The sequence below is a fragment of the Ruegeria sp. CDSA079 genome, assembly GCF_059612245.1.
In genome coordinates this window covers 1-56,765 of the sequence record NZ_JBXWQF010000004.1, presented here as the reverse complement: position 1 = coordinate 56,765, position 56,765 = coordinate 1, and the positions used below count along the sequence as shown (strand labels likewise).

The following is a 56,765-nucleotide window of genomic DNA, read 5'->3' as shown; positions in this document are numbered from 1 at the left end:
CGAATAAGTCACAGATGCTCCGAAATCTCAGATCGGCTTCCCCCCGATCACCTCCAGTTTCACGGGATTCTGTAAGTGACAATTTGGCATGTTGAGCCCAAAACTTGCAATGTTTCAACTACATGTTGCCGCCCTGATATGCAATGTCTACTTGCTGTGGTGGCTTCAACAGATCGCAGCAACCCACTCAGTGGAGAACATCAGTGCTGACAGGTCGTTTCGATTTCTGGACTCAAGCGAGCCCGAAAGCCATGGAAATTAAGCTTGCCTAGTAAACTCTCCTACTAGTGTTTCAGGGGCAAGGTCTCGAACCTTTGTACTTCATCAAGAAGCTTTACAACTAAACGAACGCTGACAGCCTGGCTCCAAACGGGCTTGTGGATGGCGTTCATTACTTGTCCCAGGCAGTATTCAGGTAGCGACCGCCTTCGAACTTCTTTTTCAATGAACGTCGCCAAATGAGCTTCACTCGGCGAATCGACATGAATTGTACGAATGCGAGACCGTAGCAATGCCGGAAGAACACTTGCATCGTTGGCAGTCATCAACCAGTTGATCCGGCTCATATCAACTCCAATCTGGAAATATGGGCAGTGCCAATTGGCACACGACACAGGTTCCAGCAAACCAAGCAGAGCAGAATGCATTGACGTACTGTGACCGCTAGTACCGAAAGCGGTCCCGGCCTTATCGACTTCATCGATAACGACAATCGGATTTGCTACTTTTGAGGACAGCATCGTTTTAAGCGGGCGTCCACATTCAGCACCACCCCACCCTCGACTCAAGCCAGCGACAGGAAATCCCTCGGAACTTGCACCTCCATCAATATGAACCACCGGCAGATGTGAAAGGTCTGCAATTCGACGCACAAGATGCGTTTTCCCGAGGCCTGCGCCGCCCACCAAAAGCGTTGGCCTCAACTTCAGCCCTGCACCATACTCAATGACGTGGTGGCGCATGTCCAACCAGATTTCATTGATAACCTGCTGCATCCAAGGCATCTCATCATACAGCGTTGCTGCGATTTCATCGACTTGATGTTCAGACGATGGGCCACCCACTGAAACTCCGTTCATAACAGGCCGCAACATCTTTCTGTCAGCTCGGGAGAGATGTTGGCCTTGAGAATACTTGCCACGGGCTTCGATGATCTTCTTTGCACGACGACGGATCTTGTCGGTATCCTGCCAAGTCACGCGCCTTGGCTCCTTGGCGTTATCATCTTTGCAACTTGAATACCGAACCTCTTCTAAATGGGCCCTTAAGCGTCGTTCGACGTCCTCATCATCGGTTTCAAACAGTTTCAGATCGGTGAGCAACTGTACATTCTTGGCATATAAACACCCTCATGCAAGCATCGCAGATGGTGATGTCAAGGAAACTACCCTCAGAAACAGACCGCCTGCATTCAATAGACTTCGACCAGCAAAGCTGCTGCTCATATCAAGTGAATGCGGATCCGGTTTCTTTGCATTCGCGTAACATATTGCAGGTTCATCGGAAATTCAATGGACTTTCTAATCGTGATAGGTAGCCGTGCTTGAAGAAAACCTGATTTTCGCAATGGGAAATCTCTTCATGAACCCTGAGATCCAATCGAATGCAAGGGCCACGCTTGCAGGCCAACGCCATCGCATTTTTGCACTACCTTTCTCACCAGTTGTTCTTGGGCGAACTGACTTTTGCCTCTTGAATCGTCGACTTCGTTCATTGTGTATCGCCCGGATCGTTTTCAGTACCATTGGCGACGCGATTACCGTGTAACTCTGTACTTCAGCATCGCGGAGCAAGCGCATTATGTCGTCCGCAATTGGAGCAAGGAATTCTTTCATATCGAACGATCTTCCCGTGTTCGTCTCCCAAGCATGTCGAGCAATCCGATTGACTTCAAACAAACTGCCCTGAACACCACTACCTAAACTTGGCTCGAAAGTTTTTTCACAGAAATCCTGGACGTACCCAAAGGCGACAATGCGACCACCTGATGTCGCGACAGGTCGACCACAACCGCAGTAAACATTTTTAGCCTTGCTCCCTGTCTTTGAACTCAACGAGTCCTGTTTCCTGCCTTGCTTGCGGCCCGCACGTGCAATTGGTTCTGCTTGGTGGGCTCCACGTTTTTCCACCAGGCGGACAGAAAGACGACCTGTATTTTCGCATTGGGAAAACTTCGTGCGTCGCCCTTGCGCCTTTAGTTCCTGCACTGTCGTCTTAAGCAAACCCTCCGTCCTGGTAAGTCGTTGGCCTTTGGAGATCGCCAGATATTCTTTGAATACCTCTTTGTTTTTGGACGAGGCAATCTCATATGCGGTCGTGCTTGGCTTTGTTCCGTATCGAATGGAACGGGCGACATCCTGATGGGTAATGCGCTTTAGATGAATTCCAGCCTTATTTTTCAGCCAAAGCGTGTTCTCCTTGATGAATGCCAATGTTCTTTGACGAGGGAGATCACCAAAGTCCAACGTCAAGAAAACATGAAAATGCAGGTAGAAGGATTCCGTTTCAGGATGGAATGGTGCTTCCAGTTGAACGTACACAAAATCGCCCAGGCTAGATTTTTTGAGCGCAGTTTTGAGCTTGTTCATGCGTTTGAATGCCAACTCCACGCCGGCTTCATAGTCATCAATGAGAATTCTTTTTTCGAGCGCTGGAAATGTTAGCGCCGCCAACTGAGCCCGACCCTTCACTTTGGTTTCATAGTGGTACTGGATATTAGCCGCCGTTTGAGTTGTATCCACCAAAGCGACGGACGGCAGACGTTTGTCGTGTTTGAATGCAGTGTAGCAGATCGCAAGGTATTCACCGTCGGGCAGCCCTAACAAGAACTGTGCAGCTTTCTTCTTGCCGGGCCTGTATAGATCCTGGCCAACTTCAGCCGCCATTTCGGCAACTACGGAAGACATTTTTCGGTATTTTTTGGAGCCTGAACCGAGACGGAACCCACCCTGGTAAGCAACTTTCTTTCCTACTTGGAGCAACGTTTTGGGCGGGAGCACCTCATGCCCATAAAAATACGTTGCCTGCCCGCTATCCAGCTTGGTTTTCTGGTGATCACGTCTTCGTGGCGCACATCTTCTCTGGTCGCGGGTTTTACCCGCGTTGTTCTTGTTCACAACCTTTGTCCCTCGGTTCAATTGCCAAAGGACAAGCGTTGCTTTGAGCTAAATCGACTCCGTGCCTCTGACCGCAATGTCTCGCGAAAGGGGCGTTGTCACTCCAACTTCAGGTATGTGGCCACGACCTCTGCTCGCCAGAAAGCAAATGGCACAAATGCGGTTTAAAACTCTTAAAAAGACTGAGCACCTTTAAGTTCCCGAAAGGATCTCATGCTGCTTCCGAGGCTCTAATCGGACGAATTAGAATGGTTGCCAAAAACAAAAAATTGGGGGCTGTCTGCATTACTCCGTACAAAAGAAAACAATTTCCCTGAGTATGTAAGAAATTTCCACAAGGATTATTGGGTCGGTTTAGCCCTCCTTTTTGAATCTTCCGGCAGCCTTCTCCGCTTCTAGTCCGATACGCACAAGCTCACGGATTGCCGCCGAACGTCCGTAGATCTCATTTTGATGGGTGTATGTCTTGATGTCCGACAGTTCCTCATCGGTCATCAGTATTTGCAGTCTTCGCGGGGGGCATTCACCAAGTTTTTTCATAGGCCCAGGATAATACTATACACACAGTGCGTCAAATGCTTGACACTTCAACTTTCATACCATACACATTATACACACAGTAAGTTAGATACATTTTTCCACCTCGGGGAGATTGGATCATGATCCACTTTTTTCAGCATCAGTTTCATCGCGCACATGAAATCTGCGTAGTTTTCATGTCTGCTATGTTGTGTACGAATTCGCGCACAAAGCGCACGTGATTTAGCGCATTAATTGCCAGGGTAACCGCTTTTTGGGAGTAAAAAAACTGCTCCGCAAACTGCCTACTTGCGGGAGCGCTTTGTCTCTATCGAACTGACGCTGTACAACTACCGCAACCGAATGGTTCTCAGTGCTGTTTTACATGCGATCACTTGTGAGAATTAACATATTGTTATCAATACATTATTTGGAAATCTCGGGACACTTAGCGACATATTTTGGCTTTGTCTGGACGAAGAGAATTTTCGTGATACTACCGCCTCAAGGTTCGCAAACGGCAATGAATTCCCAAAGCGAACGCAAACAACATACCATTGAGGCAGTTCAACATGGCTTATCAAAGCAAATTCGAAGTAGCTCATGGTGTCGATGAGATCGACATCGCATACATTCGCGAGGCCGCCCAGGCGATGCCTGAATTCGCTCCGCTCTACGTACCGCTGATCGAGGCGCCTAAATGGTTCGGTGTATCGAAGGACACGCTTTATAGGGCCAGCAAAAACGGAGACATTAGGATCTACAAAGTAGGTAGCAGATCTGTAGTCAAAGTATCTGAAATCAAATTTTGGATCGAAAGGCCGGAAAGCGGGGATTAACGGATGTGGGGCCAATTGTGGGGCTGAATAAGGTAGCTACGCAAAAATATATTAGCTTCTGTCACTTAGGGGTTGATTTTGGTGCGGTCGAGAAGACTCGAACTTCCACGGGTGTTACCCCACAGCGACCTCAACGCTGCGCGTCTACCAATTCCGCCACGACCGCACTGCCTGTGACTTGGTAGAGCGGCGTATAGACGGTGGCGCGCGCGATGTGAAGAGGCAAAAACGCTCTGGTTTAAATTACTCTGCAGCAGACCTATCTAGCTGAATGATCACCACACATCCGATCTGACAGGAGCCGCAAATGACTTCAACCGAGAACCGTCCTATTGTTCAGATCGACATCGTATCTGACGTGGTTTGCCCCTGGTGCATTGTTGGTTTCAAGCAACTAGACACGGCCTTGCAGCAAATGGGTGTTCTGGCCCGGTTACGCTGGCATCCGTTCGAATTGAACCCGAATATGCCGCCAGAAGGTCAAAACCTGCGCGAGCACATCATGGAAAAATACGGCTCAACGGCAGAGCAGAGCCAGCAGGCGCGGGATCGGCTGACCTCGATGGGTGCTGAGTTGGGGTTTACCTTCAACTTCGACGATGACAGCAGGATGGTGAATACGTTTGCAGCACATCAGCTGCTGGATTGGGCGGAAGGACAAGGCCGTCAACACCCGCTTAAACTGGCGCTGTTCGACGCCTATTTCACCCAGCATAAGGATGTATCTGACACTGAGGTCTTGCTGAACGCGGCTCGATCGGCTGGACTGGATGCGGAAGCCGCGCAACAAGCGCTTGAAAACGGGGAACACAAAGCCGCAGTGCGCGAGAAGCAGCAATTCTGGACCAGCCAAGGCATTTCCGGTGTTCCGTCCATGGTGTTTGGCGGGAAATACCTGCTGACCGGAGCACAGGGGAGCGAAACCTATGCGCAGGTTTTGCAACGATGCCTGTCCGAGGCCGCCTGACCCCTTTCCCTGACGACTGTGGGCGGATATGAGGCCGACATGGAATGGAAAATCACTGATGGTCTGACCAGCTATGACGACGCCGTAGCCTTTATGGAGGCTCGTGTTGCCGATATCGCACGTGGCGACGCCGAGGAATGCGTCTGGCTGCTGGAACATCCGCCCCTGTATACCGCAGGCACGTCAGCCAAGATTGAGGATCTGACCGACCCGGATCGGTTTCCGGTCTACGAAAGCAAACGCGGTGGCGAATACACCTATCACGGGCCGGGTCAGCGCGTGGCCTATGTGATGCTTGATCTCAACAAGCGCGGACGCGATGTGCGTCAGTTTGTAAAACAGTTGGAAACCTGGGTGATCTCGGCCCTGGCAGAATTCAATGTACATGGCGAGATTCGCGATGGGCGCGTAGGTGTTTGGGTCCGGCGGGACGACAAGCCGCTAACGGTGACGGGCAAACCGGCCGAAGACAAGATTGCAGCCATCGGCCTGCGCCTGCGCAAATGGGTCAGCTTTCACGGCATCTCGATCAACGTTGAACCGGATCTGGACCATTTTTCTGGCATCGTGCCCTGTGGAATCAGCGAATTCGGCGTAACCTCTTTGGTCGATTTGGGACTTCCAGTTACCATGGCAGACCTTGATGCCGCGTTAGAGAAGACATTTGAGGATGTCTTCGGTTCGGCGGACGCCTGAAACACCCTGTATCACCGCAAAACGAATCGGTGTTAGCGTGCAAGCCTTAAAACAATGCGCTCATGCGATTGGCTCTGTTTCCGAAGCCTGACGCAATTAACCGTGCTTACACCCGGTTTATCGGATTCTTTAGACATTTTTTAACCCAATTAGATACAAAGGTGTCGTTAACGAGTAGTATGAAACTGCCAATCAAGAGTGAGTGGTATGTTAACCGGTGATCCAGGGCTCGCCCTCGAAATCCGAGAAGTGTTTGGTTACGAGTCTGCCGTTCCGACCCCAAATCGGAACGGCAATTCACTTTCCTCTACCTGATACGCGCATGGACACTGCGCCCATTGATGGGGTGAAGGCCGAATACCCGTCGCAGGTGGGCAATTGAAACCCAGCTTCACAAAGCGGCTTTGATCTTTTCGGCGTGCTGCGCGATCTGGTCGAAATCACCCATGTTTCCCGGCGGCCGCATAGACACGCCTTCGTGACGAGGCAGGACGTGAAAATGCAGGTGGAACACCTCCTGCCCGCCCGCGGCTTCGTTGAACTGTTGGATCGTCACACCGTCCGCATCAAATGCCGATTTCGCGGCCTGCGCCATTTTCTGGACCGTCTTCATCACGGTTGCCAGTTGTTCCGGCGTGGCATCCAGGACATTGCGGCATGGCGTTTTGGGAATCACAAGCAAATGACCATCCGTTCGCGGCATGATATCCATGAAGGCCAACGTCTCATCATCCTCAAACACACGAGTCGAGGGGATCTCGTTGCGCAGGATTTTGGCAAAGATGTTGTCGGGATCGTAGTCAGCCATATCAAGTCTCCGGATTGCGGGTGCTGGCGTAGTTCTGAGACGCCTGCACATGACGGTCAAGGCGGAACTCTGCCGAAGGCCATTTCAGGTTGTCTCCCACGGCTTGAAAACAGAGCGGACATCCCCAGATAAACCCCGTTCGAGGCACAAAAATCGCGCGGCGGCCCCCTGCCCGCGACAATTAATCTTGATCCAGATCAAACTCGGCCATTGAAGGTCGCCCCCTCGCAATCTAAAACCAGCAGGAATCCCGCGCGTTGGAGAGGTCCGACAGCGCGGTGTAGTTGCAACAGGAGGCACCTAATGGCAGACGCAGCCATTCATGGTCACGATCATGAAGACGAGCGCAGCTTTTTCCAGCGCTGGTTCATGTCGACCAACCACAAGGACATCGGGATTCTGTACCTGATCGTCTCGGCCCTTGCCGGTCTGATCTCGGTTCTGATGACCGTCTATATGCGGCTCGAACTGATGCACCCCGGTGTTCAGTACATGTGCCTCGAAGGTTTCATGGCCGACCCATGTACCCCCAACGGACATCTGTGGAACGTTATGATCACCTATCACGGTGTTCTGATGATGTTCTTCGTGGTCATCCCGGCGCTTTTCGGCGGATTTGGCAACTATTTCATGCCGTTGCAGATTGGCGCGCCGGATATGGCGTTCCCGCGGATGAACAACCTGTCCTTCTGGCTGTACGTCGCCGGCACCTCGCTGGGCGTGGCCTCGCTGCTCAGCCCCGGTGGTAACGACCAGCTCGGTTCGGGCGTTGGCTGGGTTCTGTATCCACCGCTGTCGACGACCGAGGGCGGCATGTCCATGGACCTTGCGATCTTCGCCGTGCACGTATCGGGCGCCTCCTCGATCCTCGGCGCGATCAATATGATCACCACCTTCCTGAACATGCGTGCCCCGGGCATGACCCTGTTCAAGGTACCGCTGTTCAGCTGGTCGATCTTCGTCACTGCATGGCTGATTCTGCTGTCACTGCCGGTTCTGGCAGGCGCGATCACCATGTTGCTGATGGACCGGAACTTTGGCTTCACCTTCTTTGATCCGGCCGGTGGCGGCGATCCGATCCTGTATCAGCACATCCTGTGGTTCTTTGGCCACCCGGAAGTGTATATCGTGATCCTGCCCGGTTTCGGCATCATCAGCCACGTGATCGCCACTTTCTCGCGCAAGCCGATCTTCGGCTACCTGCCGATGGTCTGGGCGATCATCGCGATTGGTGTTCTGGGCTTTGTCGTGTGGGCGCACCACATGTACACCGTTGGCCTGTCGTTGCGTCAGCAGGCGTATTTCATGCTGGCCACAATGGTCATCGCGGTTCCGACAGGCGTTAAGGTCTTCTCATGGATCGCAACCATGTGGGGCGGCTCGATCGAGTTCAAAACTCCGATGCTGTTTGCCTTCGGCTTCCTGTTCCTGTTCACCGTTGGCGGTGTGACTGGTGTGGTTCTGTCGCAGGCTGGTGTCGACCGTGCCTATCACGACACCTATTACGTGGTTGCGCACTTCCACTATGTGATGTCGCTTGGTGCCGTCTTCGCGATCTTCGCAGGTGTCTACTTCTATTTCTCGAAGATGACAGGTCGTCAGTATTCAGAGTTCTGGGGCAAGGTTCACTTCTGGCTGTTCTTCATTGGCGCCAACCTGACCTTCTTCCCGCAGCACTTCCTGGGCCGTCAGGGCATGCCGCGCCGCTACATCGACTACCCCGAAGCTTTCGCGCAGTGGAACTTCGTATCGTCGATTGGTGCGTTCATCTCCTTCGCCTCGTTCCTGCTGTTCTTTGGCATCGTAATCTACGCTTTGCTGCGTGGCGCTAAAGAGACACGTCCAAACCCTTGGAACGAATACGCGGACACGCTGGAATGGACCCTGCCCTCGCCGCCGCCGGAACACACGTTCGAGCAGCTGCCCAAGCAGGAAGACTGGGACAAAGGCCACGCGCACTGATCGCGTCCTGATCCAAAGAAACCCCGCCCAAGTGGCGGGGTTTTTCTTTGCAGGGGCCTTACGTTCGCCAATCGCTACAATATCGGGTATCATATGCAAGCAAGGTAGCCGGAGGGTCGTCTATGCCTGAGATCGATTTTTGGTATTCTATCGGCAGCACCTACAGCTTCCTTACCGTGATGCGTCTGGACGAGTGGTGCGCCGAACACGACACGACTGTGAACTGGCGTCCTTTCAATGTGCGCACGGTCATGTCGTCGCAACAGAACATTCCCTTCGCGGGAAAGCCGGTGAAAGCAGCTTATATGTGGCGCGATATCGAACGCCGCAGCGCCAAGTACCACATCCATGCCAACCTGCCCGCACCTTACCCGATTTCCGATCTGGCTCTGGCCAATCAGGTCGCTGTGCTGGGCATGGCAGATGGATGGGGTAAATCATTCACCCAAGCCCTGTACCGCATCTGGTTCGAGGAAGGTGTCGAAGCCGGAAGTGAAAGCGCCCTGTCCGAGGCTCTGCTTCGGTGCCAGCAAGACCCCCGGTTGGCGTTGGGACGGGCCCGCAGCGCTGAAGTCTCGGCAACGCTGGAATCGGAGACGGAAACAGCCATTAAACTGGGCGTATTCGGCGCACCGAGCTTTGTTGTCCGGCAAGAAGTGTTCTGGGGAGATGACCGATTGGACGACGCCCTATCCTGGGCTCGTGTCGGGCATGTCGTCTAAGCAAAACCCATCGACACAAGACGGTCCTGCGCTATTTTCGCGATATGCCATACACATGGAATCAGACATCCGAAACGGAACATGAACTGCGTCTTTGGCCGCATAACTCATTGCCACCGCGCGGAGCGATGATCACCATACTTTCGGTGTTCCTATTTGGCCTGATCCCGTTGCTGGCCATGCTGGGGTCAGTTGTTCTGTGGGGGCTATTGCCATTTCTCCTGATCACAGTGTTTGGCCTTTGGCTGGCCATCCAGACGAACTACCGCGCTCGAAGCGTTTTCGAGGTTTTGACACTGTCTGACACCCAGGCCCATCTGGTGCATCACACACCGGGCAAGGACCAACAGAAGTGGTCCTGCAACAGATATTGGGCGCGACCTGAAATGCACGAGAAAGGCGGCCCTGTGCCTCACTACGTCACCCTCGTCGGTGATGGGCGTGAGGTAGAGATCGGATCGTTTTTATCGGAAGATGAGCGGATATCGCTCTATGACGAACTGGTCAAAAGACTGCGCGACCCGGCCGCGCAGTAGCCATTCGTTTTAGCGTATGCTTCAGCAGTTGCCGTTCGACGTGGCACAAAGATGATCCTTGACCATCGGCCCAACCTTGCCGAAATCCATCTGCCCGGTATAACGGGATTTCAACTCGCCCATGACCTTGCCCATGTCACGAATAGACCCGGCCCCGGTGGCGGTGATCGCAGTCTGAATCGCCTTCGAAACTTCATCTTCATCCAGTTGCTTGGGCAGAAACTCCTCGATAACGACAACTTCCTGCATCTCGCGTTCGGCCAGATCCAAACGACCGCCTTCTTCATAGGCGCGGGCACTTTCTTTTCGTTGCTTGGTCATTTTACCAAGGATTTCAAGCACCTCAGCATCGCCGCAGCCTTTGGCCTCTTCATTGTCCGAGGCGCGCGCGGCGATATCACGGTCCTTGATGGCCGCATTGATCAACCGCAACGTCGACAGACGCTCGGCTGCTTTGTCTTTCATTGCTTGCTTCAGGGCGGTGTTCACCCGTGATCGCATGTCCATTTGGTTTGTCCATCCCCATGACAACGGAACCCCGAACATATCTAAACAAAAAGCCTGATACAACAGGAAGCGAATACAGGTAAGTCTTTGAAAAACAACAATAGCCGAAAAATTGAACAGGCTTGACCCAAGCGCCCAACCCCCTTAGGTATGCGCCGGTTTACCTTGCAGGAGAGTCGCGCCATGGCCCAGAACGCCCCGTCCAAGCCCACCGCATGTCTGGCATTGGCCGATGGTACACTGTTTTACGGCATAGGCTTTGGAGCCACTGGACAGACAGTGGCCGAGCTGTGCTTTAACACCGCCATGACCGGCTACCAAGAGATCATGACAGATCCGTCCTACGCTGGTCAGATCGTGACGTTCACCTTTCCTCATATCGGCAATGTCGGCGTGAACCCCGAAGATGATGAAACCAACGATCCGGTTGCTGCGGGTATGGTTGTCAAATGGGACCCAACCGAGCCTTCGAACTGGCGTTCGGCCGAAGAGCTCAAAGGCTGGCTGGCCCGACGCGGACGTATCGCGATCGGCGGCGTCGACACCCGTCGCCTGACACGTGCCATCCGCCAGCAAGGCGCACCGCATGTCGCGCTGGCCCATGACCCCGAAGGCAATTTCGACATCGAAGCGCTGGTTGCAGCCGCCCGTGGATTTGCCGGGCTGGAAGGCATGGATCTGGCCAAGGACGTGACCTGTGCTCAAAGCTATCGCTGGGACGAAATGCGTTGGGCCTGGCCCGAGGGGTATAAGCGACAGGAAGCCCCGGCGCACAAGGTCGTTGCCGTCGATTACGGTGCGAAACGCAACATCCTGCGCTGCCTTGCGTCAGTTGGATGTGATGTAACTGTTCTGCCCGCAACAGCCACCGCCGCCGAAGTTCTGGCCCACCAGCCCGACGGTGTGTTCCTGTCGAACGGCCCCGGCGATCCGGCAGCGACCGGAGAATACGCCGTACCGATGATCAAAGAGATTCTGGACACCACCGATCTGCCTGTTTTCGGCATCTGCCTTGGCCACCAAATGCTGGCGCTGGCCCTGGGCGGTCAGACAGTCAAGATGAACCACGGTCACCACGGCGCAAACCACCCGGTCAAGGATCTGGACACCGGCAAGGTCGAGATCACATCGATGAACCACGGTTTTGCGGTTGATGGTCAGTCTCTGCCAGAAGGCGTTGTGGAAACCCATCTGTCTTTGTTTGACGGTTCGAACTGCGGAATCCGCATGACCGATCGGCCTGTCTATTCGGTGCAATACCACCCGGAAGCATCCCCCGGACCTCAGGACAGTTTCTATCTGTTCGAGCGTTTCACCGATGCCATGGAAAAGAAAAAACAGAGCGCATAACGCTCAAACTGTGCAGTGTTAACGGCGCGTTAACCTTGATCAAACAACCCTGAGCGCAGGTAACTGTGCCAGGGTTCTTTTTATGGTTGAGCTTAACCTTCAAGATTTCACCACCGCTTCTCCTATCCCTGCCCCAGGAGAAAGAAAACCGCTGGGCAACTGTCTGGTAGAATCCGGAACTCTGACACAGTCGCAACTGGACCACGCCTTGCGACTGCAATCCCGACAGAACGCGCCTTTGGGCGAAATTCTGGTGGGTGAAGGATTTGCCACTCGGCGCGATGTCCTAAACGCCCTGTCCACCCAATCCGGTTGGCAGATTGCGGACCTGGAGCAAATCCCGCCCATGCCGGGAGTATGCGATCTCAAACCAGTTGACTTCTGGCTGGAACACAACGTCATTCCGTGGATGCGAATTGGTCCTCTTCTGTTGGTTGCCACAGCGCGGCCGGATCGGTTTTCAGTTGTCACGACCGAAATGCAGGACTGCGACTATACGATCATTCCAGTGCTGGCCGCCTCTGATCAGATCGATCGCACCATTGCCCGGCAGTTTTCGCGCCCTTTGGCCGAGGCTGCTGAAACACGGGTCGATGTTGAACAGAGTTGCCGAAACTGGACGATCGGGTCGCGCATCGTGCCCTGTGTATCAGCGCTTGGAATTATTGCCTTGTTTGCCACTTTCCCGTGGTTTGGGTTGGCGACTCTGCTCACCGCGGCCGTGGGAACCTTGATTCTGTTCACCGTTCTGCGCGTCGTCGGGACTTTGGCCTATCTGCGTCATAGGCTTCAAAAGAAGCGTGAAGTTACTGACGCGGCAATCCCTTTGCGGCAGCCCTGCGTCTCTATCATGGTTCCCCTATACAAAGAGCGCGAGATTGCGGACGCGCTGGTTCAACGGCTGAAACGCCTGACCTACCCCAAAGCACTGTTGGACGTCATCTTGGTGCTGGAAGAAAAAGACGAGGTTACGCGTGCAACTCTGGCGCAAGTTGATCTGCCCGGTTGGATGCGGATTGTAGAGGTGCCCGAATTGCACGGGCTGACCACCAAGCCGCGCGCCATGAACTATGCGTTGGATTTTTGCCGCGGCGACTATGTTGGCGTCTGGGACGCCGAAGACGCGCCGCAGCCGGATCAGATCGAACGGGTGGTCGCACATTTCACCCAGGCTCCGCCCGAAGTGGTGTGTCTTCAAGGCCGCCTGGATTATTATAATCCGCGCACAAACTGGCGCTCACGCTGCTTCACCATCGAATATAACAGCTGGTTTCGCATCATCCTTCCAGGCATTGCACGCTTGGGGCTTGTCGTCCCGCTGGGTGGGACAACGTTTTTCTTCCGTCGAGACAAGCTGTTGGAGTTGGGTGGCTGGGATGCCCATAATGTGACCGAAGATGCTGATCTTGGCGTGCGACTGTGTCGGGCCGGATACCGGACAGAACTGGTGGACACCACGACTTATGAAGAGGCGAACTTTCGCGCCTGGCCCTGGGTGAAACAGCGCTCGCGCTGGCTTAAGGGTTTCATGGTGACGTATCTTGTGCACATGCGGTCACCGCAAAAACTGCTGCGCGATCTGGGTGTTGCGCAGTTTTTTGGGTTTCAGGCGTTCTTTCTGGGCACGCTGGGGCAGTTTCTGCTGGCCCCTGTTCTTTGGATATTCTGGCTTTCAACGTTGGGGCTGGCAAATCCGCTGGCGCCCCTATTGCCGCACCAACTCACCACGGCGCTGGTGCTTTTGTTTTTGGCGACCGAGGCGCTGAATTTCTGCATTGGATGTCTAGCAGTCTCTGGTCGCGAGCGGCGTTTTTTGTTGCCCTGGGTTCCAACAATGGCCCTGTACTACCCGCTTGGCGTGGTTGCGGCCTACAAAGCCCTGTGGGAATTGGCTGCGAATCCATTCTTCTGGGACAAAACCCAACATGGGCAGGCCAGCGAAGATCAGCCGCTGACCTGACACTTATTTGTCACGTAGGCTTGCATCCTGTTTCAGGCGGGTCATGAACGCGATCGAGATATGATCCTTCAACGCCCGCGCCGCGGCTTCTTCGTCCTTTGCGGCAATGGCTTCGACAATGCCCTTATGCTCACTTTGGGCAATTTCACTACGCCCATGCACGGCCAGCGAGGTGGTCGCCATCAGGGCCATTGTCCGGTGCACAAGACCAAGTTGCTGCACCAGGTAACGATTATGAGACGCCAGATGGATCTGCTCGTGAAAGCGCCGGTTTGCGCGCGACAGGGCCGACGGATCATCAATCAGCTTGTCATCTTCGACGACCATTTCTTGCAGAACCTTGACCTCTTCTTCAGTCGCATGTTTGGCCGCAAGGCTCGCGGCCAACCCCTCCAGTTCCCGACGCACGATATATAGCTCGGCCATCTGATTGTGATCCAAAGACGCCACGATCAGCGACCGCCCGTCCCGTTCCAGCAGTGACTGTGTCTCAAGCCGCTGCAACGCTTCGCGGATCGGCGTGCGCGACACCCCGAAGCGTTCAGCCAGTTCGCTTTCCACCAGGCGATCACCGGGCTTGTAGATACCCACGTCGATGGCTTCGAGTATCAGGTTATACGCATCCTTGGTTGGGGATCGGGTCTGGCTCATGGGGTTCATTGTCTCCTCGTTCGGACCTGTCTATCCGTCTGAAGGGGTCACGATCAAGTAGAGCATTGAAAACACCGCGCCCGCGCCCTACACCCTGCTTATGGTCAAACCGGCTTTTTCTCATGTCACCCAATGGGTGTTCGATCTGGACAACACCCTGTACCCGCCGCACATGCGCCTGTTCGATCAGATCGAGGTGCTCATGACCGATTATGTCATGCGGGCCATTGGTGTGGATCAGGCAGAAGCGGACCGTTTGCGGACGCATTACTGGCGCGAATACGGCACCACGCTTGCCGGTTTGATGGCCGAACATGATCTGGACCCGGACCCGTATCTGTACGCAGTCCATCAGGTGGACATGAGCCATATGGACCCGGATGCAGATCTGGCTGATCACATACGCGCCCTACCGGGGCGGCGTATTGTCTACACCAACGGCAGTGCCCCTTACGCCGAACGGGTACTGGAAGCGCGCGGCCTTTCGGGATTGTTCGATGCAATCTATGGCGTGGAACATGCAGGCTATCGGCCAAAACCCGAAAAAGCAGCCTTTGAGGCCATTTTTGAAAAGGATGGGATTCAGGCTGAAAAAGCCGCCATGTTCGAGGATGACCCGCGCAATCTGGAGGCTCCGCACGAGATGGGAATGCGCACCGTGCACGTAGCACCTGACCCTCATGATGCGGATCACATCCATCATCACACGGACGATCTGACGGCGTTTCTGGCCCGCCTGCGATAGCCTGTCACACTGCGACGATCGCGCTCATTCTGCACCTGCATCCGCATCCCTATATGCGCTGCAGCGACGAACAGATGGAGACCCCAATGAGCGCGATCGAAATGCCGATGCGCCTGCCGATATGGCAGCGCCTTTTCTTTGCAATTCCGGTTTTCGGCTGGCTGGCCCGAGACGCGGCCAACGCCAAGGCAGAAGACCTGTTTTATACCATCGGTGCGGTTTTCAGCATGTGGGGCTGTGCCATCATGTTGTTTGGTCTTCCGGGACTCTACATCCCTGCCCTGATGATGGTGCCGGTGATGTTTCTGATCCTCATCCTGATTTCAAGGGGCTGAGAAACGGGACAGGATGTCACTTGGCGCTTGGGGTGGAACCGAACTAGGTTCTGCCCAAATCGATGAGAGGCGCCATGACTGACAGCTGTGACATCCTGATTTCCGGCGGCGGAATTGCCGGTCTGACCGCAGCAGCGGTGTTCGGAACAGCCGGGTTTGACGTGATCTGCGTCGATCCGACCCCTCCGATTACCGAGCGGGATGTGGATGGATCAGACCTGCGCACCACCGCTTTCCTACAGCCCGCTCGTGGTTTGTTGGAGCAATGCGGGCTTTGGACGCGTCTGGGCGCCCACGCTGCACCATTGCAAATCATGCGCATCGTTGACGCCGGTGGCGACGTGCCCGAACCGCGCGTTGTGCGCGATTTCAATGCCGCCGACATTTCCGATCAACCATTTGGCTGGAACCTGCCCAACTGGCTGTTGCGCCGGGAAATGGTGGCGCGATTGGCCGAGCTTCCCAATGTCGATTTCCGCCCCGGCACCGGGACGACCAGCCTGTTCACCCGAACCGCCGAAGCGCGTGTGGGGCTAAGTGACGGCAGCCGCGTCCGGTGTAAACTGGTGCTGGCCGCCGATGGCCGCTCGTCCCCCATGCGCGAGGCCGCCGGCATATCGGTTCACACAACGCGGTATGGTCAGAAAGCGCTGGCATTTGCGGTCACCCACCCCATTCCGCATGAAAACGTCTCGACCGAGATTCACAGATCGGGCGGGCCCTTCACGCTGGTCCCCTTGCCGGATTGGCAAGGGCAGCCTTCGTCAGCCATTGTCTGGATGGAGCGTGGCCCGAAGGCCATCGACCTTCTGAACCTCGAGCCTGAAGCCTTTGAAGCCGCAATGACCGAGCGGTCCTGCGGATTGTTCGGCCCCTTGAAGCTGGCGTCGCGCCGGACGATCTGGCCTATCATCAGCCAGTCTGCCGAGCGGCTGGCCGGTGAACGAATTGCTTTGATGGCTGAAGCCGCACATGTCGTGCCGCCGATTGGCGCTCAGGGGCTGAACATGTCTTTGGGCGATTTGCGCTGTCTGCTGGATTTGGCGCAGACCCGCCCCGATGGTCTGGGTGACGCCCAGATGCTGGACGCCTATCACAAAGCCCGCCACACCGAGGTTGAGATGCGGGTCAAGGGCATCGACCTGTTGAACCGCGCCTCGATGATCGAGGCGCGTCCGCTGCGCGACGTGCGGGCCATGGGGTTGAGCGCGCTTTATTCCCTTCCGCCTGTTCGTAAAACGCTGATGCAGATGGGCCTCGGCGTCCGCTAAGGCCCGGTCAGTTTACAGAACCTGGTCCAATACACGTTTGAGACGCGCAATAGTGCCATCCACATCATAAAGCTTGTCGAGCCCGAACAGACCCAAACGGAAGGTGCAGAACCCGTCGGGCTCATCACATTGAAGGGGCACACCGGCAGCAATCTGCATCCCCAGCGCGGCAAATTTCTTGCCGTTCTGGATTTCGGGATCCGACGTATAGCTGACGACAACGCCAGGTGCTCCGAAACCATCCGCTGCGACCGAAACGATACCTTTGTCCTTCAGCATTGCCCGCACACCGTCACCCAACGCCCATTGCGCTGTACGCAGTTTTTCAAACCCGTAGTCCCGCGTCTCTGTCATGGTATCGCGGAAGGCCAGCAACGCGTCGGTCGGCATGGTTGCGTGATAGGCATGACCGCCATTTTCATAAGCCTGCATGATCTGACGCCACTTTTTCAGATCAACGGCAAAGCTGTCTGACTCAGTCTCTTGCAACCGGGCCTCGCCCCGTTCGGACAGCATCACCAGACCAGCACATGGTGACGCGCTCCACCCCTTCTGCGGGGCAGAAATCAAGACATCGACGCCCGTTGCCTTCATATCCACCCAAGCGCAGCCGGATGCGATGCAATCCAGCACCATCAGCGCACCGACCTCATGCGCGGCTTCTGCCAGTGCAGTAACATAATCATCCGGCAGAATAACACCCGCCGCGGTTTCGACATGAGGCGCAAAAACGACCCCCGGTTTCTGCTCACGAATCGCGTCGACAACCTCTTCAATCGGAGCAGGCGCAAAAGGTGATGGGCTGGCATTGCCTGTCTCCCGCGCTTTCATGACGGTCACCGAATTTGTCAGAGCACCGCTTTCGATAATCTGGCTCCAGCGATACGAGAACCACCCGTTTCGAACCACCAGCACATCTGCTCCACGCGCAAACTGCCGGGCCACCGCTTCCATGGCATAGGTTCCGCCCCCGGGAATGACAGCGACGCCGTCAGCCTTGTACACGTTCTTTAACATGTCCGAGATGTCGCGCATCACGTGCTGAAACTTCTGCGACATGTGATTCAGCGAACGATCGGTGAAGACGACCGAAAATTCTTCAAGCCCGTTCGGGTCCACGGCTTCCAACAAGGCTGGCATTACATTTCCTCTCAATAACATCCTCAGAAGTTTGGTCTCATTAGCGTTGCGCGTAAAGTGCTAACGTCGCAAAAATTGACGTTAGGGAAATTAGGCTATCTCTGTGAAAAATATGCCATATTACAAAAAATGACGCCAACCAGTGTCACCTTCCCCTTTACACTTCTGCTTGCTTCTGAACAGATGCATACACTTTATACTTGAAGGGATAATTCTACCCGTGACTATACAAAAGCGGATCAGCTTCCAGTCCGTTCGAGACGAAGTTAAACGACGTATTGAAAGTCGTGTCTGGCCACAAGGATCGCTTTTGCCAACCGAAACGCAGCTGGCAGAAGAATTCGATTGCGCACGTGCCACGGTCAACCGGGCCCTGAGGGAGTTGGCGGAACAAGGCTTTGTCGAACGCAAACGCAAGAGCGGCACACGTGTCAAGAAAGAGCCGAGCAAACATGCCAAGCTAGAATTTTCGCTGGCCCGGCAAGTGGTCGAAAGCCAGAACGCAAACTATCGCTACGCGCTGGTCGAACGGAACGTGGCGGAAAGCCCCGGCTGGTTGTCGTCACAGCTGGATTTGCCCCCTGATGGGCGCGTATTGCATGTCACTTGTATGCACTACGCAGACAACAGACCATTTCAGCTGGAAGAACGCTGGATCAATATCGACGCGGTTCCGGATGTGGAAAACGCGGACCTCAGCCAACATGGGCCACATGAATGGCTACTAAACGCAGCCCCTTTCACCAAGGCCGAGATCGCGTTTTGCGCCATTTCCGCGGACGGTAAACTGGCTGAATACATGGGCACCACGACGGGCACATCGATGATTCAGATGGAACGTACCACGTGGAAAGAAGACAAACCGCTGACATTCGCCCGCATGACGCACCATCCCGGGTTCTGTATCCGCACCAAATACTGAGTTTTCTTCAACCCAAAGGTCCAGGCAAACGTTCTTCGCTCAGCAAAACGTTTGCCTCAACATCGCCTGCACCGGGCAAAGTCATGATCCGTCGTCGCAACACGCGTTCGAAATCGGACAAGTCCCGCGCCACGACACGCAGGCGATAGTCATACAATCCCAGAACATGTTCCACAGTCTGCACCTCGGGAATGGCGCTTACGGCGCGCTCGAAATCCTCAAGACTGATCTGCCCCTTGCGTCCGAGTTTTACCCCCAAAAAAACCGTCACGCCAAACCCAAGCGCCTCTGCGTTCAAACGCAGCCGCCGTCCCGTGATGATCCCTGCCTCTTCCAGCCGCCGAATCCGCCGCCAAGTGGCAGGTTGGGACAATCCAAACCTGCGTCCCAGGGCACCTGCACTTTGGGTTGCGTCCTGCTGAAGGGCACGTAGCAGACGGCGGTCAATTTCGTCCAACTCAATCATACCGGCAACACCTCATCCCGTTTGACCCGCGCGATGTGCATCAGCGCTTCGATATCGGCGATATGGGGCAAGGTTAGAATACGGTCGCGATACAGCTGCTGGTAATGGTTCATATCCTTGGCAATCACAGAAAGGCGTACATCCACGCGCCCCAGAAAGGTCTGGATCTCGACCACCTCGGCCACGCTACGCGCCGCTTCGGTGAAATCGTCAAAGGCCCGCGCCTGTGTCTTGTCCAGCGTGACCCGAAGCGAGACTTCGACCGCATAGCCCATGGCGGTCCAGTCAATCACGGCCTCTTGTCCTTCGATGATCCCGGCCGCCTGCATTTTTTCGATCCGCCGCCAACAGACCCCAGCGCTGATCCGGCACAGATCGGCCAGTTCCGCAGTGGTCAGGCTTGGGGCTGCCTGAAAATGGCGCAGGATGCGACGGTCAATGTCATCAAGCATCAATTTTTCACATTTGTCGGTTTTGAAGAATTATTCTTCACCTTTTTTACAAATACTCAAGCCCAACCCTATCGCCAACACGCGATTGAGCGGGTAAAACCGCCGCAATCTAACCAGAAAGGACCGGCGAAATGCGCGTCTATTACGATCGCGATTGCGACATCAACCTGATCAAAGACAAAAAAGTGGCTATCCTGGGCTATGGCTCGCAAGGTCACGCTCATGCGCTGAACCTGCGCGACTCGGGTGCCAAAAACCTGGTCGTCGCGCTGCGCGAAGGGTCTGCATCGGCCAAGAAAGCCGAAGCCGAGGGTCTGAAAGTCATGGACATCGCGGAAGCCGCCGCATGGTGTGACCTGATCATGTTCACCATGCCCGACGAATTGCAGGCCGAGACCTATAAAAAATACGTCCATGACAACATCAAGCCGGGCTCAGCAATTGCGTTTGCCCACGGCCTGAACGTCCATTTCGGCCTGATTGAGCCGAAAGAAGGCGTCGACGTTATCATGATGGCCCCCAAAGGCCCCGGCCACACCGTGCGCGGCGAATACACTAAAGGCGGCGGCGTACCCTGCCTCGTGGCCGTGGACAGCGACGCAACCGGCAAAGCGCTGGAAATTGGCTTGTCCTACTGCTCGGCCATCGGTGGCGGCCGCTCGGGTATCATCGAAACCAACTTCCGTGAAGAGTGCGAAACCGACCTGTTCGGCGAACAGGCTGTCCTGTGTGGCGGTCTGGTCGAACTGATCCGCTGTGGTTTTGAGACACTGGTCGAGGCCGGCTACGCGCCGGAAATGGCCTATTTCGAGTGTCTTCACGAAGTGAAGCTGATCGTTGACCTGATCTACGAAGGCGGCATCGCCAACATGGATTACTCGATCTCGAACACCGCAGAATACGGCCAGTACGTCACCGGCCCGCGTATCCTGAAATACGACGAAACCAAAGCACGCATGAAAGCGGTACTGGACGATATCCAGCAGGGTAAGTTCGTTCGCGACTTCATGCTGGAAAACGCCGTAGGCCAGCCGACCATCAAAGCGTCGCGCCGTGCCAATGACGAGCACATGATCGAAGAAACCGGCGCCAAACTGCGAGGCATGATGCCGTGGATTTCGGCCGGCAAAATGGTCGACAAAGAAAAGAACTAAGTCTGACCTCTGTCAGCATAAGGGCGGCCTCAGTGGCCGCCCTTTTTCGTTTGCACAATAAAGCAGTGCGGAACATAAACACTCGGTCAGATTTATCTTTTTCGCGCATTCCCGTGGCCCCGACAGGAAAACCAATGGTGCATCAGCCAACGAAACAGGATTGGAGCGGCGTCTTCACGCTGGGCTTGATCTGGGGCGCGACCTTCATGGTCGTCGCCATGGCGCTTGAAGGCTACGGCCCGATTACGGTTGCGACCTCACGGACGACGCTGGGCGCTGTGACCTTGCTTCTGATGATGTGGGCAACCGGTCGCAAGCTGCCGGTTCTGACGCCTGCGCTCAGTATTTCGATTGTCCTCATCGGCGTGTTGTCTACCGCCGTGCCTTTCATGCTGCTGAGTTGGGGTCAGCAATTTGTGCCCTCGGCCTTCGCGGGGCTGTCTATGGCGGCGATCCCGCTGATGGTTTTGCCGCTTGCCCATTTCTTCTCGGACGAGCCCCTGAACCTGCGCCGTTTTCTAGGAGTTTGCCTGGGGTTTTCGGGCGCTCTGGTATTGATCGGCCCGGGCCTTGCACAATTGGGCCAAGGGACAGAACCCATCGCGCAACTGGCCTGCATCACAGCAGCCCTATGTTACGCAAGCTCATCTGTGCTGACGCGACGCTGCCCACCGGTTGACCCATTGGTGTTGGCCGCCCTGACACTGGTTGTGGGGGCCGTTCTTTTGCTGCCCATAATGCTGGTCACCGAAGGTCTGCCAACATGGCAAGGGCCACGCCCGACGATCGCTCTGATTGTGTTGGGATTGCTTCCAACCGCTTTCGCCACCCTCTTGCGTGTTTCGATCACCCGCAGCGCCGGTTCGGTTTTCTTGACACTGGTGAACTACCAAGTGCCGATCTGGTCGATGGTGTTTGGCGCTTGGATCCTGTCCGAGGCCCTGCCCCTACGCTTTTACATCGCACTGACCCTGATCCTGACCGGCATGGCCATCAGCCAGTGGTTCAGCCTGCGCAAGGTTCTGTTCGGGCACTAGCCCGCTGCAGCTTCGACCTCGGCCACGATACTGTCGACAACCTGGGTCAGCAGCCCATCGTCTTCACATTCAGCCATCACTCGGATCAACGGCTCGGTCCCGGATTTGCGGATCAGCAACCGGCCCTGCCCGTTCAGCCGCGCTTCGGCATCCGCGATGGCAGCCTGAACGCTCTGAACCTCCAACGGGGTTTGCCCACTGGTATAACGCACGTTCTTGAGAAGCTGAGGCACCGTTTCGAACTGTTTCGACAGATCCGACGCCTTGCGCCCCGAAAGAACCATTTCCGCCAGAAAGTGCAGGCCCGCCATCAATCCGTCACCGGTGGTGGCATAATCGCTCATCACGATATGGCCGGATTGTTCGCCGCCAAGGTTGAACCCGCCTTCGCGCATCCGTTCGACCACATAGCGGTCCCCGACCGAGGTGCGCTCCAGACGCAATCCCTGCCGTGTCAGGTGACGTTCGAGGCCCAGATTGGACATCACCGTCGCCACCAGGGCGTCGCCTTTCAGCTGATCCGATTTTTTCCATGCCGTCGCCAGCAGAGCCATAAGCTGATCGCCATCGGCCACCTGACCGGTTTCGTCGACCACAACAACCCGGTCTGCATCACCATCCAGACAAATGCCGACATCTGCCCCATGGGCCACAACCGTTTCTGCGGCCAGTTGCGGATTTGTCGATCCGCAATTGAGGTTGATGTTCTTGCCGTTGGGCGCAACGCCAACCGGAATGACATCAGCGCCCAGTTCCCACAAAACCTCGGGTGCAGTGCGGTGGGCCGCGCCGTTTGCGCAATCGATGACCACTTTCAGACCATCCAAACTCACGTCACGGGGCAACGATGATTTCACACGTTCACCATAGCGAAACCGTGCATCATCGACACGACGCGCCCGACCGATATTTTGGGCTTGAGCGGGCCGGACGCCTTCGTCGATCAGTTTTTCGATCTCGATCTCGGCCTGATCAGACAGTTTGTAGCCATCCGGCCCGAAAAATTTGATCCCGTTGTCTTCCGCCGGGTTGTGGCTGGCCGAGATCATGACCCCAAGATCAGCGCGCATAGATCGCGTCATAAGACCAACCGCCGGTGTCGGCACGGGGCCTAGCAGCAATACGTTCATACCCGTCGAGGTCAGACCGGCCGTCAGCGCATTTTCGAGCATGTAACCGGACAGACGTGTATCCTTGCCAATGACAACCCGGTGCACACCTGTCGTGTCACGGCGAAAGTAACGCCCGACCGCAGCGCCGATGCGCAACGCCATTTCTGCCGTCATCGGATGCGTGTTGGCGGTGCCCCGCACCCCGTCGGTTCCGAACAGCTTGCGCATACGTGTCACTCCGTGATTTGTCGTGAGACCGGATTACCGGACAGCAGCCCATAGGCGCAAGGCCTGAGAGGTCTCGGCCACGTCATGAACACGGATGATTTGCACGCCCTGAGACAATCCTGCCAGTGCAACAGCAATTGATCCCGGCGCACGCGCTGTCTTGCGAGGCTCTTGCCCGATGGAACCGATGAATCCTTTGCGCGACGCGCCCAGCAGGATCGGGCAGCCCAAACCGTGGAACAGGCTGAGATTTCGCAGCAAAGTCAGATTGTGATCCTCAGTCTTGCCGAACCCGATTCCCGGATCAACGATGATCAGATCCCGACTGAGGCCCGACCTCTCTAGCAGTGCAATCTGGTTGTCCAGAAAGTCATACACATCCAGCAAGACATTGTCGTAATGCGGATTGTCCTGCATCGTGGCGGGATCGCCCTGCATGTGCATGACACAAACAGGTGCGCCCTGCGCCGCGCAGAACGGTGCCAGATCAGGGTCATAGGTAAAACCCGAGACATCGTTCACAAGCCCCGCTCCGGCCTCATACGCGGCGCGGGCGACGCTGGCTTTGCGCGTGTCGATCGAGATCAGAGCGTCCGTTTCCGCCCGGATCGCTTCGATCACCGGTCGCGTGCGGGCGATTTCTTTGTCTGCAGGTACAAAATCCGCACCCGGACGGGTCGATTCGCCACCGATATCCAGAATGCCGGCCCCCTGCACCACCATATCAACCGCCGCCGCGCGGGCAGTCTCAGCCGAGCTATGGACGCCGCCGTCCGAGAAACTGTCCGGCGTGGCATTCAGAATACCCATGATATGCGGCACTTGCATATCCAGACCCGCGATGTCAGCCCGCGCTTGGGTCAAACGGCTCAGATGGTCCGACGGAACGTCCGAAGCCGCTACGATCACGGGTTCAGCCCCACGCCGCAGAGCTTCAACATGGGTGAACCAAAGCGGTTGACCCGCCAGCGGCTGGGCACCGGAAGGCCGGGTCGAGCCATGTTGAACCAGTGGCTTGAAATAAACGCTCACAGCTGGGCTTGATCCACGGCCACTGCGCGCAGCGGCGTTTTGGGCTCTTTCGGCAATGCGCCGCCGATCACCATCATTTCGCTGGCTTCAAAGGTCGCCGCGAACCAAGCAGCGAGGGCCACAGCATTCGATGGTGCGGCAGATGGACCGTCCACCGCATCCAACACGATCTTGGACGGGGCCCAGACGCAGATTTGGCCGTTCTTCATGGCCCAATCCAGTTCCGTCCGGGTCGAGACCACGACACAACGGTGATCCCGTGCCGCCAGAACCCAAGCATTCTGTTCAATGGTCAGTAGATCAATCCGTCTCTGCGTCATCGCGTGGCCGGTCTGCGGAGCGGCGAGGTCCGCCGCCCCAACACACAGGATCAACGGGCGTTGACGGTTTTCCAACTGGTCGATCCACCCCGTCAGATTGTCCGAGGCAATCGCTTCGTTCGACAGGTAAACCAGGCGCGGATGTGGACGTTCTTCCTCGACCATTTCATGATGAATCGAGTCCTTTCCACGTACAATTTCAACACCTAGCGCGCCCGGACCACGGTCCAGTTTTTCAATGCGAACAAAGACCCTTACGGCTTGATGCTCAAGTAAGATACGCTCGGCGACACGGTCGGCCAGCGTCTCAAGCAGATTCAGACGTTCCGCCGCCAGCTCAAAGGCAATCGCTTCGGTGACGCGATCATAGGACAGGATACGATCCACGTCGTCGTCAATATCAGCGGTCAGCGGGCGCACCTCGACGACGATGTTAAAGCAAATACGTTGGGTCGTTCCCCGCTCGGCCTGGAAGGCACCGATCTCGACTTCGACAATGTGATCGCGCAGCGAAATGCGATCCAGCGGACCTCGTGGTGAGGTTGCCTCGGATCTTTCGGACGGGTGTGCGAATGCCAGGCGGACTTCAGAACTCATGGGACAGGCCTTTTTGGGCTCGTTGCATAGATTGCCTACTATAGGCTTTGCCGGGGCCTATAGCACTCATACAAGCGCCATTCCAACCGCCGATTGCGGCGTTAGGCGACCCGAAACCAGCTCATCATCCCAGATGCGGCATGTCCCAGCATATGGCAATGCAACAGCCAGTCGCCCGGATTGTCCGCGATCAACGCAATCTGGCGGGTCTGGCCCCGCCCAACCAGAACAGTGTCGCGCCACGGGCCTAGGGACCCATCGCCCAAAATCAGTCGGAAATGATGGCCATGCAAATGCATTGCATGTGGAAAGGCTGTTTCATTCACGAACTCTACCCTGTGCAGACTGCCGATTTCGGCTTTCAGGAACGGATCATCGGGGCGTTCGGCATAACCGTTCAGCGCCCAGAACCGACCCAACTGTGCCAACTCGCGGCCCGACAATTCGGTTTCTCCTATCCGAGCGCTTTCCAGCCAACGCATCGCGCCGCCCTGCAGAACCATCTTATGCAAAGGCGTGCTTTCAAGATTCTTGATTTCTGGCAGAGGATTAGGTGGCAATGCAGACACATTCTGCCTTTGCACCTTGGCGGCATTGCCTGCGACGTCGAAACGCGTCAGGCCAAAGGCCCCGTCTCTTTCGATACTAACCAGGCTTGCCGTGTCGCCTTCGGTGATGACGTCGACAATCAGGTCCGCGCGCTGTGCAGGTGCCAGCGGAAACGACCCAGACAACTCCAACGGAGTTTCCAGCGGCATCCCATCCAAGGCAACGATCCATCCCGACAGGCCGTCGAGTTTCAGATCATAAATCCGCGCGTTGGAGGCATTGATCAATCGCAGTCGAAGGCGATCATGTCTTTGCACAGAAAACGCAGGATCAAACGATCCGTTAACAGTGACGAGGTTTCCAAGCCGGCCAGCGTGGCTCAGGTCATGGCCATTGTCGAAATCGTCTGTAATCTCTGCGGTTTCTGGATCGAGCCGCCAATCATCCAACATCAAAATCAGGTCCTGATCGATATCTGGCGCTCGGGCCTCTTCAACGATCAGCGGCCCGTAAAGGCCGCGCGCAACCTGCTCCATTGACCGGTTATGCGCATGATACCAATACGTGCCTGCATCACGAGCAACAAAGTCGTAATCAAACGAGCTCCCCGTTTCGACTGCGTCTTGTGTGAGTCCGGGTACGCCATCCATGGCATTGTCTATTCGGATTCCGTGCCAATGGACCGAGGTCGGCTGAGGGACTTGATTCACAAGCCTGCGCTGAACACGCGCACCTTGCCCGACCCTTATGGTCGCTCCAGGGACAGAGCCATTGAAACTCCAAACCGTCGTTTCAGGAAACCCATCGGGCGCTACAAGTTGCTTGGTCTCGCGCGCTTCGAGCAACGGATACGCGGCCCGGGCCGCAAGCGGCAGCAACGAAGCTGCGGCAGCAGTTTTCAGAACGTGTCTTCGGGTGAAAAGCATTACGGGCCTCCTGGCCCGTAATATAGACTGCAACTTGTTTCGCGCCATCAAGCTTCCAGCGCGGGTGCGTCAATCAGTTGCTCGCTGTCCGATAGTTGTGGCGATAGAAGATGTGCACACCAATCCGCGCAGTCTGCTTGTAAACTCGCGACCAGGATGGGCGCACTGCGGTGGTGTGATAATGGGTCGCCCCCTCGGTCAGCTCTTTCGCCGCACCGTCCATAGCAGCACGGGCCACTTTCGACACGCGCTCATAGGCTTTCTTCTCATGGATGACTTCCTTGCGGCCATCGCATGTGTATGTGAACTGGCACTGGTATTTTTTGCCGGTGCCTTGACGGATTACACCGCACAGTGAGTCCGGAAAACGACCGCTATTGACCCGGTTCAAGATGACCTCGGCCACAGCGAACTGTCCACGCACGCTTTCACCACGCGCCTCAAAATACAGCGCCTCGGAAAGGCACTTCCAGTTTTCGTCACCGGTTGCTTTTGGCTGCTGGTCAAGCCAGTCTTTGGAATAGGTGACTACGACCGGCTCCGCGGATTTGCGTGGCTGGAACAGCTTAAAGTAGTCACGGAAGCTCTGCCCCGGCAATTCATTCCGGGCCACAAGCTCGTTCTTGGCAGTTTCGGTTGCTTCCCTCTCGGCGAAGGACGCACTTGGCAGCATGGTTGCCGCCAATGTGGCAACAGCCATTATATAACGTAGCATCAGATAACCTCGCACAGGCACTTTACGCGCCATACCCTCCCCCGGCGGGCGCGACGAGGCATCTAACGCAACCAGACGCAAACGTCCAGCCTTTTGAAAAAAGCAAGTGGAAAATCGCCCGTCGTGAAGAATTACTTCACCTACGAGTGGCCAGATACCCCACTAATCCTTGGGATACAGGCCCCTGTCAACCCCCAAGTCTGGACGAAATCGCCAGTTGAGCGGCAGCCAGCCGAGCGACCGGAACCCGGAACGGAGAGCAGGATACATAGTCAAACCCCAAATCCCGGCAAATCGCGATTGATTCGGGGTTACCGCCATGTTCGCCGCATACCGACAGGGTCACGTCAGGTTTTGCAGAACGCCCACGTTCGGCACCCAGTTTCAGCAATTCGCCCACACCGTCCGGATCAAGGACGTGAAATGGATCTTCGCTAAAGACACCCTGCCGAACATAGTCTGACATGAAACGACCCGCATCATCGCGCGACAAGCCATAGGTCATCTGGGTCAGGTCGTTTGTTCCGAAACTCATAAACGCCGTCTGCGGGGCAATCTCTTCGGCGCGCAAACAAGCACGCGGGGTCTCAACCATAACACCCAGTCGGTAGTCGAATTCCTGCCCCTGCTCGGACGCAACCGCAGCGGCTACCGTGTCGATGCGGGATTTGACCAGCTCGACTTCGCGCTTTGCCGAAACCAGAGGGATCATCACCTCGGGCACGACCGCAGCACCGTTTTGCCGGGCCTCCAGCGTGGCTTCGAAAATCGCGCGCGCCTGCATGTCATAGATTTCCGGAACGGTCACTCCCAGACGCACCCCGCGCAGACCCAGCATCGGGTTGTATTCGCTCATGGCAGCGACACGGCGTTCAACATCTGAAACAGGCAGGTCAAGCGCTTCGGCCAGTTCGCGTTGGCCAGTTCTGGTGGTGGGCAGAAACTCGTGCAGAGGCGGGTCGAAGAGGCGAATGCAGACCGGCTTGCCCTCCATGATCCGGAAAAGTTGCACAAAGTCTTCTCGTTGCATCGGCAGCAGACGTTCCAGCACCGCCGCCCTACCAGATGACGTTTGCGCAAAGATCATTTCGCGCATCACGATCAAACGACCGGGATCAAAGAACATATGTTCGGTCCGGCACAGACCGATCCCCTGTGCCTCGAAATTCCGGGCTGTCTGCGCATCGGCAGGCGTATCGGCATTGGCCCGGATATCAATGTCGCGCTCGGAATCCGCCCAGGCCATCAGCGTCTGAAAACAATCGTCCAGCGCAGCCTCGAGCATTGCAGGTTGCCCCGCCAGCACCTGGCCCGAGCTGCCATCGATGGTCAGAACATCACCAGTTTTAAAGACACGCCCATCCGGAGCCGTCAGCATCTTTTTCTTTGTTTGAAACCGAATGCCGGACGCGCCAACGATACAGGGCAACCCAAGCCCGCGCCCGATAACTGCCGCATGGCTGGTCATCCCGCCTTTTTCGGTCAAAACCGCAACAGCCGCGTGCATCCCGCGAACATCTTCGGGCGAAGTTTCGCGGCGCACAAGAACACAGGCTTCCCCCCGCGCAGCGCTCGCTTGAGCCTCAGCCGAAGTGAATACGATCCTACCGGTCGAGGCACCCGGGCTGGCCCCGATAGCCGTAGTTAAAACGTCACGCCGCGCATCTGGATGCACCTGACGGTGCAAAAGCTCGTTCAGCGCATGCGGGTCCACGCGCATTACCGCCTCTTGCTGGGGTATGGTCCCGTCTTCGGCCAAACGAACCGCGATCCGCATGGCCGCACGAGCGCTGCGCTGCACCCGCACGCCGTCCAAGATATGCACATTTCCGTTTTGAATGACGAATTCGACCTGCATCTCTTCACGCAGTTTTTCACGCATCAAGGCGGCTTGTTCCTTGAGTTCGGCAAAGGCTTTAGGCGCCACTTCCTCAAGCGATGGACCGCGCGGGTCCTTTTCAAGAAACAGCGCGGCAACATCTTCGCCCAGCGCATCCCGGCCCTGGCTCTGGCTCAGGTAACGACCGGTGATCTGCTGCATTCCGGTTGTGGAATCGACCAGTTGCAGGACACCAGAACCACATTCCCCCTGCCCGACACCGGGGATCATTTCTTGAATGACCAACCCAAGTCCGGCATCCGCCGGAGCACCCTTGGCCTGCCGCAACAGGCGTGCGGATGTTCCATCCCAGGCACGGGCCATCGAACGTAGAACGCCGATCAACTGCTCGCCCCTATCTTGGGGAAAGGCCTCGTCCGTTTCATCTTCATAGGCGCGCAGCGAATGGCCCAGCCCCTCGCTGCCATCCATATCGATATCATCGAAGACATCCGCGTCCAGCCGCGCTACGTGGATGGCATAGCTTTGAACGAATCTCAGGTACAACGCCGCGGCAGCCTCTGCGCCCATCGTATCGGACAGGTCCACGTAACGCGCATCATTCATCCCGATATTCAGAACTGCGCCAGGCCCTCCCCAGTCAGGGTCCTCAGAGCTTGGTCGGACGCAAAGCAATGAGGCGGGGTCAAATTGTTCAAGGATCGCCTCCAGGTTCGGAACTTCGCCTTCCGCAATTTGATGGACGGCATCAAACGACAGCGCCACTGTCCGGGGTACCGGCAGGTCCAGACGAACAAGCCGTTGCAGGCACTTGGCCCGCCCACCATGGGTATTGGCCGTAACCGGCGCGTCGGTCGTTATGAGCGTGGTATGCGGATTATTCTGCACTGCAGCACCTTTTGGTTTGCGTGCAGCATAAGCGCTTGCGCCCTTCGCGCAAGGGCGTTCTGGGCGCGCAATGGCCGCGCGCCCAGAGATTTACCCTTCGATAAGGGTCAGATCGGCGACACTGGAACAGACCGTCCGGATCTGGCTGAGCAGGTTCAAGCGGTTGCGGCGTAGAATGTCATTGTCGGTATTGACCTGCACATCCTCAAAGAACGCGTCCACTGGCCCGCGCACGGCGGCCATGGCGACCATGGCGGTCGGGAAATCTTCGGCCTTGAGCGCCGGATCGATCTGCGCCTGCGCCTGATCCAAAGCTGCAAACAGCGCCTTTTCGCTGTCCGTCTCGGCAAATTTCACATCCGCGCCATAGGAGTACTCAACCCCGTCCTTCTCCTCGGCCTGAGTCAGGATGTTGTTGGCACGCTTGAATCCCTGCACGAGGTTTTCGCCATCCTCGGTCGCGATCACCTCATTCAGAGCACGGGCGCGTTTGACCAGCAGGTTAAGGTCGTCATTGCCATCCATCGCGATACAGGCGTCGATGATGTCGTGACGGATACCCTCGTCGCGGAGGAAGACCTTCAGGCGATCGTGGAAGAAGGAGAGGAGGTCATCGGATGCGTCAGGAACCTTTTTCTCTAACTCAAGAAATGCCGCCGCAGGCAATCCGCCAATTCTTTCTTTGACAGCCTGAAAAGCCCCGCCAAATACACCGTGATCCGCAATCTCCTCCAGAAGGTCGCGGACATTTGCGTCCGGCAGCGCCTCACTGATGGCGCTCTCTGCCCGCACTAACTGGCTATCAAAAAAGCGGTCCAAACTGACACGCAGATTGTTATCCAAAACCAGCCGAATAATCCCCAACGCCGCACGGCGCAGCGCAAACGGGTCTTTCGAGCCGGTCGGTTTCTCATCGATTGCCCAGAACCCGGTCAGCGTGTCCAGCTTGTCGGCCAGCGCCACGGTCACCGACAGCGGTGCGGTCGGCACATCATCCGACGGCCCCAACGGCGAGTAATGCTCCTGCGCCACGGCGGCCACGGCGGTGTCCTCGCCTGCGGCCTCGATGTAATACCGACCCATAAGCCCCTGAAGTTCGGGGAATTCATAAACCATCTCGGAGTTCAGATCAGCCTTGGCCAGACGCGCGGCTTTGTCTGCCTGATCCGCATCTGCCCCGACCACCGGGGCCAGTTCGCGGGCCAGCGCGGCGATGCGATCAATGCGCTCGGCCTGTGTGCCCAGTTTGTTGTGGAAGGTCACGTTCTCCAACGCTCGGGTCCATTGAGCGATGTCCGACTTGGCGACACGCAGGTCGTTCTCCCAGAAGAATTTCGCATCCGCCAAACGGGCCGAAAGAACCTTTTGGTTCCCCGCCAGAATGGTTACGCCATTGTCGGCGGTTTCGCGGTTGGCCACGGTGATGAAGCGTTCGATCCGGCCTGTTTTAGGGTTCTTCACGGAAAAGAACTTCTGGTGTTCCTTCATCGAGGTTTGCAGCACCTCGGGCGGCAGATCGAGGAATTCGTCGTCGATCTTTCCCATCAGCACCACGGGCCATTCCACCAACCCGGCGACTTCGGCCAGCAGGCCCCTGTCTTCGACCACGTCCAGACCGGCGGCAAAGGCCATGTTCTGTGCGTCGTTCCAAATATGCTCGGCCCGTTCCTCGGGCGACAGCACGACGAACGCAGTTTTCAGCTTGGCGGCATAATCTTCAAACGATGTAACGGCAAAACGGTTGGGTGCCATGAAACGGTGCCCTTCCGTGGTATCGCCGGATGTGATGCCTTCAACCTCGACCGGTACGACCTGAGACCCGGCTTCATCACTCAGGATACACAGGATCGAATGCAGCGGACGGACCCACCGTAAAGTCCCACTGCCCCAGCGCATGGACTTTGGCCAGGGGAAGTTGTGGATGGTGGCTTCCAACACTTCCGCCACAATGTCAGCCGCAGGACGCCCTGCTTTTTCGATGGTTGCAAAGTAAATTGCGCCTTTGGGTGTGTCGCGTTCTTCCAGTTGATCGCGGGTCAGGCCAGCGCCTCGCAGAAACCCCTCGACGGCTTTGTCCGGCGCGCCAACCTTGGGGCCTTTGCGTTCTTCTCGAATGGTGGGGCTTTCTGCCAGCAGCCCTTCGACCGCCAGCGTCAAACGACGCGGCGTGGTCAGGGCGGCGGCCCCGGCATAGGTCAAACCGGCCTCGACCAAACCGTCGGTAATCCGCTTTTTCAGGTCCTCACCGGCGCGGGTCTGCATACGCGCGGGAATCTCCTCGGAAAACAGTTCGATCAGCAGGTCAGGCATTGTCGGTCCTTAGAAATTGACGATCGTCTGGATGACGATGGCATTTGCGATATCCACAAAGAAGGCGGATACAAGGGGGAGCACAATAAAGGCAATAGGCGATGGGCCATATCGCTTGGTCACGGCGGTCATATTTGCAATAGCGGTGGGTGTGGCCCCCAATGCAAAGCCCCCGAAACCCGCTGCCAGAACCGCCCCGCGGTAGCTTGAACCCATGAGCGGAAACAGCACCCAGATCACAAAGGCAACAGTAAACAGCGTCTGCGCCGACATGATCACCGCAATCGCCATCCCCAATTCGGCAATTGTCCAAAGCTGAAGGCTCATAAGGGACATAGCCAGAAACGCGCCCAGTGCAAACTCCGAGATCAGGGCCAGCGAGGGCGTGCGCGCAACAGGTGGGGCGGACGGCACCAAAGCCGTTCGCAGATTGGAAATCACGATACCCATCAGAAGGCACGGCACGAACAACGGCAATTTCAGTCCAGCAGCGGAAATCGCCTCGCCCAGTATATAGCCGAAGATGATCGCAAGGTTCAGATGCAGCAGGACTCGCATGATTGACATATGGTCTATGCCCGAGGCCCCAGGCTCGTCGTCGGGCAGCCCCACAGTATGTTCCTCATCGGGTCGATCAGGGGTCAGGTTGCGGGATTCGACCAACAGGCGCGCGATTGGGCCACCGACCAAAGCTGCCAGAACCAGGCCCAGCGTGGCCACCGCAACGCCAAGTTCGGTTGCGCCGTCCAATCCGGTCGCGCGCGCAACTTCGGGTGCCCAGGCAATTGCCGTTCCATGTCCGCCGATCAGTGCGGCGGATCCGAACAAAACCCCGGCTTGCGCCGGATAGCCAAACAAAGACGCCCCCGCCGCCCCGATCACGTTCTGCGCGATGATCGTCAAAAGCGTCAAAACCAGAAGAATTAGCAAAGGCTTACCCCCTGCTATCAAATCAGAAAACCGGGCATTCAGACCGATCCCGGCAAAAAACAGAACCAGAAGAGAATCTCGGGTGTTCAGTTCGAAGGACAGTTCGAGGTTGAACAAAAGATATAGGGCCAGAACGACAAGTGATGCCAAAAGCCCACCGGTGACGGGCTCGGGAATATTGAACTGTCGCAGCACCACGACCTTGCTGTTGATCCGCGCGCCCAGCAGATAGACTGCAAAGCCCAGAGTTGCGGTGATGAAATCCGGGATTGTTACAGCGTCGGCCAAGGCGATCTCCTCAGTATTCAGGGCGCGGGGGGCACTCCTCTCCGACGACCGTACCGTCATAAGCCTTTTCACCGCAATTGTTCAGAACGTGCCAGATAAAGCCCCGGCCGTCTTCGGTAACCGCCACGATGCGATCAACACCGTAATGCACGTTTTTTTGGCCGATGAATGCCTGCGCCTTATCGGATTTCAGGTTCTCGGCCAGGGCCGCGGCATCGTAGCAGTCAAACCAGCCGGGTGCGGTCAGTGGCGTTGTCTCGTCTGCTTGAAGGTAGGTGGCCTGCAGTTCTTCCAGCGCGACATCGGTTTCAAAACACGCGCGGAACCGGATCGGAGAGCTGTCTGCGTCAATGGCCTGAAACGAAGAATAGGAAATGGCCACCGGCGCCTGAGTTGCGTCAACGGACAGAACTACATCCCTGCCTGGAGTGGGCTCAACATCATAGTAATAGCCGTAGACCTGCAGATAATACATGCCAGCGCCTGCAATAGCTGCAGACATGAGCAGGATGAGTGCCAGAATTTTTCCAGTCATCTTTCGATGCTTCCCTTTATGCAGGTACTTCCAAGTGCTTCAGAAATAGGCCACGTTTCACCGCAGAACAGAACGACCCGAGGTGAACAGTATGGATACCACTCTTGCCGTTGGATTTTTCGGCGCGCTTTTTGCCATTATGAACCCGGTGACGAACCTGCCCGTTTTTCTGAGCGTGACGCAGAGTCTTTCGGCAACCGACCAACGCAAGGTTGCGATCAAGACGTCCCTCTACTGTCTTATCCTTGGCGGAGCGTTTGCAGCCGTCGGCAGTCAGGCGCTTGGCTTGTTTGGCATAACCGTCGATCACCTGAGAGTTGCCGGCGGTCTGGTCGTCCTGATGATCGGCTTGAACATGCTGAACGGCAACGAAAGCAGTTCGCACCACGGAACGGATGACGAGAAAGAAGAATACCTCGCGGCTGAGACAGTTGCCTTTTATCCTCTGGCCTTTCCCATACTTGTCGGCCCCGGAACTATCACGACCTTGATCCTGTATGCGCATCACGTGAAAAATCCCATTGAAGCAGTTGTTTTCGCGGGTGTTTTCTTGTCGGTCGTTGTCCTTTTGTTGATCACGTTCTGGAATGCGGCATGGCTGGCCGAGCGCCTTTCGGGCAACGCGCGCGTGATTATGAGCCGCTTTATGGGCATGATCTTGTCGGCCATCGCGATCGGCATGATCGCGGACGGCCTGAAAACACTGTTGCCGGGGCTGGCCTGATTGGCCCATCAGGCTTGGAACCCGGCCGCCTCGGTCTGAACAAACGCATCCGCGCATTGCTTTGCTAGCGCCCGCACGCGGCCGATATAAGCCTGTCGCTCGGTCACCGAGATCACCCCTCGCGCGTCCAGCAAGTTGAAGATGTGGCTGGCCTTGATGCACTGATCATAAGCCGGGTGAGCCATGATAATGCGCTTGCCGGTTTTTGGATCGTCGTGCTCTTGTGCCAGAATGGCGGCGCATTCGTCCTCGGCCTCTTCGAAATGACGCAGCAGAACTTCGGTGTTGGCAACATCAAAGTTCCAGCGGGCGTATTCCTCTTCGGTTTGTTTGAAGATGTCACCGTATTTCAACGGGCTGGGCGATTGCGGGTCGTTGAACGGCATGTCCATAACGTGATCGACGCCCAGCACATACATGGCCAGACGCTCCAGACCATAGGTCAGCTCACCCGAGACGGGTGCACAATCATGGCCACCCACCTGTTGGAAATAGGTGAACTGGCTGACTTCCATACCGTCACACCAGACTTCCCAGCCCAGACCCCAGGCGCCCAGCGTGGGGCTTTCCCAGTCATCCTCGACAAACCGGATATCATGCAGTTCCATGTCGATGCCGATAGCCTCAAGGCTGCCCAGGTACAGTTCCTGCAGATCGGGCGGGCTTGGTTTGATCAGCACCTGATACTGATAGTAATGTTGCAACCGGTTTGGATTCTCGCCATAACGACCATCCGTCGGACGGCGCGAGGGCTGAACATAGGCTGCGGCCCAAGCCTTGGATCCCAGCGCACGCAGAGTGGTCGCGGGATGAAACGTCCCTGCCCCGACTTCCATGTCATAAGGTTGCAGAATCGCGCAACCTTTCGAGGCCCAATAGGTCTGAAGCCGCAGGATAATCTCCTGGAATGAACGCGGTGCGCTGTTCGGTTCGGTCATTGCATTCCCTCTGGGCATCCTTGCGCCCGGTTCCGGTCGGTTTGGCCCTTCCTATGCAAGGGGCCAAGGGGCGTCAACGGGGCTTTGGCCCACGGCTGTATCTGCGCGGCCACACCGCAAATTCCCCGTATTCGCGGCATGGCAATTGACACCTGAAATCGCGTACTCTGCGCCAAAGCACAAACACTGCAAATAAACGGGCAGATTATGAAACGCGTATTCACAGCAATTCTATTGTTTCTATTGGTCGGGCTGCGCGCCGCGTCCGCTCAACAAGATCAGGGCGTCTGGGTGCAGGTCGAGGCGCAACCGTCCTTGCGCGAAGCACAGGATCGCGCGCAAGCCTACGCCGGTGCTCTGCCCGACGTGAACGGCTTTCGCCTGAACAGCGGCTGGTACGCAATCGTTATCGGCCCCTATGCGCGCCAGGACGCCGAACAGGTGCTGCGGGTGTATCGATCCGAAGGTCAGATTCCCCGTGACAGCTTCATCGCCTTTTCCGGCGGGCTCGGGCAACAGTTCTGGCCTATCGGTGCAAATGTGCTGAACCGTGGCTCTGTCGCGGCACCCGTTGCGCCGGTTGCTGAGGCCGAAGACACTCTGACAATCGCGCCCACTCAGGACGTGGATGAAACCCGCGCACAGGCCCTGCAATCCGAACGCCAGCTGACCGCGCAGGACCGCAAGGATCTGCAAACGGCGTTGCAGGCGGCCGGGTTTTACAACTCTACCATCGACGGGGCCTTTGGTCAGGGAACGCGCCGTTCAATGGGTGATTGGCAACGTTTTAACGGGTTCGAGGCAACCGGCGTGCTAACCACGTCGCAGCGCAAAGCCTTGATGGACGACTATAACGCGCCGCTGACCAGCGTTGGGATGGCCCGATATTCCGATGACGCTGCAGGGATCACGATGGACTTGCCTTTGGATGCTGTCCGCTTTGATCGCTATGAAGCTCCGTTTGCCCACTTCAACAGCGCATCCGAGCTGAACGCCAAAGCCCTCTTGATCAGCCAGGACGGTGACAAGCGCACCCTGCGCGCCCTGTATGAGGTCATGCAGTCGCTGGAAATCGTTCCGCTGAACGGCCCGCGTGAGCTGCGAGGAGACCGCTTCACCCTTGAAGGGCGTGGAAATGGCGTGGTGTCCTTTACACGGGCACGCCTGACAGACGGCAAAATCAAAGGGTATTCACTGGTCTGGCCCGAAGGCGACGAGGCACGCCGTGTGCGAGTTCTTTCGGCTATGGCCTCCAGTTTTACCACCACCGACGCGGTGCTCGATGCCGCCGCAGGTGCAGATGCCGCGCAAAACATCGATCTGGTGTCCGGCTTGCAAATCCGCAAACCGCGCCTGTCCCGCTCTGGTTTCTTTGCCGATGAGAAGGGAACCGTTTTGACAGTTTCGGAAGCCGTCGAGAACTGCACCCGGATCACTCTGGACGGGGATCAGGAGGTGCAGCTTGCCATGGCCGATGACGAAGTAGGAGTCGCGGTTCTGCGCCCATCCAATGCACTGGCCCCCATGAGCGTGGCCGCTTTCAGCCCGGCTCTGCCGAGTCTTCAATCTGACGTTGCGGTCTCAGGTTTTTCTTATCAGGGTGCCCTGGGTGCCCCGACACTGACATACGGACAAGTTGCCGATGTGCGTGGCCTGAATGGCGAGACAGGTGTTAAACGCCTGGCCCTGAACGCGCAGCCCGGCGATGCGGGCGGCCCGGTTTTCAATGACAGCGGCAACGTTGTCGGGATGCTGTTGCCCACACCGTCTGAAGGGCGCAGCCTGCCTGCTTCGGTCAGTTTGGCGGCCACTGGTGAGCGGTTGACGGAAATCCTAGCGAAGGCTGGCGTGTCCGGTCAGTCAAGCGAAGAAACCACGCAAATCTCACCCAACGAACTGAACCGCCGCGCGACAGGCATGACGGTTCTGGTGCACTGCTGGGATTGACTCGTTCCTGCTTGAAAAGCCCAAGGCGCCGCGCAACCACGCGGCGCTTTTTGTTACAGAATATCCGGCGTCACGTGGATCAGAGTTGGGCCCGGCGCGTCAAAAGCCGCACGAGCTGCGCCCTGCATCTCATCCAATGTCTCAGGTGCCACGGAACGCGCACCAAAGGCCTCGGCGAGTTTACAGAAATCCGGGTTTCGAGCCACCACGGCATTAGGCGCGATCTGGCTGCGCACCATGCTGTCTTCAATCTCTTTCAGCTTGCCGTTGTCCCACAAGATGATTGGCAGAGACAGACCCAGCTCAACCGCGACACCCAATTCCTGCATCGTGTAGTGAAACCCATAATCCCCGGCGATAACTGCCGTTGGTTTTCCACGCCGTGCAACTGCCCCGCCTATTCCGGCAGGCAACCCGTAACCAAGTGTGCCAAACCCCGTTGGATGATGCCAATGATGAGGATAGGCCACATCCCAGACCTCTTTCGCGACATAGGCGAACTGGGTCATATCAGAATAAATCATGGTGTCAGCCGGCATCGCTTCACGCAATGCGTCTGCGATCGGCACGATTCCGGGTCGTTCCGCGTCCACCTCGGCGCGCCAGCGTGCGCGCGCCTCGGCCACTTCGTCGGGCGACCAGCCTGTCGCTGGCTTCATGTTCTCGGTCGCCTGCCACAAGGCGCGGGCAAAGCTCTGACTGTCGGTCTGAAGCTTGATTGCGGCACGATGGCGGTCAGACAGAACCTCAGGGTCCAGATCCACACGGATCAGCGTCGCCTTGTGCCCCAACTCATGCCGCCACAAATCGACCTCTCCAAGCTCTGCGCCCACGGCAATTACAAGATCTGCCGAGGCAATTACTTCGGCGCTTCCGGGGCGCGGCAGCATGGGCCCGAAATCCAGCGGATAGTTCACACCCGTCAACCCACGCCCGGCATAGGTAGTAAAGCAGGCAGCCCCCAGCTGCGTCAAAATCTGTCGCCAGTCGTTGGATTTGCACCCTCCACCCAAGATGAACAAGGGCTTGCGTGACAGGTTCAGCATCGAGACAACCGAAGACACGTCAAGCGGCAACGCCTTGGTGCGCAGCGCAGGCTGGTTGGGGAATGGCGCCGGTTCAGCATCAGCCTCTAACTGTGCAATCGGCACCTGAATGTGTTTGGGCCGCGGTCGCGACAACTCGAATTCTTCAAAGGCGCGTTCTACCAGACTGTATGCTGCTGCGGCAGTGTCCGCCTGCACCGACCAATCTGCAACCGTCCCGGCCGCAGCGCGCTGATCTTTCATCTGGTGCAGTTGACCGCGCATAGCTTGCTTTTCGTCAAGACACGAAGACAACACCAACATCGGGACGGAATCGCTATAGGCCTGACCGATCGGTGTCATGATGTTGCACAGGCCAGGGCCTGTGATGACATAGGCGACACCGGGCTTGCCGGTTGCCCGCGCGTAGCCATCGGCCATGAACCCGGCCCCTTGCTCGTGTCGAGCCAGAACATGGGTAATTCCGGCCTCTTCGATGCCACGATACATTTCCTGATTATGGACGCCGGGAATGCCGAAAATCACATCCACGCCACGATCCTTGAGCATATGCGACAACTGTGCGCCAAGGGGTCTTTGCATCAGTTTCTCCAGAATTGAGTTGTGAAGATTGCGTAAACGGCCAGAAGTTCAAGCCGCCCAACCAGCATTCCGATTGTCAGCAGCCATTTGGCCGTATCGTTGAGGCCTGCGAAATTACCTGCCGGTCCGATCTGGCTGCCCAGGCCGGGACCGACATTGGCCAAAGCGGTCGCTGCCCCGGACACGGACGTGATGAAATCAAGGCCAGTCAGTGCCAAAGCCCAGGACAAAACGCCCATCGACAGAACGAAGAACATGAAAAAGCTCATCACCGAGGTCAGAACATCGCGCCCCACGGGCCGTCCGTCATAAAGCGGCACAAAAACCCCATGCGGGGACCTGATCCGCTTGATCTGAGTTTTGATCGACGCCAGCAACAGTTGGTAACGGAAGATCTTGATCGAACATGCCGTGGATCCGGCGCAGCCGCCAATCAACCCGATCAGGAAAAACAACATGACTGGAAAACTGCCCCACCCCATATAGTCGACACTGGCATATCCGGTCCCCGAGATGATCGAGGTTATGTTGAACAAGGATTCGCGAAACGCCTGTTCCCAGTGCCGCGGGAAAACCGATGTCAGAAAGACGGTCATGATCAAGACCAGCACCAGAACAGTCGCCAGAAAGACGCGGATCTGGCTGTCCTCCCACAAAGAACTGGTGTGGCCATTGGCAAGCTGAACATATCGCACGAAGGGCAGTGCCGCCAAAACCATGAACACCGCGGCCGCATATTCCACTGGCCCCGAGAAGGTTGCGAATGACGCGTCGTAGTTGGCAAACCCACCTGTCGCGATGGTGGTCATCGAATGGACGGTGGCATCAAAAAAGCCCATCCCGAGCCCGGCGTAGACCAACGCGCACACAACGGTCAGGAACACGTAAATCAGGGATATCTGACCGGCGATCTCTTGCGCGCGTGGAAGGATTTTCCCCATGGTTTCAAATCCTTCCGAGCGGAAGATTTGCATGCCACCCACCCGCAATTCTGGCAGGAACACCATCGCAACCACGATTATGCCAATGCCCCCCAACCATTGCAGAATACCGCGCCACAACAAAAGCCCCCGTGGCAGCGAGTCGAGCCCGGTTATGACGGTCGAGCCGGTTGTTGTAAGCCCCGACATCGCCTCGAAATAGGCATCGACAAAGCGCAGTTCGGTTTCACCAAACAGGAATGGGATTGCACCAAATACCGGCAGCGCGACCCATACGCCGGTTGTCAGCAAAAAGGTCTGCCGGATGGTCAGCCCCTCGCCCACGCCGTTGGAGCAGCTCATTGCCAGAACTGACCCGGTCAGCATCGTGATGATTGCGCTTTCCAGGAACACATGCCATTCCCCCCGCCCCTCGATCATGTCGGCGAGCATAGGAAACAGCATGGTCGCCCCAAGAATGGCGACCAGCAAGCCAATCACATATCCGACCGGGCGAAGATCCATCATGACGCGCAGCGTTGGCGCGCCAACCCGACCGTGTCAAGCAGATGATCCGAGTTACGCGTCGGATTTCGTACCTGCCCCGGGCATCGCGGGGGGGTTAGACGGCGCACGGGTTCTACGCGTCTGCGGATTGGGCTGCTCGACCGCCGGTGCCGGTTTTGACTGAGCGACAGAAGGCGCAGGTTTCGACGGTGCGGCCTTGCGCGTGCGGGGCGCTGGTTTCGCCCGGGTCGACACCGCTTTTTCTACAGGTGTAACGGTTTTGGGCTGAGCTTCGAGCGCCTTGGCAGCGGGCTCAACGGGCTGGGCCGGGGTTTGTTTGGACGGGGCCGCCTTGACGGTGGAAGCCGCGCGGGGGGCGGGCTTTCGTGCAACCTTTTTTGCGGGTGTTGCAACGGTTGCAGCTGATTTTGCGACCGGCTTGGGCTGAGCGGCCGGTTTTGGCGCGGGTGCAGGTTTGGTTTTCACAGCAGGCTCGGCCTTTGCCGAGGCCGTAGCACGCGGCTTGGCAGAAAACTCTACCGGTTTGGGTTCGGGTGTAGTTGCAACAGTCTTCTTTACAGGTTTTTTCGCAGCCACAGCCTTTTTTGCCACCGGTTTTTGCACACGCGGCGCAACTGGTTTTGCCTTGACCGTCGGTTTCTTGACCGGCTTCTCAGCAACGGATGCCGGAGCAGACGCGGCCAGGTGCAGCGCATGAACAGGGGCCATCGGCAGCTCGATTGCGGACCGGGCCACGATCTGCATGATCTTCATCTGGTTGGCCATCGCGTAGCCTGCCACTCGGAACGCCGCAGCCTGAAGCTCCAGCGAATGGGTAATCGGATTCATTACATGTTTCTCCTGTAAAAACGATGCAGCCCGAATTTTTGGGGTAAGGTACCCCGCCCGCACAGATTCGCCGCGCGGTGGTCGGGGTCTTGCAGTCCAAGGCGTGTCACGTCTCGGTATCCTTTCGGGGACGCACACCTTCCCGAAGGCAGGCGTACGTCTGCTGCATTCTCTTTGAATATACAGGCAAACAATGCGCAAGTGCAGCATTTTTGCTGCATTGCGGCAAAAAAACGCTGGTCGATGCAATCCCTGATTAAATTCTAACCGCTTACGTGGGGGAACTCACCCAACATGAAACAGGGTTGTGAACAATCGAGGGTCCAAGCTAGGCGTTTCAAACGTTGGGCCTTCGGTCAGAATCGACACGGCGTCATGGCTGTGCAAACTCTCTTGGTGGCTGGCAACGACGCGGAAATCGCCCACGTGGTGATCCGCCAACAGCTCGGCACAGAACAGGCGCGCGGCGTCTTCGACGAAAATCGGGTTGGCGGCGTTCAGCTCGGCAAAAGCCTGTTCGTCCTCGCGTTTGACCATGACCTGCGTTTCGGTCGGAACGGCCCGACGACATAGCGCAATCAGGTCTTCAAACCACAGGCAATCAGCATCGCAATCCACCACAACCGAAATACGCGCCACCGAGCGCTGTGAATGCGGCGTTGCAAGTTGCCCGCGCATGGAACGGGCGTGTTCACTTAGTTCCAGCGAGCATGGACAGGTCGAGGAGTACACATAATCCAGATGCATGATCTTCTGACGCACACCGTTTTGTTCGACCAGTTCCAACGCAATGTCGTAGTACTGATAGCCCTCCAGACCCGAGCGCAGGCTCTTTACCTTGTCCGGGTAGGAAAACCGCATCTGAATGCGGGCATCAAAGCTGTCCAGATCGGTCATGTAGTCGTCAAGTGCTGCTTCCATAACCTCGAAGCTGAAGGTGCGTTCCGCATGTTTGTAGAACGATCGCATGATCCGGGACATGTTGATGCCCTTCTTCTCGGCCTCCAGACTGACGGTACCTGTGATCGATGTCTCAAGCGACAGATCATCACCCTCTTTCCGGTGAAAACGGATCGGCAGGCGGAAATTCGAAATGCCCACATGCTGGATTTGCTGCTTGGCCCCGCGGATCAGGCTGGATGGACCATTCTGCAAGTCCGGCAACGACGCCCGATAAGCGGCATCTACTGCGAAATCCTCTGGATACTCGCGCGAGAGCGACGGATAATTCACCGCATCCAACCCCGGCACCAGACGCGCGATCGCCGGGTCCAACTGGCTGATCTCGGACGCGGAAGCCGATTTTGCCCACTGCCGCAGCACTTTCAGGGCCTCGGCAGCCTTTTCGCGGTCAGGTGTCTCATCAATGTCGCGCGGGTGAACGTTCATCGGATGCGGTTCCTCAATTGATCGTCGAACTATATACGACTGAAGTTCCTTTTCCAGTCTATCTCGATACGTTTGCAATAGCAGTCCGGATCGAAAAAAGCGGCGCCAAACCGTCAATTTGAAACGGTTTGCGCCCTTTTTTGGTTCTATCAGCGGGATGCAGCCCAAGAAGCAACCCATCCGGATAGATTTTCAAGCGGCACTCCGATGTCAGGTAACAGCCCGACAAAAAAAGTGCGCGCGCTAATACGGGTTATTTCTGCGAGACTTCCAAAGCCTGCTGAATATCGGCCAAAAGGTCATTGACGTCTTCCAGACCAACAGAAAAACGAACCAGTCCTGGCGCAATGCCCAACTCGTCTTTCTGCCCGTCGCTCAGACGTTGGTGCGTCGTTGTGGCCGGGTGCGTTGCGATGGATTTGGCATCGCCCAGATTGTTGGAAATCACAGGGATTGTCATCGCGTTCAAAAAGGCAAAGGCCGCGTCCTTGCCGCCTTTGATGTCCAGCGACAGAACCGTGCCGCCCTTGCCGCCAAGCTGCGTCTGCACCAGTGCATTCTGCGCATGGGTTTTCAGGCCGGGATACAGGGTACGCTCCAGCGCTGGGTTCCCTTCCAGAGCCTCAGCGATCTTTTGCGCGCTTTCAGCCTGCGCATTTACGCGCAGAGCCATGGTTTCCAGACCTTTCAGCATGACCCAGGCGTTGAACGGGCTAAGCGCACCACCGGTGTGCTTCAGGTACGGCTCGACCGTACCGCGGATGAAATCCCGGGTGCCGATGATCACTCCGCCCAGCGCGCGGCCCTGACCGTCAATGTGTTTGGTCGCCGAATAGATGACGACATCTGCACCCTGTTCGATCGCGCGCGAAAAGACTGGTGTCGAGAAGACGTTGTCTACCACGACAAGGGCGCCAACGGCATGGGCCAGCTTTGCCACCGACGCGATATCGATCACTTCCAGTGTCGGGTTCGACATGGATTCGAAGAACACCGCCTTGGTGTTGGGCCGGATCGCAGCTTTCCATTGCTCAAGATCAGTACCGTCAACAAAGGTCACATCAACGCCAAATCGGGTCAGGATGTTTTCGACAATGTACAGACAGGACCCGAACAACGCTTTGGCGGACACAATATGGTCGCCAGCCTTCAGCATTGAGGTCAACGCACCATTGACAGCCGCCATGCCCGATGCCGTCGCAAAGGCGTCTTCGGCCCCTTCCAGCGCCGCGATGCGCTGTTCGAACATCGACACGGTGGGGTTGCCATAACGGGCATAGATGAACTCATCGGGGCCGCATTCCAGAAACCGGGCCTCGGCCTGTTCAGCATTTTCATAAACAAAGCCCTGCGTCAGGAAAATCGCCTCGCTCACTTCGTTATATTGACTGCGGCGGATGCCGCCATGGACGGCTTGGGTGCGTTTGTTCCAGTTCTCGCTCATCTCTTTCCTTTCAGCCTCCGGCGGAGGCAAACAAAAAACCCCAGACGCGGCCAAGCGAAAGGGGTCTTTCATCCTGACCTTTTAGCGGTGTTGTTTAGCGTGGCCCGCAATCCGGTAACAAATCGCCACGTGTTCTGTGATGTTGCCCTTACGCCGCACTCGCAAATTCGTCAACCCCGGCAGGCGCATCGTCACGGCTCTGTAACCAAGCATTCACCAAAACGTCATAGCGCTATGACAGAGCGGCACCACAACATCTTGTGTGAGGCAGAGCCAATGCCAATTATCAGGATCAATGCTGTAGACGATCAGGCCCATCTGCACGGTAGGTCCCGTCCCGTGATGGAGGTTCAGCGACAAGCCAGCGGTACAGACGGCCCGGTTGTCATCATGACCCACGGCTACAAATACCGACCGGACGATGTGAACGACTGCCCTCACCGGCATATTCTGTCTTGGCAACCCGGGGCCGCGCCCTGGTACAGCCCAAGCGGGCCGCAACAACTGGGCTTTGGGGCCGGGTTCGAAGACGAAGGTCTGGCCATCGCGTTCGGGTGGCACATCGCCGTGCCATTGAGGCCGGGCGCGTACTGGCTGAAACCATAACCGAACTGCACAGCCTGAACCCAAGTCGCCCTATCCATTTCCTAGGCCACTCGATGGGTACTGAACTGGTGCTGGAGGCGTTGCAACACATTCCTCCCAAAGCGCTGATCCGAATCATTTCGATGACCGGTGCTGCGTATCACAGCCGAACCATTCAAGCGCTAGCCACCCCTGCGGGGCAACACGTCGAATTCATCAATGTCATAAACGCGAGAACGACCTGTTCGACGCCTTATACGAGTTGCTGATTCAACCACCCCAAAAAGGGGATCGCAGCATTGGCAATGGTCTTGAAGCGGTAAACGCGGTCACCTTGCAGATCGATTGCCCGGCAACGCTGGATCATCTGTCCAAACTGATCTTTCCGATTACAGTTCCGGTACGCCGCGTATGCCATTGGTCCAGCTATACCCGCCCGGGTATCCTGCAGGTCTACAACGCCTTGTTACGAGATCCGAATGTCCTCAGCCTGACTTCATTGCGCGTTGGAGTCCCCGCCCGATCGCATCGTCGCTGGTCACGGCTTTTTGCTCTTCCTCGGCCTCAAGCCCTCTTGCCGTTTGCCCAGAAAGCCTCATGATCTCTGCAACCTGAGGAGATACCATGATCGACCTGTATTTCTGGCCCACGCCAAACGGCTGGAAAGTTTCCATCGCCCTGGAAGAGATGGAACTGCCTTACACCACTCACCTGATCAATATCGGCAAGGGCGATCAATTCGACCCGGAGTTTCTGAAGATCGCCCCCAACAACCGAATGCCTGCCATCGTCGATCCCGATGGTCCTGATGGTGCGCCCGTTTCCGTGTTCGAAAGCGGTGCGATCCTGATGTATCTGGCCCGCAAGACCGGGCGGTTTTATGGCAAGACCGAACGTGAACGGATTGCGGTCGAGGAATGGCTGATGTGGCAGATGGGCGGCGTCGGCCCCATGGCCGGTCAGGCGCATCACTTTCTTAAATATGCCCCTCAGCTGGACCCGCCACAGGACCTGCCTTATGCCAAGGACCGCTACCGCACCGAGGTCGCCCGTCTATACGGCGTGTTGGATCGCCGATTGGCAGAGAACGAGTACGTCGCGGGCGATTTTTATTCCATCGCCGACATGTCAATCTGGGGCTGGGCCAGCCTGTGGGAAGGGCAGCAGCATGTACTTGAAAACACGCCTCATTTCGCCCGCTGGCTTGAAACCGTCAGCGCCCGCCCCGGCGTCCAGGCTGGCCGTGCATTGCACGCTGACCTGCGTGGGGATCACCGGGACAGGCAATCGCAAGGGGTTTTGTTCAAGCGTTGAATGCGAGTAGAAATCGGCAACGATCCGTGTGAAATGAACGTGCCAACCGCAGGCTTTGATACAGCGTTTCAGGACAGAAGTACTTTTGCAAATTTACGCGCCATCGCGTGATGGGACATCGCCGACACGCACGAAGATATTTACATGGCCTCATGTTCTGAACGCAGGCGCATTCCCCGAAAAGCCATATTGGCCTGCATCGGCCCTGATGCTTTCATAACCACGCCATAGCAGATTTGATCCTGCTCTACAGCAAAGCTTCCCTACCTTAGAACACGATGAAGCCCATTCAAGGCTTTGAGCACGGCGCAGTTTGTCAACGAAACTGGAATTCAGGCTCCGCAGGAAAGCGCATCGGTTTGCCTGTCCAATGCCCGCTGCGCAACTTTGTTATGTTCCTGCCGTCAACACGCATCCCGGTCGTCAAGACAAGTGCTGATTGCTTTGACGTTGTCTTCCGCACCGGGTCGACTGATGTGCTGGTGGTATCGAAGGGGAAACTATCCGGCAGTCTGGAGCGCCTCGAACTGAAATTCGGAACCCCACGCTGTTTCCGGTCCGTGTCCCCTATCGACCGTGAAAATTCCGTGCCCTTCAGATGCTGCAACTCTGAACGGTATTCTTCAGCGACCCCAAGGTGTTTACACTCGAAGACGTATGCGCTTAACGCCTCTTCGATCATTCTGGCGGTGTGTACACACCCCTTTGACCGCGTGAGTTTTACGAGTTCAGCAAGGCGGTTACGGAGGTGGTTTTCCTCAAGATCGGTGGTTTCATCGAGCGATTTATGTTGTGTTACGTTGGTCATCCCGACTGACTCTGAGAAGATGTTGAGTATTGCATGATCAAACCTAATCCCGAACACAGGCCGACGCGCAAAGACGCATTCAGATACCTGCCTTACTTCTGAGAGTCGACCAACGGACGCCAGATTGGCGGAAAAGCGCTTTATGCACTTAGGTGGGTTAAAAATGAGGATTTCTTCCTGCCTGAACGGAAATTTTCGCATGGGTGCAAGCGATTGAAAATCAACTGATCCATCGCCGGTCCCCTTTCAACCTCGAAGGGGATCACCAGCCGCCGAAAACCGACCCGAGTATCACCCAAGAACTCAGAACTATCCATGTTCCGGTGATCAGCCAAAACATCAAAGGTCGAGTCGCGCGGTCAATTGGTTCAACAAAGTCGGCGCGCCCGGATTTTAGCGCCAGACATGTCCAGATCAAAAACAGGACACCCCAGAACACCTGTAAATCCATGATCACGGCCAGCCAGACACAAGCCAATGCGACCAGCGACTTCCAGGCTATTCCATCGGTCGTATTTCTTTCGGTCGCATGCGGGGTTTTACCGACCGCAGCGGCATTCTGACCCGCATTCTGGATCATGAAATGAGCCCCTTGCCGGTCTGACACCAAAACGCGCCCCTCTGGCAAGTCATTGTGATGATGCCCATCCCGTGCCTCGATTTGCCGAAGGGTATCGCCAACCGACCTGACACCAAAACACGGCATCCAATAGCGAAACTTTCCACGGATGGCCTCGGGCACCTCTTCGGCCTGTGCGATAACTGCTCCGTCGGGATGGCGTATTTCATAGCATGGCCATGGGCTTGCTGAGCTTTTCTCAAAGCGCCACCCAAACAGGTCCGCATAAAACGGTGCGATCAGCGTGATGTCAGGAACGTGGTGAAATCGGCTTATAACCTTGCCTATTCCCGGCGCTCCGGTCTGGATGTCCGGCCCTTCATACATCGTAAAGCCTGCGCCAGATGGATCCCGAACCAGCGCGATACGCGCTGCGTCGCCGAAGGGGTGAGGTTCTACCTCGATGATGACGCCCTCATGTGTCCGGGCGCTTTCAACTTTCGCGTCCAGATCATCGACATGGACATAAGACATCCAAAAAGACGGCATGTTTATTTTTGCCAAGCGATCCGGCATCGGGAAAACCGCCGCGACTTCCTGCCCGCCGATGGTGGCAAAGTCATAGGTATCTTCTTTGCCAAATGACCAATCGAATAACTCGGCATAGTCCGCTCTGGCAGCACGCATGTCGTAGGTGGACAGGTCCGTCCACAGAAAATGTCCGTTTGCCATCGCACCCTCTTATCCGCTTCGATACCTGTCCGAGCTATGACCGGCAAAGCGCCCTGTCCAGAGGCCAGACTATACGCAGATTGCTTTAATGCCCCTCACCCCGCACCAGCACATCCAGCATGCCCGAGATATCTTCGATCTCTTCCGCAATCACATGAGTCACCGAATGCGCCCGCTGCATCCGGCCCGTCACCTTCAGCAATCGCCCTGAAATCACCGCGCGGCGGAATTGCTCGTAAATTTTGCGCCACACCACCACATTCACGATCCCGGTCTCATCCTCGAGCGTCAGAAAGATCACCCCCTTGGCCGTCCCCGGCCTCTGCCGCAGGATAACCAGCCCGGCCACGGCCACGCGCGCGCCCTCGGGCGGTGCGGTCAACTGGTTTGACGGCAAACAAGATGGCGGACGTGGCCAGTTCTGGTTGGAAACCACAGGATGAAAAGAGGTAACAAGCATGAGAACAAAAATAGAACAAACGCCAAGAAAGTCCAGACACGGCCTCAGGAGTCGCAAATGAGGCTGGAAAGACCTAAATGCCTTGACTAAGGAAGAATTCGAACATCGCAAAAGGAAGACGCACGCAATGGCAAAGATCACCTATGTCGAGCACGGCGGTACCGAACACACTGTCGAGGTCGCCAACGGACTGACCGTCATGGAAGGGGCCCGTGACAACAACATTCCCGGCATCGAGGCCGATTGCGGCGGCGCCTGCGCCTGCTCGACCTGCCATGTCTATATCCACGCCGACTGGGTCGAGAAGATCCCGGCCAAGGATGACATGGAAGAAGACATGCTGGACTTTGCCTATGAGCCCGACCCGGCCCGCTCTCGCCTGACGTGCCAGATCAAGGTCACCGACGCGCTGGACGGTCTGGTCGTGCAGATGCCGGAAAAACAGATCTGATGATCTCCAAAGCGCCGCGCCTGTCCGCCCGCCTGTGGCGAACCCGGGCACGCGGCGCACTGACAACTCTGTGCCTTTGGGCATCGGCCTTTGGCACAGCAACAGCTGCCGATCAAATTAAAGCGGCCAAATTTACAGAACCAACCACACGCTATGCGCATGGGGTCTTGGGCGACAATGTTGAATATGGTGCATTGGAACTCCGTGTTCAAAATACCGATTCAAACCTAAAGACCGTAACCATTCGCCTATCCGAAGATCGCGTTTTTGAAGATCTCGCACCACGGCTTTTGGACATTGGTGCGGACGGCACGCCCGAGGCGATTGTCGTCGAATCTCAGGACCAACTTGGCGCACAGCTCTCCATCTACGACGCAAGCGGCAAGAAAGTCGCCGCCACGCCCCATATTGGCACCCGTTTCCGCTGGCTCGCCCCAATCGGCGCCGCCGATCTGGATGGCGATGGCCATGTCGAAATCGCCTATATCGACCGTCCGCACCTCGCCAAAACACTGCGCGTCTGGCGCTTCAAAGACGGTGGCCTGACCGAAATCGCTGCTCTGCCCGGTTTGACAAATCACAAGATCGGTGAGGACTTCATTTCCGGCGGGCTACGCATATGCGACGACCATCCCGAACTGATCGTCGCCAGCGCGGACTGGGCACGGATCATTAGTGTTTCCTATAAGGATGGCTGGCACGTGACCGACCTTGGCCCGCTCAAACGTCGGGATAACCTCTCATCAGCCCTGAATTGCTGATCCGCTCTTCATCTAGCCCAAAATATCCTGGGGGTGAGGCCGCAAGGCCGAGGGGGCAGCGCCCTTAGCCCGTTCGTTAGTTGTACTTTCAGTTGTGGTCGAGAAGTTTTCACCTCTGACTGTGATCCCAGGGGCATTGCCCAAGCGCGAACGTCAAAATCGGCCCATAGTGGACATCGGTATAGGCTGCGGCGAAAGTCCGAATCGAGCGCATCCCGGAAGCGATGAAATTGCGCTATACGCGCGCAGCAGATCTTTCGCCATAGCATCAAGAAAAGCCGCCATGCAACACAGCAGAATTTTCGGCCATTCAAGCATATTGCAGAAAGCTTCAAATCGTCAGTAGTGGAACTGCAAACTTTGCGGACCTGTGCAGAAGCATCACAAGCCCACACCCTGTCAGCCCAGTTCGGCATAATTTCGGCCAATAATGCGCGCAGCTGATTGAAGCTGAGCGTGGTGATCTCTTACGACAGCGTCCACCGAACGCTCACTGGCGTTCCATACCAGATTAACGGCGCCGATAGGGTTTTTGTCGGCGAGAATGGGTACAGCGACGGCGCCTGGCAATGCACCGTAATCCACCGCCCGGCCCCAATGCCCTTCCGCTCGGATTGCATATCCTCGTTCTTCAATGCTTTTTAGAATTGTTGCGAGCCTGGGCAATGCTTGGAGGTCTTCACGGGGCAACCGGTCGGCAAGATCTTGTAGCGCCTGCGCTCGATCGGCACCCGAAAGCGCAAACAAGAAGGCTGTGCCTAACGCTGACAGGATAGGCGATGGACGGAAACCTACGCTGTCCGGGTGAACACCATGCATATTGAATACTCGAGTGGTGTCGACGATCTCAATCCGTCCGCCACCGATCCCCGCAGCCAAATCAACGCCCAGCCCCGTTTCACGGCTTAGCTGCACAATCACATCCTTACCGACCGCAACAACGCGGTCGGTAAGGTTCGGTGAGCCGTCGCCCAGCGGAAAGGCCGAGCCAAGCTGGTAATTACCGTCGCTGCTTCGGCGCAACAACCAGCGACGCGCTTCGAGCGTTGCACAAATACGTAACAAAGTCGGTTTGGGCAGGGCTGTCTGAGCTGCGAGAACGGCCAGCGAAACCGTGCCAGACGTATGGACGACCTCAAGCACAGCCAGGCCACGGTTGATTGAGCGGTTTAGTTTTGCCATTACTTCGTTCCACCTGGTGGAACGGTTATTCGACAAGAATGTAGCTGTCCAATACTTTCTCTCCATGCGTCGCGCACCTCGAAGGGAGAGCGGGGAATGCCGGAGTAGACGCAAAAGGGAGGACACCGTGCCAAACCTCAACACGTCCGCGCTCGCGGACTATGTCATCTTGCTATTGTCTCTGATCGTGGTCAGCGTCGTCCTTTACGTTTCGGTATTCGGCGTCTTTTCAGATTCCTTTTTGCGGGTCGGCATGCTGTTGGTCGGCGGTCTGCTTGTAATCCTTTCGAGTTTCGGAAAGTCGGACAGTCCCTGGAATCGCTTTTTTTTGACTCTCACCGCTGTCGCGCTTTCGCTTGGCGTCTATCAGTACTTCCGGGCTGCCGAAGAGATCGAAACCGGGCTGTATTTCCTGACATCCAAGGATATCTGGATGGGTCTTTTTGGTTTGATTGCGGTCGTAGAACTGACACGCAGATCTGTCGGGTTGGTCATGGCACTGGTCGCCGGAGTCGTGCTGTCCTACGGCGCTTTTGGCCATTTGGCACCTGGTTTTCTTAGGCACGCGGGCATTTCTACCGGCGAACTTTTAACTGTATTGTGGTTCTCTTTCGACGGTGTTTTTGGGCGGCCCATGGCCACAGTTGTGTCGACCATTCTGATCTTCATTCTGTTTGGTGCGCTGCTTGAATTTCTGGCCATTGACTTGGTGCTGGTGCGCCTTGCGCTGGCCGCAACCGGGCGACTGCGGTCCGGTCCTGCAGCCGCGGCGACCGTCGCCAGCGGGCTTTTTGGCACGATCTCGGGCTCTGCGGTTGCGAATGTAGTGGGTACTGGCGTCATCACCATTCCGCTCATTAAGAAGCGTGGGTTTTCGCCACGGTTCGCTGCGGCTGTGGAATCAGCCGCCTCAAGCGGGGGGCAGATCACCCCACCGATTATGGGTGCCGTCGCCTTTATCATGGCCGATGTAACAAACGTACCTTACCTGACCATCTGTGCCGCTGCCGCCGTGCCTGCGTTGCTCTATTATGGCGGCCTTTTTGTCGCCATCTCGAGCGCTGCACGCAACATGGATCTGGTCGACGACGAGACCCGCGAGAAAGTCCAGTTCAACTGGCGCGAGCTTGTACAGATGGCGATCTTTGCTATCTCTCTGGCCGGGATCGTGGTGACAATGGTTGGCGGCGCCTCGCCAGCTTATGCCGGTTTTGTCGGTGTCGCGATGGCGGCAGCCATGGGTTTTGCGATCCGACCCGACCTGCTGTTCGACGGTCAGGCCTGGCTTAAGTTCATCCGGTCGGCTGGGTTGATTTCGGCCCAGCTTGTGGTGATCGTAGGCGCAGTGGGGATCGTCATTGGCGTGCTCAACCTCACCGGAGTAGGCCTGCGCTTTGCCTCGCTGTTGTCAAGCCTCGCCGAAGACCAATTGATCCTGTCGCTGATCCTGATGGCCATCGCTTGCCTGCTTCTGGGCATGGGCATGCCCACGGTTCCAGCTTATCTAATCATCGTCCTGGTCATGGGACCTTCCCTGCAAAAGCTGGGTGTGCCGATCGTTCATACACATATGTTTGTGCTCTATTTCGGCGTCCTGTCAGCAATCACGCCACCTGTAGCGCTCGCCGCTTTCGCGGCGGCACCAATCGCGGGGTCCGCCCCCATGAGCACGGCACTGGAAGCGTCGCGGCTGGCGCTGCCGGGTTTCGTGATCCCGTTTGCGTTTATCTACAAACCGGCTTTGCTGCTGGGCACCGGGTTTACAGTTGTGGAATCGGTACAGGCGATCCTGTTCGTTTTGCTCGCCACGATCCTGATTTCTCGCGCCTGTTATCCCCGCCGAGGCAAGGGATACATGACGCCCATTGGGCTTGCCCTCGCAATCGGCCTTATCTTTTTCGGGCCCATCGTTTCGTGGATCGCCGCGGCTTGCGCCATCGGCTTGATGTATTTCGACCGGTTGGGTCTGATGACAAAAAAAAATCAATTTTCATGACGGCAAGGAGGACCAACCCATGAAAGCCACCAAACTGAACCGCCGAGCGGTACTGGCCAACGCAGCGGCGGCAACTACTCTTGCGCTTCTACCCCGCGCAGCAATGGCCAAGGAGCTGTTACGGATGTCGACACTCGGACCGGGCACCAGCCCGAACCTGATTATGACAACTTTTGCAAACATCGTGAACCGCGAATTGCCGGACTACGAAATCCAAATCAACGCCACCGGCGCAGCCACACGCCACGTGCTTGAAGTGGCAATGGGGGAAACCCAGTTCTGTATGACATCTCCAGCACTGCATGCGCTAATGTCCAATCAGAAAGCAATGTTCGCAAAGCTTGACCAGGCCCCCGCGTTGTCCAAGAAACTGCGCGCTGTGCTGAACTTCCCGATGGGTGTCTACCATATCGCGGTCTACGAATCCTCGGGTATCAAATCGCTGGACGAGGTCCGTGGCAAACGGGTCTTCCTCGGCCCTCCGGGAGGTGCGGCTTTCGCCACGATGAAGCGCCTGTTCAAAGCGGTGGCTGATCTGGAAGAAGGCACGGACTACGAAGCTGTGAAGCTCGGCTGGGATGCGGCAGCGGCGTCGTTCCAGGATGGCAATCTCGATGTCTATTGCAACCCGACAAACGCGCCAAGCCCGGTACTGACGCAAATCGCCGTGACCAATCCGATCCGATTCCTGGGCATCCCGAAAGACAAATTGGAAACCGATGGTGTCAAGGCGTTGGCAAACCGTCCCGGCTTTGGCTTGGGCACTCTTCCTGCCGGTGTGTATGGTGACAACCAGCAAAACGAGGGCGACGTGACCACGCTGCGTGTTACCGTCGGAATCGTCACCAACGAAGACGCTGACGAGACGATGGTCTACGAAATGACCAAGTCTTTCTTCGCTGGAGTTGCCGAGATGGGCGAGAGTGCGCCATGGTTAGAGGCCGTCAATCCGGAAGCAGCAGTGGCCGATATCAACATGCCGTTGCACCCAGGTGCGCTGCGCGCGCTTGAGGAGCTGGGCGTGGCGATCCCCGACGCCGCTCGTATGTAACCCCAAAAAACTGTCGGGGCGGAAAGGTCCCGACCTAATAATCAGGTGGTCCGGTATCATGCCCAAGAACGTTCTTTTTATCATGTGCGATCAGCTTCGGTGGGATTACCTCTCCTGCACTGGGCATCCCCATCTGCACACGCCTAATATTGACGGGCTTGCCAAGCGTGGCGTGTTGTTCGACCGCGCTTATGTGCAATCGCCGATTTGCGGCCCATCTCGCATGTCGTTTTACACTGGGCGCTATGCCAGTTCTCACGGGTCGACCTGGAACAACATACCGCTGAAAGTCGGCGAGTTGACCCTGGGTGATCACCTGCGCCCATTGGGTGTTCGCGCCGCACTTTGCGGCAAAACACACATGACCGCCGATGTCGAGGGGATGCGTCGCCTTGGCCTGTCGCCTGACAGCGAGATTGGTGTGCTGGTGTCGGAATGTGGATTTGAACCCTTTGAGCGGGAAGACGGGCTGCATCCGGACGGCCTCCGATATCCGCGCAACACAGCCTATGACACCCACATGAAAGAGCGCGGCTGGCCAGACGAGAATCCTTGGCAGAGCGTCGCCAACAGCGCCGAGGACGCAGAGGGAAATATCCTCAGCGGCTGGTTCCTTGACAACGCCGATAAGCCCGCGCGCGCCGCCGACGAGGACAGCGAAACGCCCTATATAACCGGGCGAGCGATGGATTTCATCCGCGAAGCGGGCGACACCCCGTGGTGCCTGCACCTTAGCTATATCAAACCACATTGGCCCTATATCGTCCCGCCCCCTTACCATGAGATGTACGGTCCAGAGACCCATCGGGACCCGGTGCGCAGCGAGGCCGAAAAGGCCGATCCCCATCCCGTCTACGGCGCATTCATGCAAGAGCGCGTTTCGCGGGCCTTTTGCGACGACACCGCCCGGACTCGGGTTCTGACAGCCTATATGGGCCTGATCAAACAACTGGACGATCAGATCGGCCGACTGATGGAGTTTGTCGAAGAACAGGGGATTGCGGACGATACGATGATCATCTTCACTTCCGACCATGGCGACTATCTGGGTGATCACTGGATGGGCGAGAAAGAGCTGTTTCATGACGCCTCGGCCCGCATCCCACTGATCGTCGTCGATCCCAGCCCTGAGGCCAACACGACCCGCGGTCTAAAATCTTCGGCCTTGATCGAGGCGATCGATGTCGTGCCCACGATCCTCGACTACTTTGGCGGCGCGTCGGTGCCCCATATCATCGAAGGCCGGTCGCTGCTACCGATACTACACGGACAGGCAGACAACGTGCGGGATTTTGCGGTGTCCGAATACGACTACTCGATGCGCGATGTGCGCAGGCGTCTTGGGGTCGAAGTCAAAGATGCCAAGTTAACAATGCTGTTCGACGGACGATGGAAATACATATTTGCGGAAGGGTTCCGACCCATGCTTTTTGACGTCGCTACAGACCCCGACGAATTTACCGATCTGGGCACCGACCCGGCTTTTTCAGAGGAGCGGGCACGGCTGGAGCTACTTTTCTTTGGCTGGGCCCGGAGGACATCCCAGCGCACAACTATGTCAGACGCGCAGATCGCCGGGCGCAATCCTGGTTTGGGCGAAGCCATGGCAGGGATCCTGATTGGCTATCGCAACGAAAACGAGTTGCGCGAGGTCATGGACCAGGCGGAAAACGGGGTAAATCCCGCTCGCAAGACGTCCTGAGGCAATGATCTGAGCAAACTTGATGTGGCGAAGGCTATCGCCGATTCGGCCTTGGTTCCGGTATCAGACCGCCCCTTCGGTCAAGGCCGATATGTTGGCGAGGCTGAGCAATGCAACGGATCGTCTTGCCCAGGGGGTAACCTTTGCGATCTTCGCCAGGATGCCGCCAAAATACGGTTTGTTCGCTGCAACCGTTGTCACAATCATCGCGGCGATCAGAGTCCAGCAGCGCTCAGTGCATAGCGAGTTGGGGACGGGCATTGGGACTTGTGCGGCAAAGGAACGTTTTCCCTCAAAGCAGTCTTCTGTGCATATCGCAGCGAATTTCTGCTTCTCGCCCGTTTCCTCGCCCTCACGCTCAACAGGGGACAACAACGGTTTCGTCTTCAGCGC

The 56,765-nt window shown here is 56.7% G+C and carries 53 protein-coding genes, 1 tRNA gene and 1 riboswitch; of the genes, 24 read left to right on the top strand and 30 right to left on the bottom strand.

The genetic code is table 11. The annotated features are described in order from the left end of the window. Positions 1-284 precede the first annotated feature (284 nt). The 3 genes from AC2FJZ_RS05410 to AC2FJZ_RS05400 all read right to left on the bottom strand — a co-directional run bounded on the left by AC2FJZ_RS05410 (position 285) and on the right by AC2FJZ_RS05400 (position 3,611). The gene (locus AC2FJZ_RS05410) at positions 285-1,322 is read right to left on the bottom strand and encodes an AAA family ATPase (protein WP_496776372.1); all 1,038 of its coding nucleotides are present in this window, start codon (positions 1,320-1,322) and stop codon (positions 285-287) included. A 198-nt stretch (positions 1,323-1,520) separates the two neighbouring features. After that, on the bottom strand, positions 1,521-3,116 hold the full coding sequence (locus AC2FJZ_RS05405; RefSeq protein WP_496776371.1) for a hypothetical protein: 1,596 nt from the start codon (positions 3,114-3,116) through the stop codon (positions 1,521-1,523). A gap of 354 nt (positions 3,117-3,470) precedes the next feature. Beyond that, positions 3,471-3,611, bottom strand: coding sequence for a hypothetical protein (locus AC2FJZ_RS05400; RefSeq protein ID WP_475210078.1), 141 nt, complete (start codon positions 3,609-3,611; stop codon positions 3,471-3,473). A gap of 596 nt (positions 3,612-4,207) precedes the next feature. On the opposite strand from AC2FJZ_RS05400, the gene AC2FJZ_RS05395 reads away from it, so the two are divergent. Beyond that, positions 4,208-4,474, top strand: a complete 267-nt coding sequence (locus AC2FJZ_RS05395; RefSeq protein WP_475210080.1) for a helix-turn-helix transcriptional regulator — start codon at positions 4,208-4,210, stop codon at positions 4,472-4,474. A 79-nt stretch (positions 4,475-4,553) separates the two neighbouring features. On the opposite strand, the gene AC2FJZ_RS05390 is transcribed toward AC2FJZ_RS05395, so the two are convergent. Continuing rightward, positions 4,554-4,640, bottom strand: a tRNA-Leu gene (locus AC2FJZ_RS05390). A gap of 141 nt (positions 4,641-4,781) precedes the next feature. On the opposite strand from AC2FJZ_RS05390, the gene AC2FJZ_RS05385 reads away from it, so the two are divergent. Together AC2FJZ_RS05385 and lipB are read left to right on the top strand one after the other, a co-directional pair. Continuing rightward, positions 4,782-5,441: a DsbA family oxidoreductase gene (locus AC2FJZ_RS05385; RefSeq protein WP_496776369.1), complete on the top strand. Its 660-nt coding sequence runs from the start codon at positions 4,782-4,784 to the stop codon at positions 5,439-5,441. 39 nt (positions 5,442-5,480) lie between these two features. Then, positions 5,481-6,137, top strand: a complete 657-nt coding sequence (gene lipB, locus AC2FJZ_RS05380; protein WP_496776367.1) for a lipoyl(octanoyl) transferase LipB — start codon at positions 5,481-5,483, stop codon at positions 6,135-6,137. A gap of 391 nt (positions 6,138-6,528) precedes the next feature. Here lipB and AC2FJZ_RS05375 read toward each other — a convergent pair whose 3' ends face one another. Continuing rightward, positions 6,529-6,945: an HIT family protein gene (locus tag AC2FJZ_RS05375; RefSeq protein ID WP_496776365.1), complete on the bottom strand. Its 417-nt coding sequence runs from the start codon at positions 6,943-6,945 to the stop codon at positions 6,529-6,531. Between the two features lie 303 nt (positions 6,946-7,248). Here AC2FJZ_RS05375 and ctaD point away from each other — a divergent pair, with 303 nt between their 5' ends. The 3 genes from ctaD (at position 7,249) to AC2FJZ_RS05360 (ending at position 10,165) form a co-directional block, all read left to right on the top strand. Then, complete coding sequence (gene ctaD / locus AC2FJZ_RS05370; RefSeq protein WP_050602595.1) at positions 7,249-8,907, top strand: cytochrome c oxidase subunit I; 1,659 nt, start codon at positions 7,249-7,251, stop codon at positions 8,905-8,907. 122 nt (positions 8,908-9,029) lie between these two features. After that, entirely contained in the window at positions 9,030-9,629 is a 600-nt protein-coding gene (locus AC2FJZ_RS05365) for a 2-hydroxychromene-2-carboxylate isomerase (RefSeq protein WP_496776363.1), read from the top strand. A gap of 44 nt (positions 9,630-9,673) precedes the next feature. Further along, positions 9,674-10,165, top strand: coding sequence for a DUF2244 domain-containing protein (locus AC2FJZ_RS05360; protein ID WP_496776361.1), 492 nt, complete (start codon positions 9,674-9,676; stop codon positions 10,163-10,165). Positions 10,166-10,186: 21 nt separating this feature from the next. On the opposite strand, the gene AC2FJZ_RS05355 is transcribed toward AC2FJZ_RS05360, so the two are convergent. Then, entirely contained in the window at positions 10,187-10,672 is a 486-nt protein-coding gene (locus tag AC2FJZ_RS05355) for a GatB/YqeY domain-containing protein (protein WP_496776359.1), read from the bottom strand. A gap of 183 nt (positions 10,673-10,855) precedes the next feature. Between AC2FJZ_RS05355 and carA the strand changes: the two genes are divergently transcribed. Then, complete coding sequence (carA, locus tag AC2FJZ_RS05350) at positions 10,856-12,022, top strand: glutamine-hydrolyzing carbamoyl-phosphate synthase small subunit (protein WP_496776357.1); 1,167 nt, start codon at positions 10,856-10,858, stop codon at positions 12,020-12,022. 82 nt (positions 12,023-12,104) lie between these two features. Continuing rightward, entirely contained in the window at positions 12,105-13,982 is a 1,878-nt protein-coding gene (locus tag AC2FJZ_RS05345) for a glycosyltransferase family 2 protein (protein WP_496776355.1), read from the top strand. A 3-nt stretch (positions 13,983-13,985) separates the two neighbouring features. Here AC2FJZ_RS05345 and AC2FJZ_RS05340 read toward each other — a convergent pair whose 3' ends face one another. Then, positions 13,986-14,633, bottom strand: coding sequence for a GntR family transcriptional regulator (locus AC2FJZ_RS05340; protein WP_050602600.1), 648 nt, complete (start codon positions 14,631-14,633; stop codon positions 13,986-13,988). A gap of 100 nt (positions 14,634-14,733) precedes the next feature. Here AC2FJZ_RS05340 and AC2FJZ_RS05335 point away from each other — a divergent pair, with 100 nt between their 5' ends. The 3 genes from AC2FJZ_RS05335 to AC2FJZ_RS05325 all read left to right on the top strand — a co-directional run bounded on the left by AC2FJZ_RS05335 (position 14,734) and on the right by AC2FJZ_RS05325 (position 16,984). Beyond that, the gene (locus AC2FJZ_RS05335) at positions 14,734-15,378 is read left to right on the top strand and encodes a pyrimidine 5'-nucleotidase (RefSeq protein WP_496776353.1); all 645 of its coding nucleotides are present in this window, start codon (positions 14,734-14,736) and stop codon (positions 15,376-15,378) included. Between the two features lie 86 nt (positions 15,379-15,464). After that, a complete protein-coding gene (locus tag AC2FJZ_RS05330) occupies positions 15,465-15,713 on the top strand; it encodes a hypothetical protein (RefSeq protein ID WP_496776351.1) in 249 nt (82 codons plus the stop codon). 74 nt (positions 15,714-15,787) lie between these two features. After that, entirely contained in the window at positions 15,788-16,984 is a 1,197-nt protein-coding gene (locus AC2FJZ_RS05325; protein WP_496776349.1) for a UbiH/UbiF family hydroxylase, read from the top strand. A gap of 12 nt (positions 16,985-16,996) precedes the next feature. Here AC2FJZ_RS05325 and AC2FJZ_RS05320 read toward each other — a convergent pair whose 3' ends face one another. Continuing rightward, positions 16,997-18,124, bottom strand: a complete 1,128-nt coding sequence (locus tag AC2FJZ_RS05320; protein WP_496776348.1) for an aminotransferase class V-fold PLP-dependent enzyme — start codon at positions 18,122-18,124, stop codon at positions 16,997-16,999. A gap of 220 nt (positions 18,125-18,344) precedes the next feature. Between AC2FJZ_RS05320 and hutC the strand changes: the two genes are divergently transcribed. Further along, a complete protein-coding gene (gene hutC / locus AC2FJZ_RS05315; protein ID WP_496673424.1) occupies positions 18,345-19,046 on the top strand; it encodes a histidine utilization transcriptional repressor HutC in 702 nt (233 codons plus the stop codon). Positions 19,047-19,053: 7 nt separating this feature from the next. On the opposite strand, the gene AC2FJZ_RS05310 is transcribed toward hutC, so the two are convergent. Together AC2FJZ_RS05310 and AC2FJZ_RS05305 are read right to left on the bottom strand one after the other, a co-directional pair. After that, positions 19,054-19,512 carry an Lrp/AsnC family transcriptional regulator gene (locus AC2FJZ_RS05310; RefSeq protein ID WP_496776347.1) on the bottom strand — a complete coding sequence of 153 codons (459 nt, stop codon included), beginning with the start codon at positions 19,510-19,512 and terminating at the stop codon, positions 19,054-19,056. Then, complete coding sequence (locus AC2FJZ_RS05305; RefSeq protein WP_496776344.1) at positions 19,509-19,964, bottom strand: Lrp/AsnC family transcriptional regulator; 456 nt, start codon at positions 19,962-19,964, stop codon at positions 19,509-19,511. Before AC2FJZ_RS05305 ends, AC2FJZ_RS05310 begins: the two co-directional genes overlap by 4 nt. A gap of 131 nt (positions 19,965-20,095) precedes the next feature. On the opposite strand from AC2FJZ_RS05305, the gene ilvC reads away from it, so the two are divergent. Together ilvC and AC2FJZ_RS05295 are read left to right on the top strand one after the other, a co-directional pair. Continuing rightward, positions 20,096-21,118, top strand: coding sequence for a ketol-acid reductoisomerase (ilvC, locus tag AC2FJZ_RS05300; RefSeq protein ID WP_496776342.1), 1,023 nt, complete (start codon positions 20,096-20,098; stop codon positions 21,116-21,118). A gap of 134 nt (positions 21,119-21,252) precedes the next feature. Beyond that, positions 21,253-22,155 (top strand): DMT family transporter, encoded by a 903-nt coding sequence (locus tag AC2FJZ_RS05295; RefSeq protein WP_496776340.1) that lies wholly within the window; start codon positions 21,253-21,255, stop codon positions 22,153-22,155. On the opposite strand, the gene glmM is transcribed toward AC2FJZ_RS05295, so the two are convergent. From glmM to AC2FJZ_RS05250, 9 genes are all read right to left on the bottom strand, one after another. Further along, a complete protein-coding gene (gene glmM, locus AC2FJZ_RS05290; protein WP_496673433.1) occupies positions 22,152-23,495 on the bottom strand; it encodes a phosphoglucosamine mutase in 1,344 nt (447 codons plus the stop codon). The two genes, AC2FJZ_RS05295 and glmM, sit on opposite strands and share 4 nt — an antisense overlap. 33 nt (positions 23,496-23,528) lie before the next feature. Beyond that, positions 23,529-24,527 (bottom strand): dihydropteroate synthase, encoded by a 999-nt coding sequence (gene folP / locus AC2FJZ_RS05285; RefSeq protein WP_496776338.1) that lies wholly within the window; start codon positions 24,525-24,527, stop codon positions 23,529-23,531. Further along, complete coding sequence (locus tag AC2FJZ_RS05280; protein WP_496776337.1) at positions 24,524-25,444, bottom strand: dihydroneopterin aldolase; 921 nt, start codon at positions 25,442-25,444, stop codon at positions 24,524-24,526. The genes folP and AC2FJZ_RS05280 overlap by 4 nt, the downstream gene beginning before the upstream one ends. A 101-nt stretch (positions 25,445-25,545) precedes the next feature. Beyond that, positions 25,546-26,919 (bottom strand): multicopper oxidase family protein, encoded by a 1,374-nt coding sequence (locus AC2FJZ_RS05275; protein ID WP_496776335.1) that lies wholly within the window; start codon positions 26,917-26,919, stop codon positions 25,546-25,548. A 73-nt stretch (positions 26,920-26,992) separates the two neighbouring features. Continuing rightward, positions 26,993-27,634: a cell wall hydrolase gene (locus AC2FJZ_RS05270; protein ID WP_496776333.1), complete on the bottom strand. Its 642-nt coding sequence runs from the start codon at positions 27,632-27,634 to the stop codon at positions 26,993-26,995. A gap of 187 nt (positions 27,635-27,821) precedes the next feature. Then, entirely contained in the window at positions 27,822-30,362 is a 2,541-nt protein-coding gene (locus tag AC2FJZ_RS05265; RefSeq protein ID WP_496776331.1) for a putative PEP-binding protein, read from the bottom strand. 90 nt (positions 30,363-30,452) lie between these two features. Continuing rightward, positions 30,453-32,672, bottom strand: a complete 2,220-nt coding sequence (glyS, locus tag AC2FJZ_RS05260; RefSeq protein WP_496776329.1) for a glycine--tRNA ligase subunit beta — start codon at positions 32,670-32,672, stop codon at positions 30,453-30,455. A 9-nt stretch (positions 32,673-32,681) separates the two neighbouring features. Next, entirely contained in the window at positions 32,682-33,890 is a 1,209-nt protein-coding gene (gltS, locus tag AC2FJZ_RS05255; RefSeq protein ID WP_496776328.1) for a sodium/glutamate symporter, read from the bottom strand. Between the two features lie 10 nt (positions 33,891-33,900). Then, positions 33,901-34,425, bottom strand: coding sequence for a DUF6446 family protein (locus tag AC2FJZ_RS05250; protein ID WP_496673451.1), 525 nt, complete (start codon positions 34,423-34,425; stop codon positions 33,901-33,903). 91 nt (positions 34,426-34,516) lie between these two features. Between AC2FJZ_RS05250 and AC2FJZ_RS05245 the strand changes: the two genes are divergently transcribed. Continuing rightward, positions 34,517-35,149, top strand: coding sequence for a MarC family protein (locus AC2FJZ_RS05245; protein ID WP_496776327.1), 633 nt, complete (start codon positions 34,517-34,519; stop codon positions 35,147-35,149). An 8-nt stretch (positions 35,150-35,157) separates the two neighbouring features. Here AC2FJZ_RS05245 and AC2FJZ_RS05240 read toward each other — a convergent pair whose 3' ends face one another. After that, positions 35,158-36,087, bottom strand: a complete 930-nt coding sequence (locus tag AC2FJZ_RS05240) for a glycine--tRNA ligase subunit alpha (protein ID WP_496776326.1) — start codon at positions 36,085-36,087, stop codon at positions 35,158-35,160. 207 nt (positions 36,088-36,294) lie between these two features. On the opposite strand from AC2FJZ_RS05240, the gene AC2FJZ_RS05235 reads away from it, so the two are divergent. Beyond that, positions 36,295-38,034 carry a serine protease gene (locus tag AC2FJZ_RS05235; protein WP_496776324.1) on the top strand — a complete coding sequence of 580 codons (1,740 nt, stop codon included), beginning with the start codon at positions 36,295-36,297 and terminating at the stop codon, positions 38,032-38,034. A gap of 53 nt (positions 38,035-38,087) precedes the next feature. On the opposite strand, the gene AC2FJZ_RS05230 is transcribed toward AC2FJZ_RS05235, so the two are convergent. The 5 genes from AC2FJZ_RS05230 to metZ all read right to left on the bottom strand — a co-directional run bounded on the left by AC2FJZ_RS05230 (position 38,088) and on the right by metZ (position 44,771). Next, positions 38,088-39,662: a thiamine pyrophosphate-binding protein gene (locus tag AC2FJZ_RS05230; RefSeq protein WP_496776322.1), complete on the bottom strand. Its 1,575-nt coding sequence runs from the start codon at positions 39,660-39,662 to the stop codon at positions 38,088-38,090. Next, a complete protein-coding gene (locus tag AC2FJZ_RS05225; RefSeq protein WP_050602620.1) occupies positions 39,662-41,110 on the bottom strand; it encodes a TrkH family potassium uptake protein in 1,449 nt (482 codons plus the stop codon). Before AC2FJZ_RS05225 ends, AC2FJZ_RS05230 begins: the two co-directional genes overlap by 1 nt. 51 nt (positions 41,111-41,161) lie before the next feature. Further along, the gene (locus AC2FJZ_RS05220) at positions 41,162-41,938 is read right to left on the bottom strand and encodes a hypothetical protein (protein ID WP_496776321.1); all 777 of its coding nucleotides are present in this window, start codon (positions 41,936-41,938) and stop codon (positions 41,162-41,164) included. Positions 41,939-42,223: 285 nt separating this feature from the next. After that, positions 42,224-43,327 (bottom strand): GTP cyclohydrolase FolE2, encoded by a 1,104-nt coding sequence (folE2, locus tag AC2FJZ_RS05215; protein WP_496776320.1) that lies wholly within the window; start codon positions 43,325-43,327, stop codon positions 42,224-42,226. 253 nt (positions 43,328-43,580) lie between these two features. Next, entirely contained in the window at positions 43,581-44,771 is a 1,191-nt protein-coding gene (metZ, locus tag AC2FJZ_RS05210) for an O-succinylhomoserine sulfhydrylase (protein ID WP_496776318.1), read from the bottom strand. 61 nt (positions 44,772-44,832) lie between these two features. After that, a riboswitch (SAM riboswitch) is annotated at positions 44,833-44,910 on the bottom strand. A 137-nt stretch (positions 44,911-45,047) separates the two neighbouring features. Here metZ and AC2FJZ_RS05205 point away from each other — a divergent pair. The 3 genes from AC2FJZ_RS05205 to AC2FJZ_RS05195 all read left to right on the top strand — a co-directional run bounded on the left by AC2FJZ_RS05205 (position 45,048) and on the right by AC2FJZ_RS05195 (position 46,670). Beyond that, entirely contained in the window at positions 45,048-45,377 is a 330-nt protein-coding gene (locus tag AC2FJZ_RS05205) for a hypothetical protein (RefSeq protein ID WP_496776316.1), read from the top strand. After that, complete coding sequence (locus AC2FJZ_RS05200) at positions 45,326-45,625, top strand: alpha/beta hydrolase (RefSeq protein WP_496776313.1); 300 nt, start codon at positions 45,326-45,328, stop codon at positions 45,623-45,625. The genes AC2FJZ_RS05205 and AC2FJZ_RS05200 overlap by 52 nt, the downstream gene beginning before the upstream one ends. A 355-nt stretch (positions 45,626-45,980) precedes the next feature. Next, positions 45,981-46,670 (top strand): glutathione S-transferase N-terminal domain-containing protein, encoded by a 690-nt coding sequence (locus AC2FJZ_RS05195; RefSeq protein ID WP_496776311.1) that lies wholly within the window; start codon positions 45,981-45,983, stop codon positions 46,668-46,670. 316 nt (positions 46,671-46,986) lie between these two features. On the opposite strand, the gene AC2FJZ_RS05190 is transcribed toward AC2FJZ_RS05195, so the two are convergent. From AC2FJZ_RS05190 to AC2FJZ_RS05180, 3 genes are all read right to left on the bottom strand, one after another. Then, positions 46,987-47,478, bottom strand: coding sequence for a hypothetical protein (locus AC2FJZ_RS05190; RefSeq protein WP_496776310.1), 492 nt, complete (start codon positions 47,476-47,478; stop codon positions 46,987-46,989). Between the two features lie 262 nt (positions 47,479-47,740). After that, a complete protein-coding gene (locus AC2FJZ_RS05185; RefSeq protein WP_496776309.1) occupies positions 47,741-48,769 on the bottom strand; it encodes a VOC family protein in 1,029 nt (342 codons plus the stop codon). Positions 48,770-48,854: 85 nt separating this feature from the next. Then, the gene (locus AC2FJZ_RS05180; protein WP_050602626.1) at positions 48,855-49,229 is read right to left on the bottom strand and encodes an OB-fold nucleic acid binding domain-containing protein; all 375 of its coding nucleotides are present in this window, start codon (positions 49,227-49,229) and stop codon (positions 48,855-48,857) included. A gap of 127 nt (positions 49,230-49,356) precedes the next feature. On the opposite strand from AC2FJZ_RS05180, the gene AC2FJZ_RS05175 reads away from it, so the two are divergent. Then, positions 49,357-49,680: a 2Fe-2S iron-sulfur cluster-binding protein gene (locus tag AC2FJZ_RS05175; protein ID WP_050602627.1), complete on the top strand. Its 324-nt coding sequence runs from the start codon at positions 49,357-49,359 to the stop codon at positions 49,678-49,680. Next, entirely contained in the window at positions 49,680-50,441 is a 762-nt protein-coding gene (locus AC2FJZ_RS05170) for an FG-GAP repeat domain-containing protein (protein WP_496776308.1), read from the top strand. Before AC2FJZ_RS05175 ends, AC2FJZ_RS05170 begins: the two co-directional genes overlap by 1 nt. A gap of 399 nt (positions 50,442-50,840) precedes the next feature. Here AC2FJZ_RS05170 and AC2FJZ_RS05165 read toward each other — a convergent pair whose 3' ends face one another. Then, positions 50,841-51,623 carry a helix-turn-helix domain-containing protein gene (locus AC2FJZ_RS05165; RefSeq protein WP_496673486.1) on the bottom strand — a complete coding sequence of 261 codons (783 nt, stop codon included), beginning with the start codon at positions 51,621-51,623 and terminating at the stop codon, positions 50,841-50,843. 127 nt (positions 51,624-51,750) lie between these two features. On the opposite strand from AC2FJZ_RS05165, the gene AC2FJZ_RS05160 reads away from it, so the two are divergent. From AC2FJZ_RS05160 to AC2FJZ_RS05150, 3 genes are read left to right on the top strand one after another with little or no spacing between them, the layout of a single operon-like run. Then, on the top strand, positions 51,751-53,619 hold the full coding sequence (locus AC2FJZ_RS05160; protein WP_496776307.1) for a TRAP transporter permease: 1,869 nt from the start codon (positions 51,751-51,753) through the stop codon (positions 53,617-53,619). A 19-nt stretch (positions 53,620-53,638) separates the two neighbouring features. Then, positions 53,639-54,670, top strand: a complete 1,032-nt coding sequence (locus AC2FJZ_RS05155) for a TAXI family TRAP transporter solute-binding subunit (protein ID WP_496776306.1) — start codon at positions 53,639-53,641, stop codon at positions 54,668-54,670. A gap of 58 nt (positions 54,671-54,728) precedes the next feature. After that, a complete protein-coding gene (locus AC2FJZ_RS05150; protein WP_496776305.1) occupies positions 54,729-56,372 on the top strand; it encodes a sulfatase-like hydrolase/transferase in 1,644 nt (547 codons plus the stop codon). A 63-nt stretch (positions 56,373-56,435) separates the two neighbouring features. Here AC2FJZ_RS05150 and AC2FJZ_RS05145 read toward each other — a convergent pair. After that, on the bottom strand, positions 56,436-56,765 hold a 330-nt coding region (locus AC2FJZ_RS05145), incomplete at its 5' end, for a hypothetical protein (RefSeq protein ID WP_496673498.1).

Bases quoted from the DNA above. Each gene is read 5' to 3' on its own strand.
- AC2FJZ_RS05355 (WP_496776359.1), bottom strand. From the start codon at position 10,672: ATGGACATGCGATCACGGGTGAACACCGCCCTGAAGCAAGCAATGAAA.
- AC2FJZ_RS05205 (WP_496776316.1), top strand. From the start codon at position 45,048: ATGCCAATTATCAGGATCAATGCTGTAGACGATCAGGCCCATCTGCAC.
- AC2FJZ_RS05195 (WP_496776311.1), top strand. From the start codon at position 45,981: ATGATCGACCTGTATTTCTGGCCCACGCCAAACGGCTGGAAAGTTTCC.
- AC2FJZ_RS05280 (WP_496776337.1), bottom strand. From the start codon at position 25,444: ATGAGTTCTGAAGTCCGCCTGGCATTCGCACACCCGTCCGAAAGATCC.
- AC2FJZ_RS05190 (WP_496776310.1), bottom strand. From the start codon at position 47,478: ATGACCAACGTAACACAACATAAATCGCTCGATGAAACCACCGATCTT.
- AC2FJZ_RS05365 (WP_496776363.1), top strand. From the start codon at position 9,030: ATGCCTGAGATCGATTTTTGGTATTCTATCGGCAGCACCTACAGCTTC.
- AC2FJZ_RS05320 (WP_496776348.1), bottom strand. From the start codon at position 18,124: ATGCCAGCCTTGTTGGAAGCCGTGGACCCGAACGGGCTTGAAGAATTT.
- AC2FJZ_RS05325 (WP_496776349.1), top strand. From the start codon at position 15,788: ATGACTGACAGCTGTGACATCCTGATTTCCGGCGGCGGAATTGCCGGT.
- lipB (WP_496776367.1), top strand. From the start codon at position 5,481: ATGGAATGGAAAATCACTGATGGTCTGACCAGCTATGACGACGCCGTA.
- AC2FJZ_RS05150 (WP_496776305.1), top strand. From the start codon at position 54,729: ATGCCCAAGAACGTTCTTTTTATCATGTGCGATCAGCTTCGGTGGGAT.
- ilvC (WP_496776342.1), top strand. From the start codon at position 20,096: ATGCGCGTCTATTACGATCGCGATTGCGACATCAACCTGATCAAAGAC.
- AC2FJZ_RS05170 (WP_496776308.1), top strand. From the start codon at position 49,680: ATGATCTCCAAAGCGCCGCGCCTGTCCGCCCGCCTGTGGCGAACCCGG.
- AC2FJZ_RS05295 (WP_496776340.1), top strand. From the start codon at position 21,253: ATGGTGCATCAGCCAACGAAACAGGATTGGAGCGGCGTCTTCACGCTG.
- AC2FJZ_RS05165 (WP_496673486.1), bottom strand. From the start codon at position 51,623: ATGGCAAAACTAAACCGCTCAATCAACCGTGGCCTGGCTGTGCTTGAG.
- metZ (WP_496776318.1), bottom strand. From the start codon at position 44,771: ATGAGCGAGAACTGGAACAAACGCACCCAAGCCGTCCATGGCGGCATC.
- AC2FJZ_RS05335 (WP_496776353.1), top strand. From the start codon at position 14,734: ATGGTCAAACCGGCTTTTTCTCATGTCACCCAATGGGTGTTCGATCTG.
- AC2FJZ_RS05375 (WP_496776365.1), bottom strand. From the start codon at position 6,945: ATGGCTGACTACGATCCCGACAACATCTTTGCCAAAATCCTGCGCAAC.
- AC2FJZ_RS05360 (WP_496776361.1), top strand. From the start codon at position 9,674: ATGCCATACACATGGAATCAGACATCCGAAACGGAACATGAACTGCGT.
- AC2FJZ_RS05225 (WP_050602620.1), bottom strand. From the start codon at position 41,110: ATGATGGATCTTCGCCCGGTCGGATATGTGATTGGCTTGCTGGTCGCC.
- AC2FJZ_RS05230 (WP_496776322.1), bottom strand. From the start codon at position 39,662: ATGCAAAGACCCCTTGGCGCACAGTTGTCGCATATGCTCAAGGATCGT.
- glyS (WP_496776329.1), bottom strand. From the start codon at position 32,672: ATGCCTGACCTGCTGATCGAACTGTTTTCCGAGGAGATTCCCGCGCGT.
- AC2FJZ_RS05220 (WP_496776321.1), bottom strand. From the start codon at position 41,938: ATGAATCCGATTACCCATTCGCTGGAGCTTCAGGCTGCGGCGTTCCGA.
- AC2FJZ_RS05235 (WP_496776324.1), top strand. From the start codon at position 36,295: ATGAAACGCGTATTCACAGCAATTCTATTGTTTCTATTGGTCGGGCTG.
- AC2FJZ_RS05250 (WP_496673451.1), bottom strand. From the start codon at position 34,425: ATGACTGGAAAAATTCTGGCACTCATCCTGCTCATGTCTGCAGCTATT.
- AC2FJZ_RS05340 (WP_050602600.1), bottom strand. From the start codon at position 14,633: ATGAGCCAGACCCGATCCCCAACCAAGGATGCGTATAACCTGATACTC.
- AC2FJZ_RS05155 (WP_496776306.1), top strand. From the start codon at position 53,639: ATGAAAGCCACCAAACTGAACCGCCGAGCGGTACTGGCCAACGCAGCG.
- ctaD (WP_050602595.1), top strand. From the start codon at position 7,249: ATGGCAGACGCAGCCATTCATGGTCACGATCATGAAGACGAGCGCAGC.
- AC2FJZ_RS05175 (WP_050602627.1), top strand. From the start codon at position 49,357: ATGGCAAAGATCACCTATGTCGAGCACGGCGGTACCGAACACACTGTC.
- AC2FJZ_RS05400 (WP_475210078.1), bottom strand. From the start codon at position 3,611: ATGACCGATGAGGAACTGTCGGACATCAAGACATACACCCATCAAAAT.
- AC2FJZ_RS05385 (WP_496776369.1), top strand. From the start codon at position 4,782: ATGACTTCAACCGAGAACCGTCCTATTGTTCAGATCGACATCGTATCT.
- glmM (WP_496673433.1), bottom strand. From the start codon at position 23,495: ATGCGCAAGCTGTTCGGAACCGACGGGGTGCGGGGCACCGCCAACACG.
- AC2FJZ_RS05270 (WP_496776333.1), bottom strand. From the start codon at position 27,634: ATGCTACGTTATATAATGGCTGTTGCCACATTGGCGGCAACCATGCTG.
- AC2FJZ_RS05245 (WP_496776327.1), top strand. From the start codon at position 34,517: ATGGATACCACTCTTGCCGTTGGATTTTTCGGCGCGCTTTTTGCCATT.
- AC2FJZ_RS05185 (WP_496776309.1), bottom strand. From the start codon at position 48,769: ATGGCAAACGGACATTTTCTGTGGACGGACCTGTCCACCTACGACATG.
- AC2FJZ_RS05310 (WP_496776347.1), bottom strand. From the start codon at position 19,512: ATGATTGAGTTGGACGAAATTGACCGCCGTCTGCTACGTGCCCTTCAG.
- AC2FJZ_RS05330 (WP_496776351.1), top strand. From the start codon at position 15,465: ATGAGCGCGATCGAAATGCCGATGCGCCTGCCGATATGGCAGCGCCTT.
- AC2FJZ_RS05395 (WP_475210080.1), top strand. From the start codon at position 4,208: ATGGCTTATCAAAGCAAATTCGAAGTAGCTCATGGTGTCGATGAGATC.
- AC2FJZ_RS05240 (WP_496776326.1), bottom strand. From the start codon at position 36,087: ATGACCGAACCGAACAGCGCACCGCGTTCATTCCAGGAGATTATCCTG.
- AC2FJZ_RS05180 (WP_050602626.1), bottom strand. From the start codon at position 49,229: ATGCTTGTTACCTCTTTTCATCCTGTGGTTTCCAACCAGAACTGGCCA.
- carA (WP_496776357.1), top strand. From the start codon at position 10,856: ATGGCCCAGAACGCCCCGTCCAAGCCCACCGCATGTCTGGCATTGGCC.
- AC2FJZ_RS05275 (WP_496776335.1), bottom strand. From the start codon at position 26,919: ATGCTTTTCACCCGAAGACACGTTCTGAAAACTGCTGCCGCAGCTTCG.
- folE2 (WP_496776320.1), bottom strand. From the start codon at position 43,327: ATGAACGTTCACCCGCGCGACATTGATGAGACACCTGACCGCGAAAAG.
- AC2FJZ_RS05345 (WP_496776355.1), top strand. From the start codon at position 12,105: ATGGTTGAGCTTAACCTTCAAGATTTCACCACCGCTTCTCCTATCCCT.
- AC2FJZ_RS05305 (WP_496776344.1), bottom strand. From the start codon at position 19,964: ATGCTTGATGACATTGACCGTCGCATCCTGCGCCATTTTCAGGCAGCC.